Origin of the sequence: Bradyrhizobium sp. 44 (genome assembly GCF_023073095.1) — a bacterium.
Lineage (GTDB): Bacteria > Pseudomonadota > Alphaproteobacteria > Rhizobiales > Xanthobacteraceae > Bradyrhizobium.
Window position 1 is genome coordinate 684,875 of sequence record NZ_JADPIY010000016.1, and the last position, 56,728, is coordinate 741,602.

Genomic DNA, 56,728 nt, shown 5'->3' on the forward strand with positions numbered 1-56,728 from the left:
TTCCCGGCAAGCGATCGCGGGTGAGAACGGGCTCGGCATTGCGGGCCAGGATGGCGACGCCGTTCCAGGTCTTCTGTCCACACCACACTGCGCCGTAACCGGCCTTTTCGAGCGCGGCCGCCGGAAATTCGCCATCACTTGCCTTCAACTCCTGAAGTGCGACGACGTCGGGCTTCGCCGTTCGCATCCATGCCAACAGATTGGGCAGGCGGCGATTGATGTTGTTGATGTTGAACGTCGCGATCTTCATGTAGAGCTACCGGCTCCTGCCTTCCGTTACCGGAGAAACAATGTCCAAGTTGAGCTTTGCCGTTATCGCCGTCGCCGTTGCGTTCTCCGGGGGCGTCTCGGCACAATCATCCGATCCGCGCGGCGCGTGCAAGGCGGACTATGACAAATTCTGCGCCGGCATTGCGCCGGGCGGCGGCATCGTCGCCTGCCTCAACGCCAAGCGCGACAAGCTCACCGCAACCTGCAAGACGGCGCTGGACAGCAGGAAAAAGAAGTAAGCGGCGTGCTGCTCAGCCCGGCAGCGGCGGTGGGCTAGCGGGCGGCTCGACCGGCGGCGGAGCGGGCGTCTGCTGCTCGACCGCCTGTGCGGGCGCCGGCTTGGCCAGCGGCTCCACCACGTTCCCGCCCTTGTAGATGCGGGCGTAGCGGCGGCCGAGGCTGGTCAGCACCTCGTAGCCGATCGTTCCGAAATGATGCGCGAGCTCGTCGACGGTAATGCCTTCGCCGAGCAGCGTCACCATGTGGCCCCGCCGCGCCGCGTTCGGCGGCAGATCGGTGATGTCGATCGCGATGAGGTCCATCGAGACGCGGCCGGCGACCGGACAGCGCTTGCCGGCGACGATGACCTCGGCGCCGCGGGTGCCGTCGTTGGAGCTTGCGGCGCGGAAATAGCCGTCGGCATAGCCGACCGCGATGATCGCGAGTTTCGTCGGCCGCCGTGCGGTCCAGGTGCCGCCATAGCCGACGCTCTCGCCGCGCTCGATATTGCGGATCTGCACGATGCGGGCCTTGAGATCGACCACCGGCTGCATCGGATTGTCGGCCTCCGGCGTCGGGTTGACGCCGTAGAGCGCGGCGCCCGGCCGCACCATGTCGAACTGGAAGGGCGCGCCGAGGAAGACGCCGGACGAATTGGCGAGCGCCGCCGGCACGCCGGAGAATTCGCTGGCGATGCCGCGGAAGGCCGCGAGTTGCTTGGCGTTCACCGGGCTGTTGAGCTGCTCGGCCGAAACCAGATGGCTCATCACCAGCGTGATGCCGTGATCGCCGGCGTTGATGCGGGGGATGATGGCCTGTGCTTCCGCAAGCGTCAGGCCGAGCCGATTCATGCCGGTGTCGATGTGGATGGCGGCGCCACCGGTCCAGCCGGTGCGGCGGCAGAACACGTCCCATTCGGCGAGCTCGTTGAGATCGCCGATCACGGGGCGGCAGTTGATCTGGGCGTAGTGCTCGCCGGTGTTCTGGAAATAGCCGCCGAGCACGTAGATCGCAGGCTCCGGCACCGCCGCGCGCACCTTGCGCGCTTCCTCGATGGTAGCGACGAAGAAGGTCTTGCAGCCGGCCTTGTTCAGGGCACGCGCGACCTGCTCGGCGCCGCAGCCATAGGCGTCCGCCTTGATCACCGCCGAGCATTCGGCAGGCACCGCCGTCTTCTCGAGCTTGCGCCAATTGGCGATGATGGCGTCGAGATCGACGGTGAGCACGCCACCGAAGGTCGCGAGCGCGGCAGCCTGATTGGCCTCCGCGGAGAGAAGGCCGGATTGCGGGATCATTTTCGGGTCGGACGCCATTGTCATGGCGCCGTTTTACGCAAGAGGCCGGTCAGGTTCAACCCAGGGAACTCAGTAGTCGTTGCCGCTGCGGTCCGGCACCTGGCTGTCCGGCGCAAGGTCGCCGAACCGTGTGATCGATGCTTCGAAGGCCACATCGACGGTGCCGGTCGGGCCGTGGCGCTGCTTGCCGATGATGACTTCGGCCTTGCCATGCGCAAGATCCATGTCGAGGCGCCATTTTTCGTGCTCGGGTGTGCCCGGGCGCGGCTCCTTGTTTCCGAGGTAATATTCCTCGCGGTAGACGAACAGCACGACATCGGCATCCTGCTCGATCGAGCCCGATTCGCGCAAATCCGAGAGCTGCGGCCGCTTGTCGTCACGCGACTCGACCTGGCGCGAGAGCTGCGAGAGCGCAATCACGGGCACGCTGAGTTCCTTGGCGAGCGCTTTCAGGCTAGTCGTGATCTCGGTGATTTCCTGCACGCGGTTTTCGCTGCGCTTGCCCGAACCCGACAAGAGCTGGATGTAGTCGATGACGATGAGGTCGAGGCCCTTCTGCCGCTTCAGCCGGCGGGCGCGCGCCATCAGCTGCGCAATGGAGAGACCGCCGGTCTCGTCGACATAGAAGGGCAACGACTGCAGCTCGATCGAGACCTCGCGGATCTTCTCGAAATCGGCCTCCGAGATGCCGCCGCGGCGGATCGAGGAGGAGGGGATGCCGGTGCGCTCGGCCACGATACGCGTGGCGAGCTGGTCGGCCGACATTTCGCAGGAGAAGAAGCCGATGACGCCGCCATGGGCGGCCTTCATGGTGCCGTCGGCCTGGAGTTCTGGAACGTAGGCGCGGGCGACGTTGTAGGCGATGTTGGTTGCAAGCGAGGTCTTGCCCATGCCGGGACGGCCGGCGACGATGATGAGGTCGGAGTGCTGCAACCCGCCCATCTTGGTGTCGAGGTCGCGCAGGCCGGTCGAGATGCCCGACAGCTTTCCGTCGCGCTGGAACGCTTTCGCGGCCAGATCGACCGCAAGCGTCAGCGCCTGCGAGAATTTCTGGAAGCCGCCGTCGTAGCGGCCGGATTCGGCGAGTTCGTAGAGACGGCGCTCGGCGTCCTCGATCTGCGCCCGCGGCGCGAAGTCGACCGGGGCGTCATAGGCGACATTGACCATGTCCTCGCCGATGCCGATCAGGTCGCGTCGCAATGCCAGATCGTAGATGGTGCGCCCATAATCCTGCGCATTGATGATCGTGGTCGCTTCGGCGGCGAGGCGCGCGAGATATTGCCCGATGGTCATGCCGCCGATGTCGGTGTCGGCGGGCAGGAAGGTCTTGAGCGTGACGGGCGTCGCGATCTTGCCCATCCGGATCAGGCTTGAGGCGGTCTCGAAGATGGTCTGGTGCAGCGGCTCGAAGTAATGCTTCGGCTCCAGGAAGTCGGAGACGCGGTAAAACGCGTCGTTGTTGACCAGGATCGCGCCCAGCAGGCTCTGTTCCGCCTCGATATTATGCGGCGCGCTACGATAAGCGGGAGTTCCGGCTTCGGGCGCGAGTTTGAGAACGTTCGAATCAGTCAGGGCCATGGTCGAGCGATAGCAATTTTCTGGGGCGGATGCGGGGCCGGGATAAAGCGCCGCCTCAGACCAAAGCGGAAGCAAAAGCTCGCTGCTATCAACCGATCATTAAAATGGTGGATGATTGGCCGCCGCAGCCCGCGCCGCGCTTGACGGATTTTCCTGGAACCATGCCGGGACCTGAAAGCCGCCGCTACCGCGCCACGGAAAACGCTCGTTGAAGTGAACCTAATGGGTTGGCGGGCAGACGTATCGAGACGCGCGCGAAATGACGCACGCTGGGCGCTTTCGGCTCGGTTCAGACCAGCAGGAGGTAAACCAGTGCAACCAGAGCCGCCCCGACGCCGGTAGCGATCAGGGCGTAATCGGTGCGGAGGTCGTCCTGCACGTCGAATGAGGTTTGGGTCTCTTTGCTCATGGCGACGGTCTAAGCCAGGGCCGACGAGACTTATGTGAAGCAGATCACATCTCCCCGGATTCTTTCGGGGGTACAGCCGGAACAGGCAAGCGGGCGGGGGGTTGTCTCCCGGTCTGCCACCAGGGAACGAGGCAAGCGATGCGGCCAGAACGGCAGCCCCGGAATTGGCGAAGCGAAGCAGGCAGCCGACTTTGGCTGTCGGGGCTGATCGCGGCCATGGAGCATGCTGAGCGGCCTGAAGTGCGTCGGGAACCGGTCGCCCCCGAAATCCTGAAGGCACTGCGGATGCAATTGGCCTTAACGGCCTCTTTCCGGTCTGCTCCGATTTCGACCCTGCGCCATTAGGACTTATTCACCAGCCAGCTTCAGCCTCGGCTTGGCGCCGGCCTCGACGGCCCGCAGCCGGGCTTCTTCACGCGCGATGTAGTTGCGCGTCATCGGCACGACGCCCTGACGCCGGGTGAGTTGAATCTGGAAGTTCATCATATCCTGCTTGCGGAACGTCATCTCGCTGGCTGCCAGGTAAAATTCCCACATCAGCGCGAAGCGCTCGTCATACAGCTGCACGGCTTCTTCACGCCGCGCCATGAAGCGCTCGCGCCATGCCTTCAGCGTTTCGGCGTAATGCAGGCGCAGTATCTCGATGTCGCAGATCAGCAGGCCGGCCCGCTCGATCGCCGGCAGCACCTCCGAGAGAGCAGGGATGTAGCCGCCGGGAAATATGTATTTGGCGATCCACGGATTGGTGGAGTCCGGGCCCTGCGAACGGCCGATCGAGTGCAGCAACATGACGCCGTCCTTGTCCAGCAGCTCGGCGCAGCGCCTGAAGTAGGCGTCGTAGAAGCGCGCGCCGACATGCTCCAACATGCCGACTGAGACGATGCGGTCGAACGGGCCGGCGATGTCGCGATAGTCCTGAAGCAGGAATTTGGCGGATCTGGTCAGGCCCTTTTCGGCTGCGCGCGCATTGGCGATCTGCAACTGCTCCGTCGATAACGTGACGCCAGTGACGTCAGCACCTGCGATCTCGGCGAGATAGAGCCCAAGTCCGCCCCAGCCCGAGCCGATGTCGAGGACGCGCTGGCCGCCCTTGACGAGCAGCTTTGCGGCGACGTGCCGTTTCTTGGCGAGCTGCGCATCGTCGAGCGTGCTCTCCGGCGTCTCGAAATAGGCGCAGCTGTATTGCTTGTCGGCGTCGAGAAAGAGCGAATAGAGCCTTGCATCGAGATCGTAATGGTGTGCGACGTTGCTGCGGGAGCGCGGGCGCGGATTGAACTGCTTCAGGTGCCGCACCAGATAGCGCAGGTGCCACCAGGGTTTTGCCCAGTGCGGCAATAGGTCGGGTTGATCGAGCAGGATCGCGAGGGCATCAGCTATGGTGCCGTGCTCGACGACGAACTCGCCGTCCATGTAGGCCTCGCCAAGCCCGAGCTCGGGATTGACGAGGATCCTTCGCTCTGCGTCCGCGGTGACGAAGCGGACTGCGACCGGTTCGCCCGAGCCGTCGCCGACGGTGAACTTCGAGCCCTTCGCCGTGGTCACCGTCATCGACCCGCGGCGGATGAATTGACACAGAAATTGGCGCAACAATCGATCCATCGGTACCCATCCTCTCGAGCGGACCCGAAGAGATGCGACTACCCGGCCTTTCACACCCTACGCCCGGGCATCTCGGCGGTTCCTATGCGTTTGCATCTAGATCTAGGGAGGTGTCCCGGGCCCGCTATTGCGCTGTGCTCAAAGCGGATATTCCCAAACCGCTTAATCACATCCTTGCGCGCGGAGGCTGCTTCCATTCGCGGCTCAATCGGATAAAAGGTGACCCGCCGCGGCGCCGCCTGCCGGCTGCACCTCTCGGAATTCAATGGAGATGATGGGAATGTCGAGCCGAGCGCTCAGCCTCGCGACGATCTTGCTTCTGATCGGCTTCGGCGCGACCGATACCGTTCTCGCGCAGGCGACGAACCTCGAGGCCGGCAAGGCCCCATCCCAGCTTTTCGCGCAGACATGCAATGCATGTCACAAGAGCCCGCGCGGCCTGTTGAAAACGGTGGCGCCGGGCTCGCTGCCGGGCTTCCTGCGCCAGCATTACACGACCAGCTCCGACATGGCCGGCGTGCTCGCCTCCTACCTCGTCTCCAACGGAGCCACCGACACCCGCTACCAGGCCAAGGACGGCAAGGATAAGAAGGACGGCGCCAAGGACAAGGACAAGGAAGCCAATACCAATCCCGCGCAGTCCCCCGAACGTCAGGGCCGCCGGCAACGTTCCCAGGAGTCCGCCAAGCCGGAAGGCGAGGGTGCCGCTCCCGCGGTCGAGGGCGCGCGTCAGAAACGCGCCGCGCGGCCGGCCGAAGAAGGAACGAAGGAAGGCGCGAAGCCCGAGGACCAGGCTGCCCCCGAAGGGCGCAAGGCCAAGCGTCTCGGCAAGCGTGGCAAGCCGGGAAGTGATGAGGCACCGAAGGTCGATGCCGCGGCGCCCACGGCAGACGACAAGAAGAGCGAGCCGAAGGTCGAATCCAAGCCCGAGACAAAGCCCGAGACTGCGAAGGGGGATTCCGGCGAGGCTAAATCCGAAGGCGGTAAATCTGAAGGCAGCAAGCCGTCCGAGAAGCCCGCCGAGGCCAAGCCGGAAAGTGCCAAGGTTGAGCCGCGCGGCAGCGAGGCTCCGGCGTTGCGGCCCGATCCGGTGCCCCAGGTGACGCCGGCGGCACCGTCCGCCGCGAAGCCCGCCGAGCCAGCTGCGCCCAAGGCGGCGGAAGACGCCGCCCCCAAGCCCGCCGCGAGGGCCGAACCGCCAGCGAAGTCGCAGGAGCCCGCGTCGCCCGCAACCGCTGCGGCCCCACCGCCGCCAGCCGAATCCTCCGGTCCGCCGACGCCGCCGATTTCGCGATAAACGACCATATATTTCGACGACGAAGGCCGCGCGCTCGCGCGGCCTTCGTCGTCTTGACCGCAACACGATCGATCGCAGCCGCGATCTCGCGCGGCCAGCCGGCGTTGACGGCCGAATACAAGCTCAATCTGTTGTCGCCCACGGCTGGCAAGAAGCTGATCTGCCGGGCGAGGGTGATCAAGCCGGGGCGTCAGGTCTCCGTGGTCGCAGCCGACGCTTTCTGCGTCACCGACGGCATCGAGAAGCAACCGGCAACCGCGCTCGCGTCGATCGCGATGCTGAGCGAGGACGTTGGCGCCAAAACGAAAAGCCCGGCCGCCTGAGGCGACCGGGCTTCGAAAGCCTTGCGCGAATGCGAGGCTTACTTCTCGGTCTCTTCCGCAGCCGGCGCCGGCTCGGCGTCGTCCTGCTGGGCTTCCGGGTCGAAGAACTCGCCGGCAGCTGCGATCGCTTCGGCCGCAGCATCCCGGTCTTCGTTCCGGCTCGAGATGTCCTCGCCGCGGTTGATGCGCTCGGCCTCGTCCTGGCTGCGCGCCACGGTGACACTGATCTCGATCTCGACCTCGGGGTGGATGGCGACCGTGATGGTGTGCTTGCCGATGGTCTTGATCGGCGCGTCGAGCTGAACCTGCGGGCGGGACAGTGAAACACCGTCGGCTTCGAACGCCACGACGATGTCGCGCACGTTGACCGAGCCGAACAGCTGGCCGGCTTCCGAAGCCTGACGGATCACGATGATGTTCTTGCCCTGGATCTTCTCGGCGATCTTGGACGCCTCGCCCTTGGACTCAAGGTTGCGAGCCTCGAGCTCGGCCTTCATGCCGTCGTACTTGGCACGGTTGTCGGCGGTGGCGCGCAGCGCCTTGCCGCGCTTGAGCAGGAAATTGCGGGCATAGCCGTCGCGAACCTTCACGACTTCGCCCATGTGACCGAGCTTGTTGACGCGTTCCAGCAAAATGACTTCCATATTCGTTCTCCTTTGATGTGTTGAGTGAGTTGGAATTTCGAACTTGAACTTTCGGATTTGAACTCAAGAGGTCGGCAGCGGCGGTGGTTGGCGCGTACGAAGGAAGCGTTCGCGGAGGCCGAACACGGCATCCGCGAGGCCGAGGATCACCATCGCCATGACGGGCCATCCGAACACGACCACGACGGCGTAGGTAGAGCCGAGCCAGAAGGTGCGGCTCTTCAGCGCCAGGGTCAGCGTGTGCAGCACGGCAAAGCCGGTCAGCGCATATCCCATCATCAGCGCCGCCGCCGCGATCTGCGCCACGATCGCAAGCAGTCCGCCGGTGAAGCAGAAGGCGAGCGCGATGCAGAGCGCGACGAGCGTCATCGGCGGCAGCTCCGCCGTCATCAGGTCCGGCCAGGGGCGTCGCAGCCGGCCCGACGTCGCCGTCACCTTGGTGCTGAGCCAGAGGTTGAGGGTCAGCGTCATCATCGCGACGATGGTGGCGGCGGCCGGCACGATCCGCACCAGTGCGTCGACGAATTGGTCGGTCTCGCCGGAGGTCTGCGGGTCGGCGGCGCGGAGGAGGCGCATCAGGCCACGGCGCAGCGTGCCGGTGATGGTCTCGGCGTCGGTACCGAGCGTGAGCAGGGCGGCGAGCGTGGTCAGTGTGGCGAAGCCCGCGATCCACAGCAGGATGCGGCCGACCGGATACCACTCGAGCACTGGCTCAGTGGGCGGCTCGGCGGCGGGCTTCGGCGCGGCGGGTCCGACCTGCCGGCTGAGCAGGACGAGATGGCCGAGCCACCAGGCCGGCAATGCGACGGTGACGGCGAAGGCAATGCAGTAGGGCAGGCCGAACAGCGCGCCGAGGCCAACCGCGGCGGCGATGCCGCCGAGGCTCGCGCAAAGCGGTCCCCAGCCGATCGAAGCGACCATCAGCGGCAGCGGTGCGAGATAGAACAGGACGAGCGAGATCAGCGCGCCCGAAGCGATCGAGGCGAACATCAGGGCCGACGCAGCGCCGGCGATCAGGGCTATCAGTCCAAAGGCCATCATCAGCTGTCCCGCTCCCTTCGAGCGGTTAGAGGCATCTCGCCCCAACCATCGGCGACCGGACGACCCGGAAGCCTTATGAGAAACTAGGTAGCTCGGCCGGCGGCGATGTCGCCGCCGGCCGAATTCGTCTTAGCGAATGACGTAGGGCAGCAGGCCCAAGAACCGCGCGCGCTTGATGGCGCGGGCAAGCTCACGCTGCTTCTTCGCGGACACCGCGGTGATGCGGCTCGGCACGATCTTGCCGCGCTCGGAGACGTAACGCATCAGCAGCTTGGAGTCCTTGTAGTCGATCTTCGGAGCATTCGCGCCCGTGAACGGGCAGCTCTTGCGGCGACGGAAAAACGGGCGGCGTGCACCAGCTTCAGCCATTGTTCTTACTCCCCATCCGTCGTGGTGGTGGTGGTCGTGGTGGTTTCAGCGTCTTCGCGCGGACGGCGCGGACCGCGGTCACCGCGGAACCCGCCACCTTCACGATCGCCACCACGGAAACCACCCTCGCGGTCGCCACGGAAGCCACCGCCTTCGCGATCGCCACGGAATCCGCCGCCACGGTCGTCACGCTCGCGGTCACGGTCGGCCTTGCGCATCATCGCGGACGGGCCTTCCTCGAGCTCCTCGACGCGGACGCTGAGATAGCGGATCACGTCTTCGCTGATGCGCTCCTGGCGCTCGATCTCGGCGATCGCCGCGGACGGTGCGTCGATGTTGAGCAGCACGAAATGCGCCTTGCGGTTCTTGTTCATGCGGTAGGTGAGGGAGCGTACGCCCCAATTCTCGGTCTTGGTGACCTTGCCGCCGAGACCTTCGACGATGCCGGTCATTTGCGCAGTCAGCTCTTCGACCTGCTGCGTGCTCGCGTCTTGGCGCGCGAGAAAAACATGCTCATAGAGAGCCATGGAAGTCCTTTCCTCATGTTGGCGCATCGCCCGGCGTCAAGCCCTTAAGAGGCCTTCGGAAAGGACTCTGGGATTAAGCTCAGAAGGCGGAAACACGGGACGACGGGCCGACTGGCCCTGCCACACCAAAATCACGAATGATTTGCTGAGACCGTCCGTTCAGCTCCCGGCCGGGGTCTGCGGATGGACGCGTTATACGGATTTCGGCTGACTTGGCAAGGTTTCTGGCAAGGTTGCAGGCGGCGTTTTGGCGCGGATGGTCCCGATGCGGGCGGCTGGATCCACCGCGGTCCACCATACCGGCTTGATTTATTTGTTTTGTATATCATACAAACAAAGCTGACGGGAGCGAACCCCAATGGCAGAAAAGTCGGCCCAGGAGCCGCTCGAGGCGGCAGGCGATCCCAAACACGCCGCCCGCGCCACGCGGTCGGCCGGCCGCAAAATGCGCTCGCTGCTGCTGGATGCCGCGAGCCCGCTGTTTCGGGAGCGGGGGCTGTCGGGCACGGCGATCACCGACATCGCAGCCGCTGCGAACGCGTTCCCGAGCCAGATCACCTATTACTTCCGCACCAAGGAGGCGCTGTTCGTCGAATGCGCCTGCCGCGAGTTGCTGTACCTGGCGCGAGCGACCGAGCAGGCGGCGCTGAAGGCGCGCACGCCACGGGACTATACCCACGCGCTGGCCGAGACCGTCACGGCGAGCGATTCGGTGACCTTCTTCGCCGAGGCGCTGACGCTGACGCGGCGGCGCCAGGATCTCGCGCCGCTGGTCGAGCGCACCATCGAGCGCCTGCACAGTGAGGGTGCGCGAGCCTATGCGAGCCAGGTCGCGCGGCACGGCTGGCGCTCCCTGCGCGCGCCCGATGAGAGTTCGCGGCGGTTCTGGGCCGTCGCCATCGGCGTCATCCTCGAGGGCTGCGCGATGGGCCGTTCGCCCGAGGCGCTGTGCGCCGAGATGCTGCGCGTGCTGGGTGAACAGGCGAAATTCAATAGTGACACGACGCGCCTGCGCCTTGTCGACGCGCGCGACGCATCGAGCAATTCGAATGAGGAGAGTTAGGCCATGACTGCGCTTCGCATGCGTGCCCGCGATTTCCTGACCGACGACCAACTTGCCGACGTGCGCCAGCGCGTGACCTGGAAAGGCGTCGCGCTGATCGCGCACGCCTGGGCGCTCATCATCGCGGCAATCGCCTTGGTCGCGTGGTGGCCCAATCCGATCACTTATCTCTTCGCCGTCGCCATCATCGGCTCGCGCCAGCTCGGGCTCGCGATCCTCATGCATGACGGCGCGCATGGCTGCCTGTCCGCCGACGAGAAAACCAATCTGACCATGAGCCAGTGGTTCTGCGCCTATCCTCTGTTTGCGGAGACGCGCAGCTATCGGCGCTATCACCTTCAGCATCATGCGCGCACGCAGCAGGAGGACGATCCCGATCTCGTGCTGTCGGCGCCATTTCCGATCACGAAGCTGAGCTATCGCCGCAAGTTCATTCGCGACCTCACAGGGCAGACTGGCTACCAGCAGCGCAAGGCGCAGTTGCTCAATGCGCTGGGGCCGAAGGACTGGCCGTTGCGACAGCGCGCGGCGCATTTTTGGGAGCATCTCGGCCCGCAATGTCTGGTCAATGGCGCGATGTTCGCAGCGCTCACGGCGGCCGGCGTGTGGTGGGCCTATCCGCTGCTATGGCTGGTGCCGCTCCTGACCTGGATGATGGTCATCACCCGTATCCGCAACATCGCCGAGCACGCAGTCGTGCCCGACAGCAGCGATCCCTTGCGCAATACCCGCACCACCTACGCCAATTTCCTCGAGCGCCTGTTCATCGCGCCGTACTACGTGAACTACCACCTCGAACATCATCTCTTGTTCTACGTGCCCTGCTACAATCTGCCCAAGGTGCACCGCCTGCTGAGCCAGAGCCGGCATGCGGGCCGCATGGAGGTGCAGCCGAGTTACGCTGCCGTGCTGCGGCTTGCGACCGCGAAGCCGAACCGCGATGACCGCCCGGGGCAACTGGTCAACAGCGCGCGCCGCGCGCAAGCGGGGTCCGAGGTCGACGCCAACCAGACGGCCGGCGGATTTTAGAGACCCGTCTCATCAGTTGAAGGCTGATCGAAGTTCCTATCTTGGCTTGACATTCCAGCCCCCGACAGTGTCTACGGCCCCCTTTGGAGCATGATCCGGAACCATGGCCTACGGCCGTGCGTAATCGGCTGCCGGTTCTCGCAGAGATCACGCCCGACAAGCAGGGAGCGCCGATGACGGCAGCATTCACATTTCCGGGGCAGGGTTCCCAGGCGGTCGGCATGGGCAAGGCGCTGGCGGATGCCTTTCCGGTGGCGCGCGCCGTGTTCGACGAGGTCGATGCCGCGCTGGGGGAGAAGCTGACGGCGACCATCTGGGATGGTCCGGCCGAAACCCTCCAGCTCACTCAAAACGCCCAGCCGGCCCTGATGGCGGTGTCTGTCGCCACCCTGCGCGTGCTGGAGGCCGAAGCCGGGTTTTCCGTGGAGCGGGATGCGGCCTTCGTCGCCGGCCACTCGCTCGGTGAATATTCGGCGCTGGCCGCGGCCGGCAGCCTGACGATTTCCGACACCGCGCGGCTGCTTCGCATCCGCGGTCTCGCAATGCAAAAAGCCGTGCCGGTCGGCGTCGGTGCGATGGCCGCTCTGCTCGGCCTGGACTACGAGGCAGCCGTGGCGGTGGCGGACGAGGCCGCGCAGGGGCAGGTCTGCCAGGCAGCCAATGACAATGGCGGCGGGCAAGTGGTAGTCTCCGGCGACAAGGCCGCGGTCGATCGCGCCGTCGAGATCGCCAAAACCAAGGGCGCCAGGCGCGCAATGTTGCTGCCGGTGTCCGCACCGTTCCATTGCAAGCTGATGCAGCCGGCCGCCGATGCGATGGCGGAGGCGCTGGCCGGGGTCACGATCAAGGCGCCGGCGGCCCCGCTGGTGTCGAACGTGCTGGCGAGCGCGATCACCGATCCCGACGAGATCCGCCGCCGCCTGGTCGAGCAGGTCACGGGCACCGTGCGCTGGCGCGAGTCGGTGGCCTATATGGCGGGGCAGGGCGTCACCCGTTTCTTCGAGATCGGTGCCGGCAAGGTGCTGACCGGTCTCGTCAAGCGTATTGCGGACGGTGCCGTTGGAGTCGCGGTCGGTGGTCCCAACGACATTGCTGCCGCCAAGGATGCATTGGCCGCTGCGAAGCAGGCCTGAAGCGCGATGATTCGTCGTCGCGATCGAGTTCTTTAGTTGACGCACGATCCTTTCGGAGAACCGCTGCGCATTTTTCCGGATCGTGCTTTGGAGGAGTTATCGATGTTCGATCTGACTGGCAAAAAGGCGCTCGTCACCGGTGCAACCGGCGGCATCGGCGGCGCGATCGCACAGGCGCTGCACGCGCAGGGCGCCACCGTTGCGATATCGGGGACGCGCAAGGAAGTGCTGGATGAGCTTGCCGGCAAGCTCGGCGAGCGCACCCATGTGCTGCCCTGCAATCTCTCCAAAGCCGACGAGGTCGAGGCGCTGGTGCCCGCTGCGGAAGCGGCGATGGGACAGGTCGACATCCTCGTCGCCAATGCCGGCATCACGCGCGACAATCTCTTCGTGCAGCTCCGTGACGAGGACTGGGAGGAGGTCATCAACATCAATTTGACTTCGACCTTCCGGCTTGCCCGCGCCGCCACCAAATTGATGATGCGCAAGCGCTTCGGCCGCATCATCGCGATCACCTCGGTGGTCGGCGTCACCGGCAACCCGGGGCAGGGCAATTATACCGCGTCGAAGGCGGGCCTGATCGGCATGATCAAGACGTTGGGTGCCGAATACGCCAAGCGCGGCGTCACCGCGAATTGTATCGCTCCCGGCTTCATCAAGACGCCGATGACCGATGCGCTCAACGACAAGCAGCGCGAAACGATTCTGACCAAGGTTCCGGCCAATCGCCTGGGCACGCCCGAGGACATCGCGGCGGCCGCCGTCTACCTGAGTTCAAACGAAGCGGCCTATGTCACCGGCCAAACCATCCACGTCAACGGCGGCATGGCCATGATCTGACGCCTCATGCCGCACCGCCCCCCTGGCGGCGCGGAATGCGGCAAACGGCCGTTTCCGGAGCGAAATGAGGCTTGTAGTCAACGCAATTGAAGTATGATAACCGGACCTTCAACGGATGGGCAAAGAACGCCATTGCAGGTTTTTGAAACCCTGTATATTGGCGATGCGGAGCCTTGGCCGTCATTCGCCGGGCCTGCATCGGTTAGGATGGGGCCAAATCAAAGTTCGTAAGCGAAGGCAGTCAACGACCACGACGGCTCGTATCGTCCCGGGGGGTCGGGTCTACAGGGAACAACACGAGGTTATGCAATGAGTGAGATTGGCGAGCGGGTTAAGAAGATCGTGGTCGAACACCTTGGTGTTGAACCCGAGAAGGTTGTCGATGCTGCGAGCTTCATCGACGACCTCGGCGCCGACAGTCTGGACACCGTCGAGCTGGTGATGGCGTTCGAAGAGGAATTCGGTTGCGAGATTCCGGACGATGCCGCGGAAACGATTCTCACCGTCGGCGACGCCACCAAGTTTCTCGAGAAGAACGCGAAGAGCTAAGGCTCTTCATTTTCGCGGGGACAACATTGAAACCGGACGGACCGCCCAACAGCGGTCAGCCGGTTTCTTGTTATTGGCCGTGAATGTTTCGATGCGGAGTTTTCGGATATGAGGCGGGTTGTCGTCACGGGTCTTGGCATGGTTTCGCCACTCGGCTGCGGTGTCGAGCCGACCTGGAAACGCATCCTCGACGGCCAAAGTGGCGCACGCAAAATCGAGAGCTTCGATGTCTCCGATCTTCAGACCAAGATCGGCTGCACGGTCGTGCGCGGCGACGGTACCAACGACACTTTCAATCCCGACATCTGGATGGAGCCGAAGGACCAGCGCAAGGTCGACGACTTCATTATCTTCGGCATGGCCGCAGCCGGCCAGGCGCTCGACGACGCCAACTGGCATCCCGAGACCGAAGAGGACAAATGCGCCACCGGCACCATGATTGGGTCCGGCATCGGCGGCCTCAACGGCATCGCTGAAACCGCGGTCCTGCTGAAGGAACGCGGGCCGCGCCGGGTCTCGCCGTTCTTCATTCCGGGCCGCCTGATCAATCTCGCCTCAGGCTATGTCTCGATCAAGCATGGGCTGAAAGGGCCGAACCATTCGGTGGTCACGGCCTGCTCGACCGGCGCTCACGCGGTCGGCGACGCTGCCCGTCTGATCGCGCTCGGGGATGCCGACGTCATGGTTGCCGGCGGCGCGGAATCGCCGATCGGCCGCATCGGCATTGCCGGCTTCAACGCCGCGCGTGCGCTCTCGACAGCCTTCAACGAAACGCCTGAGAAGGCCTCGCGTCCCTACGACAAGGACCGGGACGGCTTCGTGATGGGCGAGGGCGCCGGCGTTCTGGTCCTGGAAGAGCTCGAACACGCCAAGCGCCGCGGCGCGAAGATCTATGCCGAGGTGATCGGCTACGGTCTCTCAGGCGATGCCTATCACATCACCTCGCCGTCACCCGACGGCGACGGCGGCTTCCGCAGCATGGCGGCTGCGCTCAAGCGCGCCGGTCTCACCGCTTCCGATCTCGACTACATCAATGCGCACGGCACCTCGACGCCGCTCGGGGACGAGATCGAGCTCGGTGCAGTCGAACGTCTGCTCGGCAATGCCGCTTCCAAGGTCGCGATGTCCTCGACCAAGTCGTCGACCGGTCATCTCCTGGGTGCGGCCGGCGCGATCGAGGCGATCTTCGCCATTCTCGCGATTCGCGATAACGTCGTGCCGCCGACCATCAACCTGGACAATCCGTCGGTCGAGACTGCGATCGATCTCGTGCCGCACAAGGCGAAGCAGCGCGAGGTCAACGTCGCGTTGTCGAATTCTTTCGGTTTTGGCGGTACCAACGCGTCGGTGATCTTCCGGCGTCCGGTCCAATAGTTTGTGTTTGCGACGAATCCACCGTTTTGCCGTATTCGGCGATAGTCATACAAGTGGGCGCGTGTACTTGGCCAGACAAGCGATTGTCGGGTCGCATTTGAACCGGCAGGATTCAGGTTGCTTCGATGAGTGAAAGGCCGCCCATTTCGCCCCGGAGTCCGCGGGCAGCGCTCGAGCCCGAGCAGGTCCCGCCGCCGCCGAGGCGATCGGACCGCGCGCGTAATCCCTTCGTGATCGTCGGCAACGCCATCATCACCCTGCTGCTGATTGCGATGATCGGTGCGGGCGGCGTGTACTATTACGGCCGACAGGTGCTCGAGGCGCCGGGACCGCTGAAGGAAGACAAGATCGTCAACATCCCGCAGCGGGCCGGCAAGCGCGACATCGCCGAGACGTTGAACCGGGAAGGCGTGACCGACGTCAATCCGTGGGCGTTCATTGCCAGCGTCGCTGCGTTGAAGGCGAGCTCGGACCTCAAGCCCGGTGAATACTCGTTCCAGAAGAACGCGTCCTTGCGCGACGTCATTGCCACCATCGTCGAGGGCAAGGTGGTGCAGCATGCCGTGACGATCCCGGAGGGCCTGACCTCCGAGCAGATCGTGGCGCGCCTGTCCGACAACGACATCTTCACCGGCAGCGTGCGTGAGCTGCCGCGCGAAGGCACGCTGCTGCCCGAGACCTACAAGTTCCCGCGCGGCACCCCGCGCGATCAGGTGATCCAGCGCATGCAGCAGGCGCACAAGCGCGTGCTGACCGAGATCTGGGAGCGCCGCAATCAGGACATTCCGGTCAAGAGTCCGGAGCAATTGGTGACGCTGGCCTCGATCGTCGAGAAAGAGACCGGCAAACCGGACGAGCGCAGCCGCGTCGCCGCGGTATTCGTCAATCGCCTGAAGCAGAGGATCAAGCTGCAGTCCGATCCCACGATCATCTATGGCCTCGTCGGCGGCAAGGGCACGCTCGGCCGTCCGATCAAGCGCAGCGAGATCACGCAGCCCTCGCCCTACAACACCTATGTGATCGAGGGCCTGCCGCCGGGCCCGATCTCGAACCCTGGCCGCGCTTCGCTCGAGGCCGCCGCCAACCCGGCCCGCACCCGCGACCTCTATTTCGTCGCCGACGGTACGGGCGGGCATTCCTTCACCGAGACCTACGACGCGCACCAGAAGAATGTGGCCAAGCTGCGCGCGATGGAAAAGCAGATCCAGAACGACACGGTCGAGCCGGCCGAGGACGCGCAGGCGCCGGCCGCCGCCGCGCCCGGTGCCGCCGATACGCCGACGGCGACGACGCCGGCGCGCCCCAACCAGCAGAAAAAGCCGCCGGCCGCTCGCCCCGCGGGTCCGCCGCCGGCCCGCCAAGGCGCGGTGCAGGCCTCGCCCCCGGTGGTGCAGCGCTAGGCCTGCGCGCAGACCTGCCCCCGCGGGACTTTGCGGATTACACTTTCCTGCAAAATAGTCTTAAGATTCGCGTGGCTTGATGGCCGCGCGAATCCCGTGCTTCTGGAGAAATTGACCTGATGGCGTTGTCGTCCATGACCGGCTTTGCCCGAAGCCACGGCGCGAGCGGGCCGTATACGTTCGAATGGGAATTGAAGTCGGTCAACGCCAAGGGCTTTGACTTGCGGGTGCGGCTGCCGCAGGGGTTCGACGAACTCGAGGCTCATGCCAAGAAGCGCGCCGCCGAGCTGCTCTCGCGAGGCACCGTCTACGCCAATCTGACCGTCAAACGCGCCAATGCGGCCACCAGCGTCCGCGTCAACGAGGACGTGCTCAACGCCGTCCTCAAAGCCTCCGCCGTGATCGCCGGCAAGGTCGACGCGGTCGCGCCGAGCGTCGACGGGCTTTTGGCCATCAAGGGTGTCATTGAGGTTGCCGAGCCCGAGGGCGACGAGGAAGAAGACAAGGCCGCGCGCGCCGCCGCCGCGGACGCCTTCGACAAGGCGCTCGCCGAACTTGTCGAGATGCGCAAGCGTGAGGGGACCTCGCTCGGGCAGATCCTGATCCAGCGCGTGGACGAGGTCGAGCAGCTGGCGAAGAAGGCGGAGGCCGCGCCCGGTCGCAAGCCCGAGGCGATCAAGGCGAGGCTCGCCGAGCAGATCGCGAGCCTCCTCGACACCTCCGACCGTTTCGATTCCGACCGCCTGATGCAGGAAGCGATCCTGATTGCGACCAGAGCCGACATCCGCGAGGAGCTCGACCGCATCGCCTCGCACATCGCGCAGGCGCGCGAGCTGATCGGCAAGGGCGGCCCGGTCGGACGCAAGCTCGACTTCCTGGCGCAGGAATTTCACCGCGAGGTCAACACCTGTTGCTCGAAGTCGAACGACATCGAGCTGACCAATACGGGCCTCGCCATGAAGAACGTGGTCGAGCAGTTCCGCGAGCAAGTCCAGAATCTGGAGTGATCGATGACGATTGGCGGTCACGGAACTGATGGTGTCGAGCGGCGCGGATTGATGTTCGTGCTGTCCTCGCCGTCGGGCGCGGGCAAGACCACGCTGTCGCGCATGTTGATCGACCGTATGCCCGGCCTTCGAATGTCGGTGTCGGCGACCACGCGGGCGATGCGGCCGGGCGAGGTCGACGGCAGGGATTATTCGTTCGTCGACAAGGCCACCTTCGGCGCGATGGTGAAGGCCGACCAGCTGCTGGAATGGGCGACCGTGTTCGACAACAGTTACGGCACGCCGCGTGCGCCGGTTGAGGCTGCGCTGTCAGCCGGGCAGGACGTGCTGTTCGACATCGACTGGCAGGGCACGCAGCAGCTCCGAGAGAAGGCGCGCGCCGACGTCGTCAGTGTATTCATCCTGCCGCCCTCGGCCGCCGATCTCGAGAAGCGGCTGCATTCGCGCGCGCAGGATTCCGACGAGGTGATCCGCAAGCGCATGAGCCGCGCCAGCCACGAGATGAGCCACTGGGCGGAGTACGACTACATCGTCATCAACCATGACGTCGACGAGGCCTTCGCCGAGGTGCAGTCGATCCTGAAGGCCGAACGCCTCAAGCGCGAGCGGCAGACCGGCCTCGTGGGCTTCGTGCGAGGTCTGCAAGGTCAGCTTCAAGGTTAGGCTGCGTCAGCCGCGGCCCGTCCTTCGCGAGCCGTTCCAGCATCGTCGTGATCACGTCGATGTCGATGGCGTCCTCGACTCCCGCATCGTCATCGCGACCGGCCGGCTCTTCGTCATCGACCTCGTTGGCCGCGAGCCGCGGCGCCGCCTCGATCAGGAATTCTCCGTTGAAGATATCCGCATCGTCGAGCTCTGCGGCATCTTGGTGCGCTTGCGGGACGCGCTTGTCGATCACATCAATCTCGCGATCGATCGCGGCGAGCTGCGCGGTCTTGAGCTGGGCTGCCTGCGGACGCACGGCATCGAAATCCACCGGGCGCGGCTGCCGAGCGTGCGGCGCGCCGGCCGGCGCTGCGTTGAGCCAGGGCGCACGGCCATCGTCGCGATCGTGCGGCTCAAAATTGTCCCAGTTGACGCGGCGCTGGTCGGCGGCCTGGACGCGGATGCGTCCACCGGCGAAGCGGTAGACGACGCTGGCGAGGATGCCGGCAAGCGTCAGCGCGCCGCCGATCACGAGCAGCAGCATCTGGAGCGAGCCGGTCTGCTTGTCGGCGGTGCTGTCGGCCGCGGCCAGAGCCATCGGAGCAGGGGACTTCGCCGGCTTCGTGGTCGTCGGCTGCGCAGCGGCCGCCACAGGTGCAGGCGATGGCTGCTCTGTGGGCGCGGCGGACGCCGTGGTGGCGTCGGGCCAGCGCCCGGCGACAGCGGGCTGCTGAGCGTTGACGTCAGCGGAGGGGCTCGTGGCCTGTTGCGTTGGCGCCGGTCCCGCCTGTGCAGGCGTCTTCACAGTGACGATGCTCTGCGGCGTCAGATATTCGGCGCGCGCGTCCTGGACCGAGTGCTGCTGCGGCACGGCTGAATCCGCTGCAGGCGTATCCGGCGCAGCCTGGGCGGTTTGAGTGGCCTTGCCGCCTTCGGCACGCAGATACCAGCACTGCCGCTTGGTCGCGCGCTCGAGGCGATAATGCCAATGCTGGCCCTGCGGCGCGGCACCCTTTGGCGAGCCAAGGCAGTCGCTCGCGGCATTTGCCGTGCTCGGTGGCGTCGATGCATTCTGCGACACGGCGGCAAGTGGCGCGCCGGCAATGATGCTGCCTACGAGGACAGATAAGAATTTTGCGGTGCGGTTGCCCATCCTGGTCTCCCGATTACGCATGACGCAACTCGTTACCTTCCCTTTGTCGTCAAAGACTTGGGTGGCAATGAGCCGCAAATCCGGAGAGGATGTGGCCTGAATCGGGCCTGCGCGGCGTTCGTTCCGCCGCGGGATCAGACTTTTTCGCCGCTATTGCTTGCTTGAGGTCCAGGTTCCGCCGCAGCCGTCTGAGCGGCGGAATGATCCGGAGCCGCTGCGGCCACCGAGGCGGCCGGAGCCGGTGAAGGTCACACCATCGCCTTGACCGAACGTGCTGACCGCGCCGGTTGCGCTGACGGTACCCGTGACGCCTTGGCCTATGACCTTGCCTGAGGAAACCACGACCGCGCCGGACGTGGTTCCGCCGCAGCCGACGCTGACGACCATCCAGGCGCCGTCGAAACTCCCGCCACCACTACCCCCACCGCCGCGTCGCGAGGAGCTGCGCGGCTCCTCGGCCGGCTTGCTGCGACGCGCCGAGGGCGCCGGCTCGGCGGAACGGTCCGATCGCGAGCCGGACAGCGACTTCTCGTCATTGCCGATCGAGCCGCCGGCGCTGCCGGATTGTGCGACGGCGGACGGTGGAGCGATGGTGGCGGACAGGAAGAAGGCGAGGGCAATCGCGGGGATGATGGCATTGCGCATGCGTAAAAATCCAAAATGAAAATCGTATCAGCGGCCGGAGCCGTCGGCACAGACGGAACCGATAATGTGGCAAGCTTTGCCAGCCTTGCCGCATTCGTCAAGCGCGGCGTCTTTCGCGCGCTGCACGCTGTCGCGCTGGACCAGCGACCAGGATTTGTCGGAGATCGCGAACGCGCCGCAGCGGTTGCCATAGAAGGACAGCTCGATCGGACATTTGGCGCCGGCGCAATTGCCGCGCGCATCCGCCACCGCCGCGCGCCGCGAGGCGTGGTTCCAGGATATGCCCCATTTGCTGCCGTCGGGGCCGTAGACGATCGAGCCCCATGGCTTCAGGTCCTCCATCTTGCGCATCCGCAGCAGCAGGCCTTCGGTGGCTTCGCCCGTCGGCGCCATGGAAATCCGCTGCTGGAGCTTTGTGATCGCGCGGGTCATTCCGTCAGGGCTGTCAGGATCGAAATTGAGCTCGTAGAGCCGCTCGCTGAGTTCGCTCAGCAGGGCGGCATCGCGCAACGGGACGCGGTCCGGATCGGCGCGCAGCCGATCCGCCGGCAGCGGATCGGGCTGCATCGCTGCGACCTGCGGCGGGGCGGTTTGCGTCGGGGGTACGAAATAGAAAGTGCCGTCGATCGGCGAGGACGACACCCAGGGCTGCTGCGCGCCGGAGGTGGCGCGCTTCACCGCGAGGCCGACCTGGTTGAAGGTCTGGAACACGTCGAGGCCCGCGGTCCGGACCGTCGCGGCCAATGCTTTGGTGTAGGGGCTGTGGCCGTCGCTTCCGTCCTGGGCGACGTTGCCGGGTTGCGTTGCGTAGGAGATCAGCGTGCCCTCGGGCGCGCGCATCTGCGCGAGACCGCCATCGGAGGCGCGCAGGCCGCGCGAGCCGAAGGGGTTGTTGCGGCAGGCGTCCAGGATCACGAGGTTGAGGCGCGTGCCAGATCCCTGCATCTGGCGCAGCACGAGGTTGACGTCGGTCATCTGGAAGTCGACGTCGGCCTCGCGCGTCGGGTTCGCGCCGACCGGCACGAGATAGTTGGCGCCCGAGACCTGCACGCCGTGGCCGGCATAATAGAACAGCGCGACGTCGGCGCCCTGCACCTGCCGGCCAAAGCTCTGCACCGCCAGGTCCATCGCGCCCTTGTCGAGATCGAGCTGGGCGCGGCCTCCGACCAGCGTGAAGCCGAGCAGGCCAAGCGTCTCCGCCATCAGGCTCGCGTCCTTGGATGGATTGTCGAGCGGCGTGATGTTCTTGTAGGCGGAGTTGCCGACCACGAGCGCGATGCGCTTCTCGGCCGATGCAGGTAGCGTGACGACGACGAGCAGGGCTGCGACCAGCGTCGCCAGCCCCGGGACGCGACTGAAAATCCTCGCGCGCATCAAAATTCCCCAAAATAATGGCGTCAGTCTAGCAGTCCCACGCGCCGGCGAAAAGCGGTGCGGCATTTGTACAGGCCGTCATGCCCGGGCTTGTCCCGGGCATCCACGTCCTTCGTGCTGCGCGGCAAGGCGTGGATGGCCGGACAAGCCTGGCCATGACGCGGATAGGCGGCGTTATGTATTCGCAGGTGAGGGCGCATGCCTGCACGTTCCCGCGGCAGGTTCTCCCCGAGCCTTGCTGCCGTTCATCGCTCAATGGAAGCCAAAGGGCGCAGGGAAGGCCGGGCGCCGGCGGCACCCGTTGGTCCCTGCGCTACAGGAATGCAGACGGGGTGGACCGACGGGGTGGCCGATCGCCCAGCCTTCCCTGCGTGGATGGTTTTAACGGTGTCGTTCGTGCTCTCCCCGGGAGCGATGCACTATTGCCTCCGGTCGCGGTGCAGGCCTTGTGCGGCGAGAGGGCTTGGGGCAGGACCGCGGCCTCCTCGTCATTGCGAGCGCCGCGAAGCAATCCAGAATCTTTCCGCGGCGGCATTCTGGATTGCTTCGCGGCGCTCGCAATGACTGCGTGGAGACAGCGTGCGCTATCCTTCCATCTCGTGTCCCGGACGCAGGCCGACCGGGCTTGCCTCGTTGGAGCGCCGGCGCGTCCCCCGAGTTGCCTGCCTCGCTCACGTCAGATAATCCGGCGTGAAATCCGCGAGCGCGCGGAGTTCGTCGGGTTGCAACAGCTCGATCTCGCTTCCCTCCCAGGCAATCAATCGGCGCCCTCTCAGCTCCTGGATGGTGCGGTTGACGTGGACGATCGACAATCCGCAGGCATCGGCGACATGCCGCTGCGTCATCGGCATCTGGAAGCGGCGGTTCTTGACGAGGCCCACGACCTCCAGCCTTGCGGCGAGCTCACAGATCAGATGCGCTACTTTCGGCAGTGCCGCCTGTGCACCGAGGCGCGCGATCCATTGTCGCGAGATCGCCGCATCGATCAGCGTCTCGCGCCAGAACGCGCGGGTCAGGTGAATGGAGCCGTCGAGCAGCTGCTTGAGTTGGCTGTGTGCGACGTAGCCGACGATGGTGGGGCCAAGACCGACGAGGTCCGCATCCATCGGCGAGACCAGCAGCGTGTGCAGGCACGGCATGTCGCCGGGAACGTGGAAGGCGAGGATCTGGCTGCGATCGCCGACGATGCGAGCCTGGTAGAGAAAGCCGCTGACGACGAAAACGCAGCGAGAGGCATCTTCACCCTGGCGCAGCACGATCTCGCCGTCCGAAACCTGACGGAGCGTGGACGGCAGGCCAGCGATCTGGCGGCGTTCGTCTTCTGAGAGGCCTTCAATCGCCTGGAGATGAGCGATGAACTTCGGGTGCGGCATGGACAAGAGGAGGTGTTTCACTCGTCACGCGGCATCGCCGGGTCGAGCAGGCGTTGGGAGAGTTTTGCGATGGTCCAATCGGAGACGGGAACCGCCTGGAACTCGCGGATGGCGCGCGCAAGCTCCTGATCCGACATCGGCTGCGCCGGCTCCTTCAACCTGCCCTGCAGGAAGGCATGGCTGATACTGTCCAGGTGCTCGCCCGAATCCGGTGCGAACAGGTGGCGAATGCGCTTCAGGATCGTCGTAGAGCTCATGCGAATGGCGGGTGCAGTCCGCGATCGAGGGACGGTGGGCTGCGACCAAGTAATGTCGCAGACCGGTAGCAACCTGTGCTTCCGACCAGCGTTCTAGTCCGCTGGATATGGGACAGATGTATCATTTGATCGAAGCGGCAGGATTTTTGGCGGGATACGTGGAACGGGACACATGGAAAAAGCCCATGACGTGCTGATCCGGAACCTGGGCGAGCACACCGCGCTCGCACAGGAAGATGTCGCTGAAATTCGCGGGCTGACCTTTGTGCAGCGCGAGTTCGCGCCGAACGAGGATTTCATCCGTCAGGGTGACGAACCCGAGCATTCGGCGCTGGTCGTCTCCGGCATGATCGCGCGCTACCATCTGCTCGACAGCGGCCGGCGGCAATATCTCGCGTTCCATCTGTCCGGCGACTTGCCGGACTCCCAGGGCTTGTTCATCGACCAGATGGACCATGGCCTCTGCGCCCTCGGGCCCGCCTCGGTGGCCTTCATCCCGCATCGCGAATTGTTCATTGCCTTCCGGCGACGACCGACCTTCGCGCTCTCGGTCTGGCGCGAGACGCTGCTCGATGCGGCTATTTTTCGCGAGGCCATCACCAACAACAGCGCCCGGCCGATGCACACGCGCATGGCACACCTGTTCTGCGAGCTGTTCTACCGCGCGCGGGCCGCGCAACTCGTTCGCGGCAATCGCTGCCGCCTGCCGATCAGCCTGGCGCAGCTCGGCGAGACGCTGGGCATGGCGATCGCGACGGTGAACCGGACGCTCGCTGACCTCAGGCGGAGCGGGACCATGGACTTGCGCGACAGCGAGCTGATCGTGCTGAAATGGCGCGAACTGCAGCGGCTCGGAAGCTTCAGTCCGACCTATCTGCATCTCAAGCGTCAGTCGCCGCCGCGCGCGTGAGGCCGCAATATGTCAGCCGCTGGCAGATGCCGCGCGCCGAGCACTTCGTCGAAATGCTTCTTCACCCAATCGTTGCAACGGCAGGCTCTGGCTTCGAGCGCCGGCGCGTCGAGGATCAGGATGGCGCCACGGCGTGTCGCGAGGATCCGCCTCGCCTTGAACATCTGGATGACGCGGCTGGCATAGCTGCGGGAGACGCCGAGCATGCCGGCAAGCTGCTCGTGGGTGAGAGGGATCTCGGGGCCGCCGACGTGCTCCTGCGCCGACATGATCCACTTGGCAGCGCGCTGCTCGATCGAATGCGCGGCATTGCAGGCCGCGGTCTGAAGCAGCTGAGCGAACTGGCAGTCGGCGTAGCGCGAGAACACCTGCTGGAGCGTGGCCGACCTCTGCTGGGCCTGCTCGAGCGCGCGCGGCGGCAGCCGCATCAGGGTGCCGCCCAGCTTCACGACGATGCGCGAATAGGCCAGCGAGGCGCTGCGGCCGGCGGCAATGCCCACCGCGCCCTCGCGTCCGACCAGCAGGCTTTCGACCTCGCGATCGTCCTCGACCGGCACGGCGAACGACACGAGTGTCGAGCGGCAGGGAAAATGCACCGCCGTGACCTCGTCGCCCGCGTGATGCAGGATGTGGCTCGCCTCGAGTTCGACCGGCTGGAGGTGCGGCGCAAGCAGTTCGAAATCCGGGCGGCTGAGCCGCTGGAGAAGATCGTTCTGGGGCCGACCGGTCACATGTATTGCTCTGGCCGGGAATCGGCACCGGCCAGAACCCTACGTTTCCGCGACGGAGCCGACGGTTCCAAAGTGCACACAAGGCGTTTTCCAAGCGTTGAAAAATTGGCCTCCGGTCTGCGGAATTACGGAAATCGCTGGCGAGGCGCATGTTACGCGAGGCAAATGGCGCTGCCGAACCCGGCGGCCTTCAACTTCACGAACTCTGTGCAGGAGTGCACACAACAGGGGCGCGGATCGGCGTAGCGTCCCCGATGCGGGGCGCCGCAGCCCGTGCGCTCTGCCCGACGGACCGCCGGCCTATACCTCAAACGCCGCCGGGCCGGCGGGCCCGAGGGCGGCGAGGATGTTCGTCACCCGAAGCGTGCTTCGCAATCATGCGCGGGCCGGCTTTTTTCCGCGTGGGCGCGATAGGCATCGATCGCCCTGTTGGCGAGCATCAGTTGCCGGCGTTCACCGGTCCTGAGCTGGGCCTCGATGGCGTCGAGCAGGACGTTCGCCGTCTCGTCCGGAGAGCCGAGCTCTCCGCTCTGCTCCAGGAAGCTCCAGGCGATGAAGAATGCGTTCTCGACGGTGCAGCGAATGGACATGGCTGCCAACGCGGCGCGGCCGTTGCCGTTCCGCGGGACAGACGAATGCCGTGTATTAACGAGCGTGCCCGCGCTACTTCAGCGAGCTGCTGATCGAGGTGAACTTTTTGTTCAGCGTCGCGCCGAGATTGTTGACGACGGCGATGATCGCGAGCGCGATGCCGGCGGCGATCAGGCCGTACTCGATCGCGGTGGCGCCGGACTCGTCGGCGAGGAAGCGGCGGATGGTCTGCATGGTCTTGCCAGAATTCCAAAAGAGAGTTGGCGAGGACCATAATCCGCAGGGAGCGGGTTCCCCAATTCGGAACCCCGCCTTGCGTCAATTTCGAGTTAATCTCCGTCCACGAAGCGGGCGGTGAGAAATGGATTCCGCCGCCCTGCGTTCGTCGATCTTCTACGGCGCTAGTTCTTGAGCACGATGCGGCCGACGACCTTGCCGGCGCGAAGCTCGTCGATCCAGGTCTGGACGTCGCCCATCGGCTCCTCGCGCATCGGTGTCGGCTTGATCTTGCCGGCGCGGGCGAGCGCCATCAGCTCGTGAGCCTCGGTGAGCGTGCCGACCATGAAGCCCTCGATGGTCATGCGCTTGTAGACCCATTGCACCATCGGCAGCGTGAACTGGCCGCCCATCAGGCCGGAGACCACGATCTTGCCGCCGCGCGCGGCGACCGCGACCGCGAAAGCCATGGACTTCTCATTGCCCGCGAAATCGACGATCTCGTCGAAGCCGCCATCGGTTTCCTTGAGGATGCGCTTGATCACGTCGGGCTCGGCCGGATCGTAGGCCACCGCCGCGCCGTTCTTCAGCGCGGTCTCGCGCGCGGCACCGCTGAGATCGGCGACCGTGATCGGCTGGTTGAACATGGCCGCCGCGAAGGAAAGGCCCATCATGCCGACGCCGCCGAGGCCGATCAGCAGGAGATTGCGCTGCCGCGGCCGGTCGACGAGGCGCTTGAGCGCGCCATAGGCGGTGACGCCGGAGCACATCAGCGTCGCGGCCTGGTTGACGGGCAGGGGATCGTAGTCGAGCAGATATTTCGAGTCGGGCACCAGCACGTGGGTGGCGAAGCCGCCGTCGATGGAGACGCCTAGAAAGCGCTGCCTGGCGCAGAGGTTCTCGTCGCCATTGGCGCAGTCGCGGCACTGGCCGCAACCGATCCACGGAAACACCGCCTTCTTGCTGCCGACGAGACCGGCGAATACGTCGGGGCCGACTTCGTCGACCACCCCCGCGATCTCGTGGCCGAGCGTGAAGGGCAGCGTCATGCCGCGCGTGGTGTCGAGCTTCTTGCCGCCGCCGAGATCGGCGTAGCCGTCCTGGATGTGCAGATCGGAGTGGCAGAGGCCGCAGCGCTCGATGCGCACCAGCACCTCGCTTCCTTGCGGCTTCGGCGTGTCGACGATGGTCTCGCACAGCGGCGCATCGAACTTGACAAGGGACTGCCGACGCATCAACGCCATATTTCTTCCTCCGAAATTATCTCTCTGTTTCGCTGCGTATATTGGCCAATTCACGGGCCATGGCAACAAAGCCGGAAATCGGAACGGTCTCCGCGCGCCGCGTCGCGTCGACGCCGGCAGCTGCGGCGAGCCGTGCGGGATCGGCGCCCAGCGCCTTCAGGCTTTGCCGCAGCATCTTGCGGCGCTGGCCGAAGGCGGCGGCGGCGACCTGTTCGAGCAGCTTGCGATCGCAGGCGAGAGGCGTTTCGCGCGGGATCAGTCGCACGACGGAAGAGGTGACCTTCGGCGGCGGCACGAAGGCGGACGGCCCAATGTCGAACAGGATCTTGGTCTCGCAGCGCCAGTTGGCGAGCACGCCGAGCCGGCCATAGGCCTCGTCGTCCTCGCGCGCCACGATGCGCTCGCCGACCTCGCGCTGGAACATCAGGACCATCATGTCGTACCAGGGCGGCCAGGGCTCGGTGGTGAGCCAGCCGACGAGAAGGTGGGTCGCGATGTTGTAGGGCAGGTTGGCGACGATTTTTGCTCGTTCGCCCGACAGCAGCGGGCGCGGGTCGAAGGTCATGGCGTCGCCATGCACGATCTCGAGACGGCCGGGATAGCGCGCGGAAATATCCTGCAAGGCAGGGATCGCGCGCTCGTCATGCTCGATGGCGATGACGCGTCTGGCGCCGAGCGCGAGCAAGGCGCGCGTCAATCCGCCCGGGCCGGGGCCGATCTCGATGATGGTAGAGTCCTCGAGCGGAGCCGCCGCACGCGCGATGCGCGCGGTGAGATTGAGGTCGAGGAGGAAGTTCTGGCCGAGCGATTTGCGGGCCGACAAAGCGTGCTGGCGAATGACCTCGCGAAGCGGCGGGAGGTCGTCGATCGCGCTCATCGGGTTTTCGCAGCCGCCATCCGGCTCGCAAGCCTCAACGCGGCGATCAGGCTTGCCGGATTGGCCTTGCCGGTCCCGGCGATGTCGAAGGCGGTGCCGTGGTCGGGCGAGGTGCGGATGAAGGGCAGGCCGAGCGTGACGTTGACCGCGTCGTCGAACGCCACCGTCTTGATCGGGATCAGCGCCTGGTCGTGGTACATGCAGACGGCGCAGTCGTAGCTGTTTCGCGCGGCTTCGTGGAACATGGTGTCGGCGGGGAGCGGTCCCTTCGCCTCGATGCCGTCGCTGCGCAACGTCTTGATCGCCGGCGCGATCACGGTCTGCTCCTCGTGGCCGAGCGAGCCGTCCTCGCCGGCGTGCGGATTGAGGCCGGAGATCGCGATGCGCGGAATGGCGATGCCGAAGTGGGATTTGAGTTCGGTCGCGACGATGCGCACGGTCGAGACGATCAGCTCGCTGGTGAGCTGGGCCAGTGCGTCGCGCAAGGAGACGTGGATGGTCACGGGCACCACGGCGAGCCGCGGCGACCACAGCATCATCACCGGCTGCGGCACGCGGCCGTCTTCCGCGGCGAGCTCGGCGAGGAATTCGGTATGGCCGGGATGGCGGAAGCCGGCGCGATAGAGCACGCTCTTGGCGATCGGATTGGTGACGACGGCGCCGGCGCGACCGTCGCGGACATCAGTGACCGCCTGGCGGATCGAGGCGAGCGCGGCCGGCGCGCTCGATGCGTCGGGCTTGCCGGGCTCGGCACTCGCGGGCTCGTCGCCGGTCGCGACCACGGGCAGGGCCTCAGGGAAAGCGGCCCCGGCCTCGCCGGCGCTCACCGAAGCGATCCTGACGTCGGCGCCGAGCGCTTTGGCGCGGCGCGCGATCAGCGCCTCGTCGCCGAGGAGATAGAAGGCGGGCAGGTCCAGTTCGCGGCGCTTGAGCCAGGCTGCGATAGTGATGTCGGGGCCGATGCCGGCAGGTTCTCCCAGCGTCAGGGCGAGAGGCTTGGTAGGCTGCTGGGCCATCAGCGGTTGCGATACTCGATCATCGCCGCCTTGCGGAGGTCCTCGAGATAGGCCTTCTGGGTCTTCTCGTACTTCTCCTGATACATCTTCTCGCGGACCTCGCGCTTCTTCGGCGTGTCGATCATGGTCGGCTTGCGCGAGCACAGCACCACCATCTCGATGCCCGCTTTGGTCGTCTCGGGGGCGGTGAGGTGGCCGATCGGCGTGTCGTCGAGGACCTTGCGTAGCGCCTCGGGCAATTCAGCGGTGGTCTTGGTGACGATGTCGCGGATGGTGGCGTTCGGCGTGGAGCGGAACAACGAATTGGCTTCTTCGCAGCTTCCGACGCGCGAGCGATATTGCTCGGCTTCCTTATGCCGCGTCTCCAGGAACGCCGGCGACGATCCGCGCGGCACGATCAGCACGATCGGCTGCATCTTGTATTCGGTGCCCTCGATCTGCAGCTTGTCGCCGGTCTGGGCCTGCACGGCCTGCGCGACGTCCTTCTCACCGACCAACAGCTTTTCCTTGAAGCGGCCGCGCACCAGGCTGCTCCAGACCATCTCGGCCTTCATGCGGCTCTTCAGGGTTTCGGGGCGGACGCCCTTGACCTCGAGCGACTTGGTGAGCTGGTCCGGCGAGATGCGCATGCGCTGCGCCATGCCATCGTAGGACTGGTTGATGTCGGAGACGCCGGGATCGACCCCGTATTTCTTGCCTTCCTTCATCTTCACCCGGTCGTCGATCAGCTCGTTGATGACCTCCTGACGGGCCGGTGTCTTCTGCGTCGTCAGCTGGTCGAGCTTGGAGCGCTGGTCAATGTCGAAGTCGGTGATGGGATCGCCGTTCACCATCACGACGATGTTCTGCGCGCGCGACGGCGTGCCGGCCAAGAGCAGGGCGGTGAGGAGGAGGAAGAGGCGGAAGACAGGCAATGGGATCGTCATATTTGTCGCTCGCATGTCAGCCGCGGTGAACCTGCGATCGGGAACACGCGGCCGGCACCTTCAAACCAATCACTGGAGACCGCTGCCGGAACTGCTGGTCGTCGCTGTGTTCGCCAGCGTGCGCAGGCCGATCTGGAACATGATCGCGTGGTTCAGCACGGGCGGCGTCGCGCCTGCGGAATAGCTATACGCTGTTACATAGTTCAAGCCGAGCACAAAACAATCGTCGACGTAGCCGGCACCGAGCACATACTGGTTGATCTTGTTGGCCTCCAGGTCCCAGCGCGCCGAGCCCGTGACCACCCAGTTGGCCGCGACCTTGATCGAGCCCGACGTCAGGATGCCCTCGCGGCGGGTCAGATAGCCGAGTTCCGGCTGCGCCGCGTAATTGCCGTACAGCATGCTGACGGACCAGCGGTTGAAGTTGGCGCGGCCTTCCGCCTCGAAGCGCTGGACGTTCCAGGTCTGCTCGTCCATGCGCGAGCGAACGCTGAACGTATAGGTGCTGTTGGGCGAATAGGCGGCGCTCGCCACATAGTCGGAGCGCGGCCTTTGCAGGCCGGAATCCACGCCGGTGTTGATGGAGTCCTGGACCGCGAAGGAGTTCATGCCGAACAGCTGGTAGGACTGGCCGAACAGCGTCTTGATGGCGCCGCCCCTGTCGAACTGCGTGGTGGACTGCACGCCGACATTGGCGCGGCCGCCGCCCTCGACACGGTCGTAGCCGGAGAACTTGTCGACGCTGAACAGGTTCGAGGCGTCGAACACCATGCTCTGCGCGTCCTCGTTCGGGAGCTTGCCGGCATAGGTCTCGTTCGGCCGAATGATGATCTGCGCGATCGGCTCGATGGTGGTCGAGCCCCAGGGCTGAACGTTGATGAAGGGATAGCGGTATTCGAGGCCCACGGTCGGCATCAGGCGGAACGCCTGGGTGTCGCCGACAGGAAGATAGTTCGACACGCCCGGCTGGTTGGAGACCGAGGAGTTGATCGCATCGGCGCGGAGAATGGCGAACGGCGTCCAGATTTCACCGAACGGATCGGTGAAGGATTTGCGCCACTGCGCTTCGGCCGTCAGGCGGGTGTAGGTGCCCGGGAAGCCGCGCATCAGGCACTGCGACGGCGTGCGCGCGAGCGGATCGGCCGATGCCGTCGTGCACAGGCTGTTGGTGTTGGCGAGCGTCGTGATCGGATCGAACACCGCAGTGTCACGCGACAGGTTCACGAAATTGGTCTTGTAGCTGAACTCGCCGCCGAAGACCGGATAGTTCAGCACGTTCGAATAGTCGATCACGGGGTAGACGACCGGCACCTGGCTCTGGTTGCCCGAGTAGCTCAGCCAGTACATCGTGCGCGCGTCGAAGAAGCTGCGATTGCCGACGCCGGTCAGGTAAAGCTGCGAGAGCGCATCCGTCGGCAGATACAGGAACGAGCCGAGCGGATCGCGATATTGCGACAACCGATAGTCCGAGAAGAAATAATAGTCGGACATCAGGACGCCGTCCCAACCCCAGACCCATTTGTCGTTCAGCGCGAACTGACCCTTGGTGTCGACGGCGCCGCGGAACTGCTTGTCGCCAGGCTGGCCGGCGAGCGCGCTTCGATCGAGCTGGTCGATGCCGTAGACGCGGATCTGATAGGCGCCGTCCATCAGGCGCTGGCGGAATTCGGCCTGGAACAGCACACCCTGCTTGGACGTGATGCGCGGGCTGAAGGTCGCGTCCATGTCGGGCGCGATCGCCCAGTAGAACGGAACCTCGACGCCGTAGCCGAACGGCGTATTCGACGTGAAGCCCGGCATCAGGAAACCGGTCTTGCGCTTCACGGTCGGGTCGGGCGTCGAGAAATAGGGCATATAGGCGATGGGCACGCCGAAGAATTCGAGCTGCGCCGTCTCGAAATACAGCATCTTCTCCTGCTGGTCGTGGATGATGCGCGCACCCTTGACCTGCCATAGCGGCGGCTTCTTCGGATCGTCCTTGCACGGCGCGCAGGCCGTGTAGACGCCGTTCTCGAACACCGTGTAGTTGCCGCTGGAGCGATCGGAGCGGCTCGCCGCCATGCGGGTCTGGTCGGCCGTATCGACGCGCAGCGAATCGACGAAACCGTCACGGTAGTCGTCGGACAGGTCCAGGATCTCCGCATAGGTGATCTTGCCGTCGGCATCCGTCATGCGGATGTTGCCTTCGGCATGGAGCCGCTTGGTCTTCTGGTCGTAGATGACTTTGTCGGCCTCGACGCTGGTGCCGTTGTAGAACAGCTGGACGTTACCGACCGCGGAGACGCGCGAATTGTTGTAGTCGTAGTCGACCTCGGTCGCCTGAACCAGCATCTGGTTGTCGTTGACGGCCTTCGGCGGCTTCGCACGCGGCGGCAGCGGATTGTAGGTGAAGCTCTGGGCGGAGGCCGGCGCAACGGCGGCAACGTCCACCACGCCACCGAGCGATACCACGGCAGCGACAGCAAGCAGGAACCTGCGAATGGACAAGCCACACCCGTTCGCGCGCACCACTGTGCGCCGCGTCAAACGAGACACGGGCCCTCGGTGGACGGCCGTCACTATCCGTCCTCCTGATACAGCAAGGCCAAAAAGCCGGTGAGGCCGCCCACCACCACGGGCAACCACGCCGCAGCGATCGGATGCATCAACTCAGCCTTGCTCAAATCTTCAGTCACTTTCGACAGAACGTAGAGCAGAAAGCCTGCGCCCACGCCACTCAAAACCATCTTCTGCACGCCGCCCATCCGGAAGAAGCGCAACGACACGGAAGCCGCGAGCATCACCATGGCGGCAAGCAAAAACGGCTGTGCCAGAAGCTTCTGATACTGGAGTCGGTATCCGGCTGTCGCGAAGCCCGAGCTTTCGGACGAGCGGATGTAGCTCGGTAGTTGCCAAAAGGACACAGTCTCGGGTGTGGAAAAGCTGTTGCGGACCTGCGCCTCGGTCAGCGTCGTCGGAATCTCCAGGCTGGCCTGATCGACCGGCGGCGAATCCAGCGAGAAGCGGCGGACGCCCTTGAACAGCCAACGGCCGGCCTCGAGCGTCGCCTCGCGCGCCTCGACCCGCTCCTTGAAGTGCTGCTCTGTGTCAAACCGGAACAGGGTGAGCCCAGTGAGCCGGACGCCCTGCTGCTCGCTGCGCGCCGCGTTGATGATGGTCTGGCCATCATTGGTGACCTGATTGAGCCAGAAGCCGGAGGCGTCCTGAATGCCGCCGCCGGGTGCCGAGCCGAACAGCTCGGCTTCCATGCGCTTGGAGAGCTCGCGCAGATTTGCCGACATCGGATTGTAGGCGACGGTGGCGATCACGCCGATCAGCAGCGCGCTGCCGAGCGCCGGCGAGATGAATTGCCATGCGGAGACGCCGGCGGCGCGCGCGACCACGAGCTCGAGCCGGCGGGAGAGGGCGAGATAGCAGGTCATGGCACCGATCAGCATGCAGAACGGCGTCAGCTTCTCCAACAGCTGCGGCACGCGAAACAGCGAGGTCTCGGCCACCATGACTGCGGAGGCGGATGCGAGCCCCGAGGTCTTGCGCACCATCTCGATGTAATCGACCAGCACCAGCAACAGGAAAATGCTGGCGAACACGCCGAGCGCCGCGACCACGAAACGGCCGGCGAAATAGCGCCCGAGTGTGTTGGTGAGCATGCTCATGCGGTGGCCGGGCGTCGGAACAGCCGCGCGATGCGCGCGTTCGACCTGTTGATGGCCTCCATGAGGCGCGGCGGCGGCTCGACCACGAGGCCGCCGATGATGATCGCCAGCCCGAGGCCGATGGCACCGATGACCATCGCATATTGGACCAGCACCGCGCCCGGCGATTTCACCGCCATCACCGAGCAGGCGAAACCGGCCATGCGCAGGCCGAACACGGCGAGGATGGATGAGCCGATCGAGAAATTGCGGCTCTGGCGCGTGGTGCGAGGCGCACCCAGAAACGCGAAGGTCAGCACGGCAAAGGCGAACGGATAGATCGGCGCCAGCAGGCTGTCATGCAGGGCCGAGCGGAATTGGCCGGGAATCTGCTTGTAGACAGGGTCGTCCTCGGACGGCGAGAGCAGCTCCCAGAGATAGCGCTCGCGGATGCCGAGGGTGACGTCGCGGCCCTGGCCCGAAAACTTCGACATGTCGAAGCCGTAGCGGCCGAACGCCACCAGCGCGGGATCGCGCTTGCCGGCCTCGAAGCGCTGGAGATTGCCGGTCTCCAGCACCAGGAACGATCCGTTGTCGTTCTTCACGACTTCGCCGTGCTCGGCGACGATCGAGACCCGCTCGTTCGGATCGCGGCGGTCGTCGATGAAGATGCCGGCGAGGATGCCGCCGGGCTGGCGTTCGCGAATCCGGATCGTCAGGTTCTTGTCGAGCTGGGCGAAGCGGCCGGGCTGCAGGATGTTGGTAAGCACGTCGGCGGTGATCTCGGCGTCCCACTGCTTGATCCGCCGCATGCCGTCGGGAGCGAGATAGGCCGCGATGAAGGCGACCAGCAGCGCCACGACGCAGGTGGCGTAGAAGAACGGATAGAACAGCCGGAACGGCGAGAAGCCGGCGGCATTCATCACGATGATCTCGGAATCGGTCGCGAGCTTGTTCAGCGTATGCGAGATCGCGATCATCAGCGCGATCGGCGAGATGATCAGGACCAGCGCGGGCACGACGAGGCTGGTGATGCCGAGGAAGGTCAGGATGGTCTGACCCTGGCTCGTCATCAGGTCGATGCCGCGCAACGCTTGCGTAATCCAGATCACGCCCGTGAGGCTGACCAGGACCAGCGCAAACGACGCGAGCGTCGTGCGGAAAATATACCTATCGATTGACCCCATGCGCTACCGCACGAATCCCACCAAGTCCCCAATGCCGGCCGGAATTCCGGCTGTCCAACCAATCCCCGCAAGAGGATCCCCAAGGTCGGCCAACCATCTCATCCGCCAGCTTACTCTCTCAGTACCATCCCTTTGATCCGTCAACAAAATGGCTGCCCCGTGGCACCCTCAATATATGGTTAATATTTCCCTCGTTGTGGCCCCTCGGCCACGGGGGGTGCTTGGCATCTGCCGGGCCGGTGGCCATAGTGCGGTACGCTCAGTGAATCGCCGTTCAGCTCCGGCCTGTGGCCGGGGCCGCCGATCGGTAAAAAGCGCAATGTTTTGAGGAGTTACTCATGTCCGATGCCATCAAGGTCGGCTTCGTTCCATTGTCTGCCGCCGTCCGTGGCATCATGGTCGTGTTCTGCGATGACGGTCTGAAGCTCGGCCCGGCGACCGCCAAGGCGCTCGGCGGCGCCACCGAACTCGTGAAGCGGGCGGCCACCGCCGCCGCCTTCAAGGGCAAAAGCGGTGCTGCGCTCGACATCCTTGCACCCGAGGGCGTGAAGGCCACCCGCCTGATCGTGATCGGCGCCGGCAAGGCGGCCGGCCTGAAGGCCAACGACTTCCTCAAATTCGGCGGCGTGGCGGCGAGCAAGCTTCCGGCCGGGGCGGCGGCCATGACCGTCATGGCGGAACTGCCCAATGGCGCCATGACGAGCGAGCAGGCGGTCGCGATCGCCTCGGGGCTGCGGCTGCGCACCTACAAGTTCGACCGCTACAAGACCAAGAAGAAGGAGGGCGAGGAGGGCGGCACGCGCGCCGACGTCTCGTTTGCGGTCGGCGATGTCGTCGCCGCGAAGAGGGCGTTTGCATCGGCCGCTGCGATCGTGGACGGCGTGGTCATTGCGCGCGACCTGGTCAACGAGCCGCCGAACGTGCTTTTTCCCGAGGAGTTCGCGCGCCGCGCGGGCCTGCTCCGAAAACTCGGCGTCAGGATCGAGGTGCTCGACGTCAAGGCGATGGACAAGCTCGGCATGGGCGCGCTGCTCGGCGTCGGCCAAGGCTCGGCGCGGCCGAGCCGCACCGTGATCATGCGTTGGGACGGCGGCAAGAAGGGTGAGGCGCCGGTTGCCTTCGTCGGCAAGGGCGTCTGCTTCGACACCGGCGGCATTTCGATCAAGCCGGCCGGCAGCATGGAGGACATGAAGGGCGACATGGGTGGCGCTGCCTGCGTCGTCGGCCTGATGCATGCGCTCGCGGCACGCAAGGCCAAGGTCAACGTCGTCGGCGCCATCGGCCTCGTCGAGAATATGCCGGACGGCAACGCGCAGCGCCCGGGCGACATCGTCACCTCGATGTCGGGGCAGACCATCGAGATCATCAACACTGACGCGGAAGGCCGCCTGGTGCTTGCCGACGTGCTCTGGTACGTCGCCAAGAAAACCAAACCGAAATTCATGGTGGATCTGGCGACGTTGACCGGCGCCATCGTGGTCGCGCTCGGCACCGAGCATGCCGGCATGTTCTCCAACAATGATGAGCTTGCCGAGCGGCTGCTGGCGGCCGGCATCGAGAGCGGCGAGAAGGTCTGGCGCCTGCCGCTTGGCCCCGAATACGACAAGCTGATCGATTCCCAGTTCGCCGACATGAAGAACACCGGCGGCCGCCATGGCGGCTCGATCACCGCGGCGCAGTTCCTCCAGCGCTTCGTGGACGGCACGCCCTGGGCGCATCTCGACATCGCCGGGACCGCCATGGGGGCGCCGAAGACCGACATCAACCACAGCTGGGGAAGCGGCTATGGCGTTCGCTTGCTCGACCGTCTGGTCGCCGACCATTACGAACGCAAATGACCCGAGATGACTGAAGTCCTGTTCTACCATCTGCAAAACATGACGGTAGAGAACGTGTTGCCGCCGCTTCTCGAGAAATCGCTGGAGCGCGGCTGGCGCGTCGTGGTGCAGTCGACCTCGCCGGAGCGCGCCGATACGCTCGACGCCCATTTGTGGACCTATCGCGACGATTCCTTCCTGCCGCACGCGACATGGCGGGTCAGCGACGCCGCCGATCAGCCGATCGTGCTGGCGGTCGAGGAGGACAATCCGAACGGTGCCAATGTCCGCTTCCTCGTCGACAACGCCGCGCTGCCGCAGGACGCGCAGGGCTATGAGCGCATGGTGCTGCTGTTCGATGGCGACGATCCGGACGCGCTTGCGTTCGCCCGCAGCGCCTGGGCGGATTGCAAGGCGCGGGGATTTGATGTCACCTATTGGCAGGCTGACGAGCGGGGCCGATGGCAGAAGCGGAATTAGCCGTCGCTCGCAATTAATGATAATTTGCACTTTTCGGGTGATGATGGCTTTTGTCACCTTCGTGCCGCAAAGTGATGTTGCTACAATTGCTTAGGGCCGATCCTTCACTCGGGGAATTTAGTTCATCGTGCGACATCAAAAGCTTCCCAGCTCGCTCATAATTGCGTTGGCGGCCGTAGCCCCGCTGGTCGCGGGCTGTTCGGGCGGGACCGATCTGTTGTCCAGGGATGCCCAGTGGTTCAACACGCCCAGCCGCCTGTTCATCAAAAGCATCTCGATTGAGTCGCCGCCGCTGACCCCCGACAAGCCGGTTGGGGCCGAGGATCTGGTCAGCGCCGACGGGGCTTGTGCCGGCATGGCGCCGCCGCCCGGGCCGGCCGATGCGAATGCGTCGACGACCGCGCCGGCTCCGATGGGCGGCACCGTCGCGCTCGGCCACACCGAATGCGACGTGGTGCGCGGCATTGGCGCGCCCTCGAGCGTCAACCTCTCCGGTGATGCCGCCGGCAGGCGCGTTGCCGTCGTGACGTGGACGACCGGGCCGCGCGCCGGCATCTACACCTTCACGGCCGGCCGCCTGTCCTCGATCGAGGGCACGCCGGAGGCACCGGTCATGCCGAAGGCGACCAAGCCAAAGCCGAAGAAGAAGTCGGCGTAACACGGGTCGGCCTTTTGCCCTGAAGCTGGTTGCGGCTGTCGATGCGATCAGCCGCGCACGCTCGTCCCCATCGTCAAGCGGCTTTGCATCCCTATTGCGATGGCAGAGGCGTGAATCGTGATCTCTCCCGTTCGCGCTCGCCGGCGATCTTGTTCGCGAGTTTCGACATCATGGATGCCGACCTTCGCCCAAAGTGCCCTCATTGCCTCGAGCTGCGTTCTTCCGCGCGCCTTGAAAATCACGGGGGCGTTACGCGTGATCCGTGATCAGGCGGTTCGTGATGAGCAAGCCTTCGCATCCCCTGTCGGAAACTGCCCCGAAGGAAAACTGGAGGAAATCTCCAGAATAATCACGCGCGTCTCAAGCAACGGTTCAAGAATGTCTTGTGCGCGAATGCTACGCGTCGAAGGGAGGGGCTAGGTCGGAAGGATCATTTGGATGTCCATTACCTCTGTGTTTTCCCCGGTTACGGGGCAGCTCACCATTTTCGGCGACAGCGCGAATAACGGCCTCGTGATAAGTCGCGACAAGTCCGGCCGCATCCTGGTCAATAACGGGCACGTGAAAACGGTTGGTGGCGAACCCACGGTCGACAACACCACCGCGATCGACATCTTCGGTCAGGGCGGTGACGACACGATCACCGTCGACGAATGCCACGGACCGATGCCGGCGGTGCACGTCTTCGGCGGCGACGGCAATGACAAGATCACGGGCGGCTCGGGAGCCGATCTTCTGTTTGGTCAGGCCGGCAACGATTTGATCAAGGGCGGCGGCGGCAACGATCTGCTGTTCGGCGGAGCGGGTAACGACGTGCTGGACGGCGGCAGCGGCGACAACCAGCTGTTCGGCGAGGCTGGCGACGACGTCATGATCTGGAATCCCGGCGGCGGCACCAACCTGTTCGAGGGTGGTGAGGGCAACGATACGGCTCAGGTCAACGGAAGCAACGGCGCCGAGACGTTCACGATCACGGCGAACGGCACCCGCGTGCGGCTCGACGGGGCGGGCGCGGCGCCGTTCTCGCTCGACATCGGCACGACGGAAAATCTCGTCCTGCACGGTGGCGGCGGCGACGATGCCATCACCGCGGGCAACGGGCTCGGCAGCCTGATCTCGCTGACGCTCGATGGCGGCGCTGGCAACGACAGGATCATCGGCGGTGACGGCAACGACCTCATCATCGGCGGCAGCGGCGACGATATCGTCAATGGCGGACGCGGCAACGACGTCGCCCAGCTCGGGAGTGGCGACGACACTTTCATCTGGAATCCCGGTGACGGCAGCGACACGGTCGAGGGCGGCTCGGGCAGCGACAAGCTGCTTTTCAATGGCGCCAACATCAACGAGACCATCAACATCTCGGCCAATGGCGGCCGGGTGCGCTTCACCCGCGACGTCGCCAACATCACGATGGATATCAACAGCGTCGAGCAGATCGAATTCGATGCGCGCGGCGGCGCCGATAATATCACCGTCGGCGACCTCACCGGAACCGGCGTCAAGCAGGTGCTGGTTGATCTCGGAGCCGTTCCGGGAGGGACGCAAGGCGACGGCACAGCTGATACGGTGACCGTCAACGGCAGCAACGGCAATCAGCACATCGAGGTCACAGCCACGGGCACAACGGTGACGGTCACGGGCCTGCCGGAGGTCGTGACGATCGCAAACGCAGAGGCCGGCAACGACCGGCTGGTCGTGCAGGCACTCGGCGGCAACGACGTGATCGATGCATCCACGCTCGGAGCGGCGATCGGGCTGACCATCGACGGCGGGGCGGGCAACGACACCATCACCGGCAGCCAAGGCGCGGACACCCTGATCGGCGGCGACGGCAACGACAAGGTCATCGGCGGCCGCGGCAATGACGTCGCGCTTCTCGGCGCAGGCGACGACATCTTCACGTGGAATCCCGGTGACGGCAGCGACACTGTCGAAGGCGGCACGGGCACCGATACGCTGTTGTTCAACGGCGCCAATGTGGCCGAGACCATGTCGATCTCGGCGAACGGAAGCCGTGCGCTACTCACCCGTGACGTCGGTGCTATCGTCATGGACCTCGCTGGCGTCGAGCACGTGCAGATCGCGGCAGCAGGCGGCGCCGACAACATCACCGTCAACGATCTGACCGGGACAGGAATCACGCAGGTTGCCATCGACCTCAGTGCCGGCCCCGGCAGCCAGAGCGGCGATGGAGCGGCGGACCGCGTGACCGCGAACGGCACGACCGGTGACGACAACATATCGGTTGTGACCTCCGGCGGATCGATCGTGGTCAACGGCCTCGCTGCGCAGGTGACGATTGCACACGCGGACGCCGGTGATGTGCTCGGCATCAACGGCGGACAAGGCAATGACGTCATCAATGCGTCTTCCATCAAGGCGGGACAGTCGTTCAGCCTCAACATCAACGGCGGTGACGGCAACGACACCATCACCGGCAGTGCCGGCAATGACATTGTGAACGGCGGACGCGGCAACGATTTCGCCAATCTCGGTGCGGGCGACGACACCTTCGTCTGGAATCCCGGCGACGGCAGCGATACCGTCGAAGGCGGCAAGGGCACCGACACGCTGGCATTCAACGGCGCCAATATCAGCGAGAACATCAACATTTCGGCCAATGGCGGCCGCGTGCTGTTCACGCGAGATGTCGCCGCCATTGCGATGGACCTGAACGGGGTCGAGCATGTCGACTTCAATGCTCTCGGCGGTGCCGACAACATTACCGTCGGCGACCTCTCCGGCACCGGCGTCAGCCAGGTCGACCTCGATCTCGGCGCCAATGACGGCGCCGCGGATACCGTGACCATCAACGCAACCGGCGGCAACGACGTCATCACGGTGACCGAGCACGACGGCATCATCACGGTGTCGGGGCTTGGCCAGGACATCAACATCACCGATGCCGGCGCCGGCGACAGGATCGTCATCAACGGCCTCGATGGCGACGATGTCATCACGGCTTCCGGCTTGCACGGCGGCATCCAGCTCGTTGCCAATGGCGGCAACGGCGACGACGTGCTGATCGGCAGCCCCGGCAACGACACGCTGGCGGGTGGTGCCGGTGATGACGTGCTGATCGGCGGGGGCGGCCTCGACATCCTGGACGGCGGCACCGGCAACAACGTCGTCATCCAGGGCGGAGCGTTCGCGGCCGCGATGCTGCTCAACCAGGCTATGGCGGCGAGCTTTGTCCCGGCAGGTGAGGGCAATGGCGAGATGCCGCTGCCCGATCCGCACGCGGCGCAGAGCCAGGTGCTCGCACCGCCCCAGCACGCCTGAAGCTGGCGGCTGCGGCCTGGAGAACGCTCATGACGACCAACGCGGTCTCCGCCGATACGGGGCTCGATGCCTTGCTGACGCTGCTGCATCTGCAAGGCGTTGCGGCCGATCGCGAGCAGCTCAGGCACCGGCTCGGAGCGGCAAGTTTCGGCGCAGCGGATATCGTCCGCTGCGCCAGGTCTCTCGGGCTTAAAGCGCGAACCTACCGAACGCAGTGGAGCCGTCTGTCGGACACCCCGCTGCCTGCGATCGCAATGCTGCGGGACGGCGGCTTCATGGTCATCGCAAAGGCCTCCGCCGACAAGGTGCTGGTGCAGTCCCCGGAGGCGCAGCGCCCGGTGCTGATGGATCGCGACGAGCTGTGCGCGATCTGGGACGGCGGCTTGATCCTGATGGTCCGGCGCGCCGGCCTGTCCGACCTCGGCCGGCAGTTCGATATTACCTGGTTCATTGGCGCGATCGGCAAATACCGGCGGCTGCTGGGCGAGGTGCTGGCGGCTTCGTTCTTCCTCCAGCTTTTTGCGCTGGTCTCGCCGCTGTTCTTCCAGGTCGTAATCGACAAGGTTCTGGTGCACCGCTCGCTGTCCACGCTCGACGTCCTCGTCATCGGCCTCGTCGTCGTCTCCCTGTTCGACACCGTGCTCGGGATCCTGCGCAATTACCTGTTTGCGCACACGACCAACCGCATCGACGTCGAGCTCGGGGCCCGCCTGTTCCACCATCTGCTGGCGCTGCCGATGGCGTGGTTTCAGGCCAGGCGCGTCGGCGATTCCGTGGCGCGGGTCCGAGAGCTCGAGAACATCCGCAATTTCATCACCAGCTCGTCGCTGACGCTTCTCATCGACCTGGTCTTCACCTCGGTGTTCCTGGCTGTGATGTTCGCCTATTCGGCGCAGATGAGCTTCATCGTGCTCGCATCGTTCCCGTTCTACATCGCGATCTCGGCCGTGGCGACGCCGCTGTTTCGCCGCAGGCTGGACGAGAAATTCCGCCGTGGCGCCGAGAACCAGGCCTTCCTGGTCGAGAGCGTCAGCGGCATCGAAACGCTGAAGGCGATGGCGGTCGAGCCGCAGATGCAGCGTCGCTGGGAAGAGCAGCTCGCCGGGTATGTCTCGGCGAGCTTCGGTGTCACCAGCCTCGGCAACACGGCAAGCCAGCTGGTGCAGCTCGTCAGTAAGGTCGTCACTGCCGCCATTCTCTATGTCGGAGCCAGGCTGGTGATCGGTGACGCATTGACGGTCGGCGAGCTCGTGGCCTTCAACATCTTCGCGGGGCGGGTGTCGGCCCCGGTGCTGCGGCTCGCGCAGGTCTGGCAGGATTTTCATCAGGCGCGACTGTCGATCGCGCGGCTCGGCGACATCCTCAACAGCGCGGCGGAGCCGGCTTACTCCGCCGCCCGCGCGGGGCTGCCGCCGATCCGGGGCAACATCCGCTTCGAGCACGTCTCTTTCCGTTACCGGCCCGATGGGCCGGAGATCCTGCACGATGTCTCATTCGACATTCCAGCCGGACAAACCGTCGGCATCGTCGGATCGTCCGGCTCGGGCAAAAGCACCTTCGCCAAGCTGGTGCAGCGGCTCTACGTTCCGCAAGGCGGCCGCGTGCTGGTCGACGGAATGGATCTGATGACGACCGACCCGGCCGGGCTCCGTCGGCAGATCGGAATCGTGCTCCAGGACAACATGCTGTTCAACCGGTCGGTGCGCGACAACATCGCGCTGGCCGATCCAAGCCTGCCGATGGACCGCATCATCGACGCGGCGAAGCTGGCGGGCGCTCATGATTTCATTCTGGAGCTCCCCGAGGGCTACGATACGATGGTGGGCGAGCGCGGCTCGACGCTCTCGGGCGGGCAGCGCCAGCGCATCGCGATCGCCCGTGCGCTGGTGGGCAATCCCCGGATCCTGATCTTCGACGAAGCCACCAGCGCACTCGACTATGAAAGCGAGCGGATCATCCATGACAACATGAAGGAGATCGCGAAAGGCCGCACCGTCCTGATCATCGCGCACCGTCTGTCCACGGTCCGCGGCGCCGATCGCATCTTCACCCTTGAACGCGGCCGGCTGGTCGAGGACGGCACGCATGATGCGCTGATCAAGACCGGCGGCCGCTACGCCGCCCTGCATCGTCTCCAGGGAGGCATTTATGAGGTCGGCTAGCACTGTGCCGGCCGCTCGTCCGGAGCAGACCGTGATCCCGTTCCGGAATGGAAAGGGCCGGCGCGCCGAGGAAGTCGCCTTCCTGCCGGCGGCGCTGGAAATCACGGAAACACCGCCGTCGCCGATCGGCCGCGCCATCGCCCTGGTCCTGATGCTGCTTGTCTGCGTAGCGCTGGCCTGGTCGGCCTGGGGCACGATCGACATCGTGGCCTCCGCGATGGGCAAGGTCGTGTCGAGCGGGCGAAGCAAGGTGGTCCAGCCGTTCGAGACCGGCGTGGTGCGCGCCATTCACGTGCAGGACGGTCAATCGGTCAAATCGGGCGACCTGCTGATCGAGCTCGATCCGACGGTGAACGCTGCAGAGCGCGATCGTCTGCACGACGATCTGATGGCCGAATGGCTCAATGTCGCGCGCCTGCGCGCCGCATTGGCAGGCGGCGAAGAGGTGTCCGCCGATCTCGTCGTACCAGAGGACGCCGATCCCATGCTGGTCGCGACGCAACGGCAGCTCCTCGCCAATCAGGTCAGCGAGAACAGGGCCAAGCTCGCGGCGCTGGCGCGTCAGGAAGCGCAGAAGGAGGCCGAACATCAGACGATTGCGGCGACGATTCACAAGCTTGATGCGTTGCTGCCGGTCACCCAGCAGCGTGTCGAGATTCGCAAGACGCTGATGGAGAAGGAGATCGGCTCGAAGCTCACCTACTATGAGACCCTCCAGCTTCAGATCGAGCAGCAGGAGGAGCTTCGCGTCCAGAGCAGCCGCTTGAAGGAGGCCGAGGCGGCCGTCGCCGCGATCCGGGAGACCCGCATCCAGGCCTTGGCGGAGTACAGGAAAAGTCTCTCCGACGAGCTTGCCAAGAGCGAACAGAAAGCCAATGGCGTCGCACGCGATCTGATCAAGGCGCAGCAGAGGACGAGGCTTCAGCAACTGACGTCGCCGGTCGACGGCGTCGTGCAGCAGCTCGCGGTCCACACTGTGGGCGGCGTGGTCACGCCCGCGCAGTCGCTGCTGGTGATCGTGCCGACCGATACGCGGCTCGAGATCGAGGCGATGATCTCCAACCGCGATATCGGATTTGTCGAGGCCGGGCAGGGCGCCGCCATCAAGATCGATACTTTCAATTTTACCCGCTACGGGCTTCTCGCAGGCCGGGTCGTGAGCGTCTCGCCGGACGCCATCATCCGCGACCGGCCGCAGGAGCGCGGGAGCGACCGTGCGCTTGGGACGCAACGCGACAGCAGCGAGCCCAGCGGGCAGGAGTTGAGCTACAGCGCCCGCATCTCGCTGGATCGCAGCCAGATGCAGGTGGACGACCGCCTCGTCAATCTGTCCCCGGGGATGGCGGTGACTGTCGAGATCAGGACCGGCTCGCGCAGCATCCTGAGCTATCTCCTGTCGCCCCTGCAGCGCTACCGGCACGAGATCATGCGGGAGCGCTAGTTCCCGCCTGTTGCCGACGAAGCTTCGCGAGGCGTGCTGAGGGGGCCGATCAGGCCTTCGGCAGCTACACCATGCCGCGGGCACGCCACTCGCGATGAAGTCATTTTGGTGTGGCCGCGCAGCCCGGAATGCGTACATAGGAGCAAGCAAAAAATTTGGAGGAAAGCATGCGGCTCATTGCCCTCGTATCGGCTCTGGTTCTGCCGTTTGGCGCGGCGCTCGCCGAGGACTATCCGATCAGGCCCGTCACCATGTTGGTGCCGTTCGCCGCCGGCGGACCTACGGACACCATTGCTCGCCTGACCGCGGCAGGCATGGCGAAATCGCTTGGCCAACAGGTCGTCGTCGAGAACGCGCCCGGCGCCGGTGGCACCATCGCCACGACCCGCGCCTCGCGAGCCCAGCCCGACGGATACACGCTGCTGATCCATCATGTCGGCCTCTCGACCGCCGCCACACTGTACCGCAACCTCAGCTATGACACGAAGACGGCCTTTGCGCCGATCGGGCTTGTGACCAATGCGCCGATGACCATCATCGCGCGTCCGGATTTTCCGGCCGACACGCTGAAGGAATTGGTCGCCTACGCCCAACAGCAGGGCGACAAATTGACCTATGCCAATGCCGGACTCGGCGCGGCGTCGCATCTCTGCGGCATGCTGTTCATGACGGCGATCCAGAAGCAGCTGACCGCAGTGCCCTACAAGGGCAACGGCCCCATCATGAACGATCTTCTCGGCAGGCAGATCGATCTCACCTGCGACCAGGCCACGAACACGACCGGCCCGATCATGTCGAAGCAGGTCAAGGCCTATGCGATCACCACCAGGGAGCGGCTGAAGAGCCTGCCCGATCTGCCGACGGCCGACGAGGCCGGCCTCAAAGGGTTCGAGCTTGGTGTCTGGCACGGCATCTATGCCCCCAAGGGCACACCGCCGGCGGTCGTTCAGAAGCTGACCGCGGCACTCCAGTCCGCCCTTAGGGATTCCACGCTGATCGCCCGGTTCAACGACATCAACACGGAGCCGGTCCCGCAGGAGAAGGCAACGCCGGAGGCGCTGGCCGCGATGCTCGCGAGCGAAGTCGACCGCTGGGCTCCGATGATCAAGGCAGCCGGCCAATTCGCGGACTGAGCCATTTCTGCGCAATTCGTGCCGGCATCGCTGCGTGAGCGGGCCAAGTCAGCACGGTAAAGAAAGTCCATTCAACAGCTAATCATCGGGTAGAAAAATACCGGTACTGTGCATGGGGTTGTTTTTGCGATTTTAATGTCGGCCGGTCGTGGAGGCTTCAACCCGCCGCTTCGTCGAACTGCGTGCTCGCCTCGAGCCACTGTTCCTCGGCACGCGCCAGCGCATCGGCCGCATTGGCGCGCGCTTTCGACAATTGCGCGGCCTGCTTGGGGTCGCGGGTGAAGATGTCGGGCAGGGCGAGCGCAGTGTCGATCTTGCTGATGATCGCGCTGACGCGGGCGATCTCGGTTTCGGCTTCCGCGATACGTTTTTTCAGCGAACCGCGATTGTCCGATCTCGGACGCTGCGGCCTCTCGCTCGCGGCGCTTCGCTCGCGCGGGGCGGGCTCGCCATTGCGCGCGGATAGCACCAGGCGGCGATATTCGTCGAGGTCACCGTCGTAATTGGTCACGGTGCGGTCGGCGACGATCCAGAGTTGATCGGCGCAGGACTCGATCAAATAGCGATCGTGCGAAACCATGATGACGGCGCCGGGGAATTCGTTGATGGCTTCGGCGAGCGCTGCGCGGCTGTCGATGTCGAGATGGTTGGTCGGCTCGTCCAGGATGATCATGTTGGGGCCGAAGAAGGTCGCAAGCCCCAGCAGGAGCCGCGCCTTCTCGCCGCCCGACAGTTTTCCGACCTTGGTGTCGGCCGCCTTGCCGGAAAAGCCGATCGCGCCGGCGCGGGCGCGTACTTTCGCTTCGGGCGCCTCGCCCATCAGCTTGCGGACGTGGTCGTAGGTCGAGGCATCCTCGTTCAATTCGTCGAGTTGGTGCTGCGCGAAATAGGCAATCGACAGCTTGTCCGCGCGCGTCACCTTGCCCGAGAACGGCGCGAGCCGGCCCGCGAGCAGTTTCACCAACGTCGACTTGCCGTTGCCGTTGGAACCAAGGAGCGCGATGCGGTCGTCATTGTCGACGCGCAAGGTGACGCGGTTCAGCACGGGCGTGTTCGGATCGTAGCCGACCACGACGTTGTCGGCGGCGATGATCGGCGGCGACAGGATTTTCTCCGGCGCGGGAAAGCTGATCTCGCGTACGCCCTGGGTGACCAGCGCCGTGATCGGCTTCAGCCGCTCCAGCATTTTCACGCGTGACTGCGCCTGCCGGGCTTTGGAGGCCTTGGCCTTGAAGCGGTCGACGAAGGCCTGCAGGCGAGCGCGTTCGGCTTCCTGGCGCTTGACGGCTTTGGCATCGAGCATCTCGCGCATGGCGCGCTGCTCCTCGAAGGAGGAGTAGGTGCCTTTGTAAAGCGTGAGCTTGCTGCGATCCAGATGCAGGATCTGGTCGACCGAGCTTTCAAGGAGGTCGCGGTCATGGCTGATCACGATCACGGTGCGCGGATAATGCGCCAGGTGATCCTCAAGCCACAGCGTGCCTTCGAGGTCGAGATAGTTGGTGGGCTCGTCGAGCAGCAACAGGTCGGGAGCCGCGAACAGCGTTGCGGCAAGCGCGACGCGCATGCGCCAGCCGCCGGAAAATTCGGCGCAGGGGCGGAGCTGGTCGGAGGCGGAGAAGCCGAGGCCGGAAAGGATGGCGGCGGCACGGCTCGGTGCCGAATGCGCGTCGATGTCGACCAGCCGGGTCTGGATCTCGGCGATCCGGTGCGGGTCGGTCGCGCTCTCGGCCTCGGTGAGCAGCGCGTCGCGTTCGAGGTCGGCTTTGAGCACGACCGAAATCAGGCTCTCGGGGCCGTTCGGCGCTTCCTGCGCGAGGCTGCCGACGCGCCAGCGGGGCGGCAGGGTCACCGTGCCGTGCTCGGCGGCGAGCTCGCCGCGGATCACCTTGAACAGGGTCGATTTGCCGGTGCCGTTGCGACCGACCATGCCGACGCGGGATCCTGGCGTGATCTGCACGGAACTCTGGTCAATCAGAAGGCGTCCGGCGAGGCGGATGGAGAGGTCGGTGATGGCAAGCATGCGGCCTTGTCACCGCACCCGCGATCAAACGCAACCCGTTTTTCCGTGTCCACGGGCCAGTGCTCGTCAACTCAGTGCGAATCGCGGTCGCGCTGCTTCAGCTCATTGAGGAGTTGCTCGAGGTGCGTCGGGAGCCTGGCTTCGGGGCGCAGACTCTGCTGGAGCCGTTCGCCCACCGCATCGCGGATCGAGCGGCTGGTGCGCCGGTCGATTTGCTCGCTGTCGTCGGCGAAAAGGCTAACCATCGCAGGGTTCCGTGTTCTCAAAGAAGCGACACGGTACCAAGTCCTTGGCCCCCAAATGGTTTCGCCACTCGCGGCGATTGCGCGGCATTCTAGCAAAAATTGTGTGAAGCCGCGCAATGGCCCACTCCGAATACAAAACCCCGGCGCTGGGGGACGCCGGGGTTTCGCTTGGAAGGTACCTTGGGGCTCAGGTATCCTTTGGTTCAGGCATCCTGGGAAAGGTGCTGTCGGGCTCAGTAGCAGCGGTTGATCATCCGCCAGCGGGGTCCCCAGGGGGTCGGGACCAGCCGGCGCACATAGCAGCCGCCATAGCCGTAGGAGACAGGGCCGCCGGCATAGAACCGCGGTCCGCCCCAGCCGTGATGCCAGCCACCGCCGCCGCCATGACCCCAGCCGCCATGCCAATGAGCGGACGCAGAGGTCGGCGCCAGCGCGGCACCAAGCGCGACCGCGGCAACCGCGGCGAGCGAAAGTTTCCTCAACATGGTGATCTCCTCAAAACTGCCGGCGCGGGGCTATCGCGTCGATGGAAAGGCCGCCGAAACGGTCCGCCTCGGGCAGAGGCTTTGGTTTCGATGGACCTGAGGTTATCCGAGCGAGGCTGAACCAAACCCTGACGAGGCCTTCAGATTGGGTTCATTTGGGTGAAATCGTCGTAATCCATGTTGAAATTCGGGCGCTTGGCCTGCGGCGAAGCGCCCGCGAGTCGGTTTTGGCGGTCGCTTGCCGTATCGCGAACGCGCCGATATAAGCCCGGCAACTCCGAACCACCGTTTTCTCTTCAAGGACAAGATCATGGCCATCGAACGCACCTTCTCGATCATCAAGCCCGACGCCACCGCGCGTAACCTTACCGGTGCGGTTAACGCCGTGATCGAGAAGGCAGGCCTGCGCATCGTCGCGCAGAAGCGCATCCGCATGACCAAGGAACAGGCCGAGACCTTCTATGCGGTCCACAAGGCGCGCCCCTTCTTCGGTGAGCTCGTGGACTTCATGACCTCGGGCCCCGTGGTGGTCCAGGTGCTGGAAGGCGAGGGGGCCGTCTCCAAGTATCGCGACGTGATGGGGGCGACCGATCCGTCCAAGGCGGCTGACGGCACCATCCGCAAGCTCTACGCAAAGTCGATCGGCGAGAACTCCGCGCACGGTTCGGATGCGCCGGAAACCGCCGCGATCGAGATCGCGCAGTTCTTCTCGGGCAACGAGATCGTCGGCTGATCCGTCGGCCGATAAGGTAACGAGACGCGGCGAAAGGACGTAGTGTGAACTGGCTCTGGCAGATCTTCGATCCCGCTACGATCGGGGCATTCTTCACCCAGTTCCGCGTTGAGATGGCCGAACCGACCTTCTGGGTCGCGGTCGGCAAGATCATCTGGATCAACATCCTCTTGTCCGGCGACAATGCGCTGGTGATCGCGCTCGCCTGCCGCGGCCTCAAGCCGCGGCATCGGCTGTGGGGCATGATCCTCGGTGCAGGCGCGGCGGTGCTGCTGCGGATCATCTTCACGGGCATCGTCGCGAGCCTGATGGAGCTGCCGTACCTCAAGCTGGTCGGCGGTCTTGCGCTGATCGTGATTGCGGCAAAGCTGCTGGTGCCGGAACAGGAGGACGAGGACGGCGTCCAGTCGGCTTCGCATCTGTGGCAGGCCGTGCAGATCGTGGTCGTCGCCGACATCGTCATGAGCCTGGACAACGTCATTGCGGTGGCCGCGGCCGCCAATGGCAGTGCGCCCCTGCTGGTGCTCGGCCTTGCCATCAGCGTGCCCTTGATCGTCGCCGGTGCGGCGCTGATCATGGCGCTGCTCGCAAAGCTCCCGGTTCTGGTGTGGGCCGGCGCGGCGCTGCTCGGCTGGATCGCGGGCGAGGTGATCGCGACCGATCCCGGCATCGCGCCGAGGCTGCACACGCTGTTCGACGGTCCGTTCGGCGCCTCGCTCGACAACATGCTCGGCGCCTTGCGTATCCCGCCGCAATTCGCCCATGGCGGCGGAGGCGGCGAATATCTCTGCGCAGCTCTCGGCGTCGTCGTCGTGCTGGTCGTCGGCTCCATCTGGCGCCGACGCAGCATGAGCGCGGCCGCGCTGGAGTCCTCCGAACGCCACGCCAAAGCCTCTGCGGAGTAGGCTTATCTTTCGAGCACGATCTTTCCGGAAAAACGCTTCACGCTTTTCCGGATCATGCGCTAGCGCCGGACAATCGAGCCGGCGCGGTTGATCAGCCGGGCGAGCGCGCGGAAGCGGCTGCCGACGCGGTCCTCGACGAGATCGCCGAGGCGGTGCTCGAACACCAGCAACAGCTTACGGCCCACGCTGCGGAAATGCGTCGCAGGCAAGACGCCCGGACGCGCCGCCGAGATCAGATGCGCGACGCGGAAGGCCGCGCCCAGCAGGCGGGCGCGTTCGAGCTGCGCCGGCGTCAGAAGCTCCTGCATGGCGACCGGCGGCTGGTTCTCCTCGCTGAGCCCCGCATAGCGATAGAACACGGACAGGCCGACGAAGGCGCGCTCGGTGTGGGTGATCGCGCCGAAATTGCCGTTGACGACGAGGCTCAGCGTCTGCTCGCCGCGATGGTCGGGATGCACGCGCCAGCCGATGTCGGACAGCAGGCACGCGGCGTGGCGCAGGCGGCGGTCCTCCTCGGTCTCGCGCAGCTTCACCACGCGGGCGAGGCGGTCGGTCCAGGCGATCAACTCGCGCGCGTGCTTGGCCGAACGCGACAGCAGCTGGTTCAGCTCCTCGGCCGCGCAGATCAGTCCGTCCTTGTTGCGTTCGGACTCCGGCAGCTTCTCGTGCAGCAGGCCCTCGCGCACGCCGAAGGTCGAGAACACGATGGTCTTCGGCTTCGCCACCCGGATGATGTGCTCGAGCACCAGTGCGGCATAGGTGAGGAGCGGGCGCCGGGCATCGGCGACGATCTCGATGTCGGCGAGCATGCCGGCGGCCGCAAGCCGGCGGAGACGACGCGAAAAATCGAGCGCCTCGGCCGCCGAAATCGAATAGCCGTGCATCACTTGGAGCGGATAGCCGCTCTGGATGATGTGGATGCGCGCAAGCGCGCGCCAGGTGCCGCCGACGGCGTAGAAGCTGCGGCCGCTCCCTGCCTTGAGCTGCGGCACCCCGTCGAGCGCTTCGCGCACGATGCGGTCGGCGCGTTTCAGGGATTTATGCGCGAGGTCCTGCAGCGCGAGGCCGCCGAGCGGCAGCGTCACGCCGCTGCGCACGGTGTTTTTGCGCACGTCGATCAGTTCGAGCGAGCCGCCGCCGAGGTCGCCGACGATGCCGTCGGGATGGTGGATGCCGGAGATCACGCCGAGCGCCGACAGCCGCGCCTCGCGCGGGCCCGACAGGATCTCGATCTTCACCGCGCAGATGCGCTCGGCTTTCGCGATGAAGTCGGCGCCGTTGGAGGCGTCGCGGCAGGCGGCGGTCGCAATCGCAAACACCCGTCCGACCTGCATCACCCGGCACAGCGCACGGAAGCGCTTGAGCGAGGTCAGCGCCTTGTCGACGGCGTCGGGCGCAAGCAAGCCGGTGCTCTGCACCTCGCGGCCGAGCCCGCACAGCGTCTTCTCGTTGAAGATCGGAATGAGGCTCCGCGTCGGTCCCTCGTAGACGACGAGACGGACCGAGTTGGAGCCGATGTCGATGACGGCGACGCTCGAGCCGCGCTTGCGCGGCCGCTTCACGTCGACGATCCCGGATCAGGATTGATGACGTTCATTACGGCGCGTGAGGCGGCGCGGCGAGGATTCCTTGAGCGACTTACCACGGCCAGACAGACTCGGATTTGTCATGAAGTAGTTGTGGACGTTGAAAGGCTCCTCGCCCTTCGCGGTCTTCATACGCGTTGAGGACCCGTCCGGCAACAATTGCCAGCTCTGTTCATTGTCTTTGAGATTCGCAACCATGATCTGTTCGAGAACCTGCTGATGCACCGTGGGATTTTGCAGCGGACACAGCACCTCGACGCGGCGGTCGAGGTTGCGCGGCATCATGTCCGCCGAGGAGATATACACAGCCGCTTTCGCGCTCGGCAGGCCCTGGCCCATGCCGAAGCAGTAGATTCGGCCGTGTTCGAGGAATCGTCCGATGATCGACTTTACGCGGATGTTTTCCGACAGGCCGGGAATGCCGGGCCTGAGGCAGCAGATACCGCGCACCACGAGTTCGACCTGCACGCCGGCCTGTGAGGCCTCGTAGAGCGCGTCGATGATGTCGGGGTCGACCAGCGCGTTCATTTTCATCCAGATCGCACCAGGCCGGCCGTGTCGCGCATGCGCAGTCTCGCCCTGGATGTGCTCGATGATGCGCTTGCGCAAGGTCAGCGGCGAGACCGCCATCTTTTCCAGATCGCTCGGCGCAGCGTAGCCGGTGATGAAGTTGAACACGCGCGCGGCGTCGCGGCCGATGGTCGGCTCCGAGGTGAAGTAGGAGAGGTCGGTGTAGATGCGCGCGGTCACCGGATGGTAATTGCCGGTGCCGGTGTGGACGTAGGTCGTGAGGCTGCCGCCCTCGCGGCGCACCACCATCGAGAGTTTCGCGTGCGTCTTCAGTTCGAGGAAGCCGTAGACGACCTGCACGCCGGCGCGTTCGAGGTCGCGCGCCCAGCGGATGTTGGCTTCCTCGTCGAAGCGGGCCTTCAGCTCGATCAGCGCGGTGACGGATTTGCCGGCTTCGGCGGCTTCCACGAGCGCACGCACGATCGGCGAGTTGCTGGAGGTGCGGTAGAGCGTCTGCTTGATGGCGACGACGTCGGGGTCGCGCGTGGCCTGCTGGAGAAACTGCACCACGACGTCGAAGGATTCGTAGGGGTGATGGACGACGAGGTCCTTCTGTCGGATCGCAGCGAAGATGTCGCCGCCTTGCTCGCGCACGCGCTCGGGATGGCGCGGCACATAAGGGGTGAATTCCAGGTCGGGCCGGTCGAGGCGGGTGAGCTGCGAGAGCTCGTTCATGGCGAGCACGCCGTCGACCAGGAACACCTCGTCGTCGGCGGTCGACAGCGCGTGCTGCACGAAGCTGCGCAGCTGTTCCGGCATCTTGGCGTCGATCTCGAGTCGGATCACGGAGCCGCGGCGACGGCGCTTCAGCGCCGTCTCGAACAGGCGGACGAGATCCTCGGCCTCTTCCTCGATTTCGAGTTCGGAGTCGCGGAGGACGCGGAATGCGCCCTGGCCGTGCAGATTGTAGCCGGGGAACAGGCGGTTGATGAACAGAGCGGTGGCCTGCTCCAGGGAGATCAGCCGGACGACCTTGCCCTCGGCCGGCAGGCGGATGAAGCGGTCGATCTTGCCGGGCATGCGGATCAACGCGTTCATCTGCTTGCCGTCGGCGGCGCGCGTGAGCTGGAGCGCGATGGTGAAGCCGAGGCTCGGAATGAACGGGAACGGGTGGGCCGGGTCGATCGCGAGCGGCGTCAGCAGCGGGAACACGTTGCTGAGGAAGTAGTCCTCGATCCAGGTTCGTTCCGCCTTGGTGACCTCCTTGCCCTCGACCAGCACGATGCCCTCGTCGGCAAGCGTGCCGCGCAGGTCGCGCCAGATCGCCTGCTGGTCGGACGCAAGCTGCGAGACGGTCCGGTTGATGAGCGCGAGCTGCTCGGACGGGGTCAGACCGTCGGGGCTGCGCTCGGCAATGCCCTCGCGCACCTGGGCCTTGATGCCGGCGACGCGGACCATGAAGAACTCGTCGAGGTTATTCGCTGAAATCGACAGGAATCGCACCCGCTCCAGCATGGGGTGGCTGGGATTGACCGATTCCTCCAGGACGCGGCGGTTGAAGTGCAGCCAGGAGAGCTCGCGATTGATGAACCGCTCGGGGCTCGATGCGATCGCCGGCGGGCCTTCGGCTTCCGGGGCTTTTTCTTTAACTTCAACAGCTTGCGCAGAGTCCATCAGAAGTCGATCCATCCAGTTCGCCCCAATTTGCGACTTACGCGCAAAACCCGCGGGAGCATGTGTTAGAGCGATGACGTTTCGATGACATTGATGTTCCGCCGCCCGGCCGCGTCAAGCCGCCTTGGTCAGACATCCCGGAGCAGCTCGGCTGCCAGGGCCCGGGTGACGGGACGGCCAAGGCGCAGGGCCTCGGTGTCCAGCAGGTCGACAGCCCGTCGGGCGGCGGCCGAGGACCGCTCCAGGCGAGTGGCGAGGTAGCTGACCACGCTCTCGTCCACCGCGAGCTGGCGGTCGGCGCAGAATTTGACGATCAGGCCGCGGAAGAGCTGATCGTCAGGCGGCAGCAGCGAAATAACGGGGACGGCGCGGAGCCGCGAGCGCAGGTCGGCAAGCTCGATCTCGAGAGAAGCGGGCGCCTCGCGTCCGGTGAAGAGAACGTAGGCGCCGTCCTCGCGGGCCAGATTCATCAGATGGAACAGGGCGCGCTCGTCGAATTCCCTGGCCTTGGGGTCCTCGACCACCAGCGCGCCGGTGGCGAGCGCAGCCGGGACGGCTTCGGCGGTCAGCCCATTGGCCGTGGTCGAGCGGGCGCCTGAAGCCTCGGCCCAGATCGCGGCGAGATGGCTCTTGCCGCTTCCTTCCGGGCCGGCCAGCCACATGATCCGGTTCGGCCATTCCGGCCAGGCGTCGATGAGGGCAAGACCGGCGGCATTAACGGGGCCTTCTAGGAAATTGTCCCGGCTCAGGCTCTCCGCATGCGGAAGCGAAAACGCCAATTGTCGGGGATGAACGCGGCCTGGCACGCTTGCTTTGCTCCGTGCCGGCGTGCCGGCTTCGTTTGACGAGATGCGACTTCATCGAGCGGGAGTTGGCCTTTTGCGGGGCCGCTTCCCAACTCACTTGGCCTCGATCGTGCTCATGTGCCGCAACCACTCAACGAGATAGAGCGACACGGAGGAGAGCGTGAAGACCGTTACGAGGCCCATCAGGATGATATCATAAGGACCGGCTTTGAAGCCGAAGGCGAGGGCGGCCAGCACCAGCGCCGCGAACGCTACCTGAGCCACAGTGTTGAGCTTGGATACCTTCGAGGGCTTCATCTCCACAGGGCGGTCGAACAGCCACGATATGATCACGGCGGCGACGATCATGATGTCGCGCGAGACCACTAGGATGACGATCCAACGCGGAATCGCGCCCCAGATGCCCAAGGCCATGTAGATCGAGACCAGCAGCGCCTTGTCGGCGAGCGGGTCGAGCAAGGCGCCGAGCTCGCTCGTCATGTTGAAGCGCTTGGCAAGGAAGCCGTCGACCGCGTCGCTGATGCCGGCGATCAGGAAGACGGCGAACGCCACCTCCATTTGGCTCGACACGATGGCCCAGACGATGATCGGGACCAGCATGATGCGGCCCAAAGTAATGATGTTCGGTATACTCACACGGCGCTTCCCGGCACCCGGCCTGACCTCGAATTCGGCCCTTTGGAGGCTGAATCGGTTGATATCTCTACATAGTATACGGAGGCGCGCCATGCGAGCCATTGCGCGTCCCCGGAATTCGACGTAACCAGCCGCAAACCCACTGGAAATCGGGCATGACCGACCGCAAAAACGGCCTCACTTACGCCGATTCAGGCGTCGATATCGACGCGGGCAACCGCCTGGTCGACCTGATCAAGCCAATGGTGCGCGCAACCGCGCGGGCCGGCGCCGACGCCGAAATCGGCGGATTCGGCGGCCTGTTCGACCTCAAGGCGACCGGTTTCAAGGATCCCATCCTGGTGGCCGCGACCGATGGCGTTGGCACCAAGGTCAAGATCGCGATCGAGACCGGCCTGCATGGCGGGATCGGCATCGACCTCGTCGCCATGAGTGTCAACGACCTCGTGGTGCAGGGCGCCGAGCCGCTGTTCTTCCTGGACTATTTTGCCTGCGGCAAGCTCGATCCGGAGGCGACCGCATCGATCGTCGCCGGTGTCGCCGAAGGCTGCCGCGAATCCGGCTGCGCCCTGATCGGCGGCGAGACGGCCGAGATGCCCGGCCTCTACAAGGACGGCGACTACGACCTCGGCGGCTTTGCCGTCGGCGCTGCGGAGCGGGGCACGCTCTTGCCGCGCAAGGACATCGCCGCCGGCGATGCCGTGATCGGGCTCGCCTCGTCGGGTGTGCACTCCAACGGTTTCTCGCTGGTGCGGAAGATCGTGGAACAATCCGGCCTCGGCTTCGGGGCGCAGGCGCCGTTTGCGCCTGTCATGACGCTCGGCGGCGCGCTGCTGACGCCGACGCGGCTCTATGTCAAATCCTGCCTGCGCGCGATCCGCGAGACCGGCGCGGTGAAGGGGCTTGCCCACATCACCGGCGGCGGCTTCACCGACAACATTCCGCGCGTGCTGCCGAACCATCTCGGTGTCGGTATCGATCTGGCGCGCCTGCCGGTGCTGCCGGTGTTCAAATGGCTGGCAGCCCAAGCCGGCATCGCCGAGCTCGAAATGCTGCGGACCTTCAATTGCGGGATCGGCATGATCGCGATCGTCGAGCCGGACAAGGTCGACGAGGTCGTGGAGGTCTTCACTGACGCCGGTGAGACCGTCGCCCAGCTCGGTACCGTGATCCCGGCTGAGGGCGAGCACCGCGTCATCTATAACGGCCACCTCGATCTGGCGCTTTGATGAAACGCCGCGTCGCCATCCTGATCTCCGGTCGCGGCTCCAACATGTCCGCGCTGATCAGGGCCGCTGCTGCTGCGGATTTCCCGGCGGAGATTTCGCTCGTCATCTCGAACAAGGCCGACGCGCAGGGGCTGGAAAGGGCCAAAGCGAGCGGCGTGACGACGCTGGTGATCGAAA

The 56,728-nt window shown here is 65.1% G+C and carries 53 protein-coding genes and 1 pseudogene (2 of these 54 cut by a window edge); 24 read left to right on the top strand and 30 right to left on the bottom strand.

What is annotated here, in order from left to right; translation table 11 throughout:
• Positions 1-250, bottom strand: the beginning of a protein-coding gene (locus IVB41_RS19765; RefSeq protein ID WP_247434092.1) for an exodeoxyribonuclease III. The gene continues 521 nt to the left of window position 1, outside the view; the window shows 250 of its 771 coding nt (coding positions 1-250); it begins with the start codon at positions 248-250; its stop codon lies beyond the left edge, outside the window.
• Between the two features lie 40 nt (positions 251-290).
• Here IVB41_RS19765 and IVB41_RS19770 point away from each other — a divergent pair, with 40 nt between their 5' ends.
• The gene (locus IVB41_RS19770; RefSeq protein ID WP_247408405.1) at positions 291-509 is read left to right on the top strand and encodes a cysteine rich repeat-containing protein; all 219 of its coding nucleotides are present in this window, start codon (positions 291-293) and stop codon (positions 507-509) included.
• 12 nt (positions 510-521) lie between these two features.
• Here the strand turns inward: IVB41_RS19770 and alr are convergent, their stop codons facing one another.
• The 3 genes from alr to IVB41_RS19785 form a co-directional block, all read right to left on the bottom strand.
• Positions 522-1,802 (bottom strand): alanine racemase, encoded by a 1,281-nt coding sequence (gene alr / locus IVB41_RS19775; protein WP_247434841.1) that lies wholly within the window; start codon positions 1,800-1,802, stop codon positions 522-524.
• A 51-nt stretch (positions 1,803-1,853) separates the two neighbouring features.
• Positions 1,854-3,362, bottom strand: a complete 1,509-nt coding sequence (locus IVB41_RS19780; protein WP_027569657.1) for a replicative DNA helicase — start codon at positions 3,360-3,362, stop codon at positions 1,854-1,856.
• Between the two features lie 757 nt (positions 3,363-4,119).
• Positions 4,120-5,370 carry a cyclopropane-fatty-acyl-phospholipid synthase family protein gene (locus tag IVB41_RS19785; protein ID WP_247434095.1) on the bottom strand — a complete coding sequence of 417 codons (1,251 nt, stop codon included), beginning with the start codon at positions 5,368-5,370 and terminating at the stop codon, positions 4,120-4,122.
• A gap of 280 nt (positions 5,371-5,650) precedes the next feature.
• Here IVB41_RS19785 and IVB41_RS19790 point away from each other — a divergent pair, with 280 nt between their 5' ends.
• Together IVB41_RS19790 and IVB41_RS19795 are read left to right on the top strand one after the other, a co-directional pair.
• Complete coding sequence (locus IVB41_RS19790; protein ID WP_247434098.1) at positions 5,651-6,667, top strand: hypothetical protein; 1,017 nt, start codon at positions 5,651-5,653, stop codon at positions 6,665-6,667.
• A 41-nt stretch (positions 6,668-6,708) separates the two neighbouring features.
• A pseudogene (locus IVB41_RS19795) lies at positions 6,709-6,990 on the top strand (PaaI family thioesterase); the annotation flags it as partial.
• A gap of 38 nt (positions 6,991-7,028) precedes the next feature.
• On the opposite strand, the gene rplI reads toward IVB41_RS19795, so the two are convergent.
• From rplI to rpsF, 4 genes are all read right to left on the bottom strand, one after another.
• Positions 7,029-7,634 (bottom strand): 50S ribosomal protein L9, encoded by a 606-nt coding sequence (gene rplI / locus IVB41_RS19800; RefSeq protein ID WP_027569660.1) that lies wholly within the window; start codon positions 7,632-7,634, stop codon positions 7,029-7,031.
• Between the two features lie 63 nt (positions 7,635-7,697).
• Positions 7,698-8,675: a DUF2232 domain-containing protein gene (locus tag IVB41_RS19805; RefSeq protein WP_247360586.1), complete on the bottom strand. Its 978-nt coding sequence runs from the start codon at positions 8,673-8,675 to the stop codon at positions 7,698-7,700.
• A gap of 129 nt (positions 8,676-8,804) precedes the next feature.
• The gene (rpsR, locus tag IVB41_RS19810) at positions 8,805-9,044 is read right to left on the bottom strand and encodes a 30S ribosomal protein S18 (RefSeq protein WP_007592020.1); all 240 of its coding nucleotides are present in this window, start codon (positions 9,042-9,044) and stop codon (positions 8,805-8,807) included.
• 5 nt (positions 9,045-9,049) lie between these two features.
• Positions 9,050-9,571, bottom strand: coding sequence for a 30S ribosomal protein S6 (rpsF, locus tag IVB41_RS19815; RefSeq protein WP_027569662.1), 522 nt, complete (start codon positions 9,569-9,571; stop codon positions 9,050-9,052).
• A 358-nt stretch (positions 9,572-9,929) separates the two neighbouring features.
• Between rpsF and IVB41_RS19820 the strand changes: the two genes are divergently transcribed.
• The 9 genes from IVB41_RS19820 to gmk all read left to right on the top strand — a co-directional run bounded on the left by IVB41_RS19820 (position 9,930) and on the right by gmk (position 18,629).
• Complete coding sequence (locus IVB41_RS19820; protein WP_247434101.1) at positions 9,930-10,634, top strand: TetR/AcrR family transcriptional regulator C-terminal domain-containing protein; 705 nt, start codon at positions 9,930-9,932, stop codon at positions 10,632-10,634.
• Between the two features lie 3 nt (positions 10,635-10,637).
• On the top strand, positions 10,638-11,663 hold the full coding sequence (locus IVB41_RS19825) for a fatty acid desaturase family protein (RefSeq protein WP_247434104.1): 1,026 nt from the start codon (positions 10,638-10,640) through the stop codon (positions 11,661-11,663).
• Positions 11,664-11,836: 173 nt separating this feature from the next.
• The gene (gene fabD / locus IVB41_RS19830) at positions 11,837-12,796 is read left to right on the top strand and encodes an ACP S-malonyltransferase (RefSeq protein WP_247286415.1); all 960 of its coding nucleotides are present in this window, start codon (positions 11,837-11,839) and stop codon (positions 12,794-12,796) included.
• A 102-nt stretch (positions 12,797-12,898) separates the two neighbouring features.
• Positions 12,899-13,636 (top strand): 3-oxoacyl-[acyl-carrier-protein] reductase, encoded by a 738-nt coding sequence (fabG, locus tag IVB41_RS19835; protein ID WP_007592006.1) that lies wholly within the window; start codon positions 12,899-12,901, stop codon positions 13,634-13,636.
• A 309-nt stretch (positions 13,637-13,945) separates the two neighbouring features.
• Positions 13,946-14,185, top strand: a complete 240-nt coding sequence (locus IVB41_RS19840) for an acyl carrier protein (RefSeq protein WP_006020277.1) — start codon at positions 13,946-13,948, stop codon at positions 14,183-14,185.
• Positions 14,186-14,293: 108 nt separating this feature from the next.
• Positions 14,294-15,559 (top strand): beta-ketoacyl-ACP synthase II, encoded by a 1,266-nt coding sequence (fabF, locus tag IVB41_RS19845; protein ID WP_027569666.1) that lies wholly within the window; start codon positions 14,294-14,296, stop codon positions 15,557-15,559.
• Positions 15,560-15,684: 125 nt separating this feature from the next.
• Positions 15,685-16,959 (top strand): endolytic transglycosylase MltG, encoded by a 1,275-nt coding sequence (gene mltG / locus IVB41_RS19850; protein ID WP_247434107.1) that lies wholly within the window; start codon positions 15,685-15,687, stop codon positions 16,957-16,959.
• A gap of 119 nt (positions 16,960-17,078) precedes the next feature.
• Complete coding sequence (locus IVB41_RS19855) at positions 17,079-17,966, top strand: YicC/YloC family endoribonuclease (protein ID WP_247434110.1); 888 nt, start codon at positions 17,079-17,081, stop codon at positions 17,964-17,966.
• 3 nt (positions 17,967-17,969) lie between these two features.
• A complete protein-coding gene (gmk, locus tag IVB41_RS19860; protein WP_018459113.1) occupies positions 17,970-18,629 on the top strand; it encodes a guanylate kinase in 660 nt (219 codons plus the stop codon).
• On the opposite strand, the gene IVB41_RS19865 is transcribed toward gmk, so the two are convergent.
• From IVB41_RS19865 to IVB41_RS19885, 5 genes are all read right to left on the bottom strand, one after another.
• A complete protein-coding gene (locus IVB41_RS19865; protein WP_247434113.1) occupies positions 18,562-19,764 on the bottom strand; it encodes a hypothetical protein in 1,203 nt (400 codons plus the stop codon). The genes gmk and IVB41_RS19865 overlap by 68 nt on opposite strands.
• Positions 19,765-19,914: 150 nt before the next feature.
• Positions 19,915-20,409 carry a hypothetical protein gene (locus tag IVB41_RS19870; protein ID WP_247408427.1) on the bottom strand — a complete coding sequence of 165 codons (495 nt, stop codon included), beginning with the start codon at positions 20,407-20,409 and terminating at the stop codon, positions 19,915-19,917.
• A 27-nt stretch (positions 20,410-20,436) separates the two neighbouring features.
• Entirely contained in the window at positions 20,437-21,783 is a 1,347-nt protein-coding gene (locus IVB41_RS19875) for a caspase family protein (RefSeq protein ID WP_247434116.1), read from the bottom strand.
• Between the two features lie 671 nt (positions 21,784-22,454).
• Positions 22,455-23,156 carry a Crp/Fnr family transcriptional regulator gene (locus IVB41_RS19880; RefSeq protein ID WP_027569673.1) on the bottom strand — a complete coding sequence of 234 codons (702 nt, stop codon included), beginning with the start codon at positions 23,154-23,156 and terminating at the stop codon, positions 22,455-22,457.
• 17 nt (positions 23,157-23,173) lie between these two features.
• Positions 23,174-23,413 carry a hypothetical protein gene (locus IVB41_RS19885; protein WP_027569674.1) on the bottom strand — a complete coding sequence of 80 codons (240 nt, stop codon included), beginning with the start codon at positions 23,411-23,413 and terminating at the stop codon, positions 23,174-23,176.
• Between the two features lie 172 nt (positions 23,414-23,585).
• Between IVB41_RS19885 and IVB41_RS19890 the strand changes: the two genes are divergently transcribed.
• Positions 23,586-24,323 carry a Crp/Fnr family transcriptional regulator gene (locus tag IVB41_RS19890; protein ID WP_247408432.1) on the top strand — a complete coding sequence of 246 codons (738 nt, stop codon included), beginning with the start codon at positions 23,586-23,588 and terminating at the stop codon, positions 24,321-24,323.
• On the opposite strand, the gene IVB41_RS19895 is transcribed toward IVB41_RS19890, so the two are convergent.
• From IVB41_RS19895 to lptF, 10 genes are all read right to left on the bottom strand, one after another.
• Positions 24,302-25,054 (bottom strand): Crp/Fnr family transcriptional regulator, encoded by a 753-nt coding sequence (locus IVB41_RS19895; protein WP_247408433.1) that lies wholly within the window; start codon positions 25,052-25,054, stop codon positions 24,302-24,304. The two genes, IVB41_RS19890 and IVB41_RS19895, sit on opposite strands and share 22 nt — an antisense overlap.
• Positions 25,055-25,407: 353 nt before the next feature.
• Positions 25,408-25,644, bottom strand: coding sequence for a hypothetical protein (locus tag IVB41_RS19900; protein WP_007609339.1), 237 nt, complete (start codon positions 25,642-25,644; stop codon positions 25,408-25,410).
• 73 nt (positions 25,645-25,717) lie between these two features.
• The gene (locus tag IVB41_RS19905) at positions 25,718-25,879 is read right to left on the bottom strand and encodes a Flp family type IVb pilin (RefSeq protein WP_007609340.1); all 162 of its coding nucleotides are present in this window, start codon (positions 25,877-25,879) and stop codon (positions 25,718-25,720) included.
• Between the two features lie 167 nt (positions 25,880-26,046).
• Positions 26,047-27,105, bottom strand: a complete 1,059-nt coding sequence (locus IVB41_RS19910; RefSeq protein WP_247408435.1) for an alcohol dehydrogenase — start codon at positions 27,103-27,105, stop codon at positions 26,047-26,049.
• Positions 27,106-27,121: 16 nt separating this feature from the next.
• Complete coding sequence (gene rsmA / locus IVB41_RS19915) at positions 27,122-27,982, bottom strand: 16S rRNA (adenine(1518)-N(6)/adenine(1519)-N(6))-dimethyltransferase RsmA (protein WP_247360601.1); 861 nt, start codon at positions 27,980-27,982, stop codon at positions 27,122-27,124.
• Positions 27,979-28,998 carry a 4-hydroxythreonine-4-phosphate dehydrogenase PdxA gene (gene pdxA / locus IVB41_RS19920; RefSeq protein ID WP_247434119.1) on the bottom strand — a complete coding sequence of 340 codons (1,020 nt, stop codon included), beginning with the start codon at positions 28,996-28,998 and terminating at the stop codon, positions 27,979-27,981. Before pdxA ends, rsmA begins: the two co-directional genes overlap by 4 nt.
• Positions 28,998-29,924, bottom strand: coding sequence for a SurA N-terminal domain-containing protein (locus IVB41_RS19925; RefSeq protein WP_027569679.1), 927 nt, complete (start codon positions 29,922-29,924; stop codon positions 28,998-29,000). The genes pdxA and IVB41_RS19925 overlap by 1 nt, the downstream gene beginning before the upstream one ends.
• Positions 29,925-29,993: 69 nt before the next feature.
• On the bottom strand, positions 29,994-32,483 hold the full coding sequence (locus IVB41_RS19930) for an LPS-assembly protein LptD (RefSeq protein WP_247434122.1): 2,490 nt from the start codon (positions 32,481-32,483) through the stop codon (positions 29,994-29,996).
• Positions 32,483-33,580, bottom strand: a complete 1,098-nt coding sequence (gene lptG / locus IVB41_RS19935) for an LPS export ABC transporter permease LptG (RefSeq protein ID WP_027569681.1) — start codon at positions 33,578-33,580, stop codon at positions 32,483-32,485. The genes IVB41_RS19930 and lptG overlap by 1 nt, the downstream gene beginning before the upstream one ends.
• A complete protein-coding gene (gene lptF, locus IVB41_RS19940; protein ID WP_027569682.1) occupies positions 33,577-34,746 on the bottom strand; it encodes an LPS export ABC transporter permease LptF in 1,170 nt (389 codons plus the stop codon). Before lptF ends, lptG begins: the two co-directional genes overlap by 4 nt.
• A gap of 338 nt (positions 34,747-35,084) precedes the next feature.
• Here lptF and IVB41_RS19945 point away from each other — a divergent pair, with 338 nt between their 5' ends.
• The 7 genes from IVB41_RS19945 (at position 35,085) to IVB41_RS19975 (ending at position 45,722) form a co-directional block, all read left to right on the top strand.
• Positions 35,085-36,584, top strand: a complete 1,500-nt coding sequence (locus tag IVB41_RS19945; RefSeq protein WP_027569683.1) for a leucyl aminopeptidase — start codon at positions 35,085-35,087, stop codon at positions 36,582-36,584.
• Positions 36,585-36,590: 6 nt separating this feature from the next.
• Positions 36,591-37,043, top strand: a complete 453-nt coding sequence (locus IVB41_RS19950) for a DNA polymerase III subunit chi (protein ID WP_027569684.1) — start codon at positions 36,591-36,593, stop codon at positions 37,041-37,043.
• 166 nt (positions 37,044-37,209) lie between these two features.
• A complete protein-coding gene (locus IVB41_RS19955) occupies positions 37,210-37,701 on the top strand; it encodes a hypothetical protein (protein WP_018459090.1) in 492 nt (163 codons plus the stop codon).
• Positions 37,702-38,139: 438 nt separating this feature from the next.
• Entirely contained in the window at positions 38,140-40,986 is a 2,847-nt protein-coding gene (locus IVB41_RS19960; protein ID WP_247434125.1) for a calcium-binding protein, read from the top strand.
• Positions 40,987-41,015: 29 nt separating this feature from the next.
• Positions 41,016-43,148 carry a type I secretion system permease/ATPase gene (locus IVB41_RS19965; protein ID WP_247408447.1) on the top strand — a complete coding sequence of 711 codons (2,133 nt, stop codon included), beginning with the start codon at positions 41,016-41,018 and terminating at the stop codon, positions 43,146-43,148.
• Positions 43,135-44,589 (top strand): HlyD family type I secretion periplasmic adaptor subunit, encoded by a 1,455-nt coding sequence (locus IVB41_RS19970; RefSeq protein ID WP_247434129.1) that lies wholly within the window; start codon positions 43,135-43,137, stop codon positions 44,587-44,589. Before IVB41_RS19965 ends, IVB41_RS19970 begins: the two co-directional genes overlap by 14 nt.
• A 167-nt stretch (positions 44,590-44,756) precedes the next feature.
• Positions 44,757-45,722 (top strand): tripartite tricarboxylate transporter substrate-binding protein, encoded by a 966-nt coding sequence (locus IVB41_RS19975; RefSeq protein ID WP_247434132.1) that lies wholly within the window; start codon positions 44,757-44,759, stop codon positions 45,720-45,722.
• A gap of 157 nt (positions 45,723-45,879) precedes the next feature.
• On the opposite strand, the gene IVB41_RS19980 is transcribed toward IVB41_RS19975, so the two are convergent.
• The 3 genes from IVB41_RS19980 to IVB41_RS19990 form a co-directional block, all read right to left on the bottom strand.
• Positions 45,880-47,742: an ABC-F family ATP-binding cassette domain-containing protein gene (locus IVB41_RS19980; RefSeq protein WP_247434135.1), complete on the bottom strand. Its 1,863-nt coding sequence runs from the start codon at positions 47,740-47,742 to the stop codon at positions 45,880-45,882.
• 71 nt (positions 47,743-47,813) lie between these two features.
• Complete coding sequence (locus IVB41_RS19985; protein WP_247434138.1) at positions 47,814-47,987, bottom strand: hypothetical protein; 174 nt, start codon at positions 47,985-47,987, stop codon at positions 47,814-47,816.
• A gap of 233 nt (positions 47,988-48,220) precedes the next feature.
• Positions 48,221-48,472, bottom strand: a complete 252-nt coding sequence (locus tag IVB41_RS19990) for a sulfur globule protein precursor (protein WP_247286380.1) — start codon at positions 48,470-48,472, stop codon at positions 48,221-48,223.
• 310 nt (positions 48,473-48,782) lie between these two features.
• Between IVB41_RS19990 and ndk the strand changes: the two genes are divergently transcribed.
• Together ndk and IVB41_RS20000 are read left to right on the top strand one after the other, a co-directional pair.
• Positions 48,783-49,205 (top strand): nucleoside-diphosphate kinase, encoded by a 423-nt coding sequence (gene ndk, locus IVB41_RS19995; RefSeq protein ID WP_007591953.1) that lies wholly within the window; start codon positions 48,783-48,785, stop codon positions 49,203-49,205.
• A gap of 44 nt (positions 49,206-49,249) precedes the next feature.
• Positions 49,250-50,110, top strand: coding sequence for a TerC family protein (locus IVB41_RS20000; RefSeq protein WP_247434141.1), 861 nt, complete (start codon positions 49,250-49,252; stop codon positions 50,108-50,110).
• A gap of 59 nt (positions 50,111-50,169) precedes the next feature.
• Here IVB41_RS20000 and ppx read toward each other — a convergent pair whose 3' ends face one another.
• The 4 genes from ppx to IVB41_RS20020 form a co-directional block, all read right to left on the bottom strand.
• Entirely contained in the window at positions 50,170-51,672 is a 1,503-nt protein-coding gene (gene ppx, locus IVB41_RS20005) for an exopolyphosphatase (protein ID WP_247434144.1), read from the bottom strand.
• Between the two features lie 15 nt (positions 51,673-51,687).
• Entirely contained in the window at positions 51,688-53,880 is a 2,193-nt protein-coding gene (locus IVB41_RS20010) for an RNA degradosome polyphosphate kinase (RefSeq protein WP_027569694.1), read from the bottom strand.
• Positions 53,881-54,008: 128 nt separating this feature from the next.
• A complete protein-coding gene (locus IVB41_RS20015) occupies positions 54,009-54,686 on the bottom strand; it encodes a DnaA ATPase domain-containing protein (RefSeq protein ID WP_027569695.1) in 678 nt (225 codons plus the stop codon).
• A 93-nt stretch (positions 54,687-54,779) separates the two neighbouring features.
• Positions 54,780-55,322: a CDP-alcohol phosphatidyltransferase family protein gene (locus IVB41_RS20020; RefSeq protein ID WP_027569696.1), complete on the bottom strand. Its 543-nt coding sequence runs from the start codon at positions 55,320-55,322 to the stop codon at positions 54,780-54,782.
• A 155-nt stretch (positions 55,323-55,477) separates the two neighbouring features.
• On the opposite strand from IVB41_RS20020, the gene purM reads away from it, so the two are divergent.
• Positions 55,478-56,551, top strand: coding sequence for a phosphoribosylformylglycinamidine cyclo-ligase (gene purM / locus IVB41_RS20025; protein ID WP_247434147.1), 1,074 nt, complete (start codon positions 55,478-55,480; stop codon positions 56,549-56,551).
• Positions 56,551-56,728, top strand: the beginning of a protein-coding gene (purN, locus tag IVB41_RS20030) for a phosphoribosylglycinamide formyltransferase (protein ID WP_247286372.1). The gene runs 476 nt beyond the window's last position; 178 of the gene's 654 nt are visible here — the first part of the coding sequence; it begins with the start codon at positions 56,551-56,553; its stop codon lies beyond the right edge, outside the window. Before purM ends, purN begins: the two co-directional genes overlap by 1 nt.

Bases quoted from the DNA above. Each gene is read 5' to 3' on its own strand.
- IVB41_RS19770 (WP_247408405.1), top strand. From the start codon at position 291: ATGTCCAAGTTGAGCTTTGCCGTTATCGCCGTCGCCGTTGCGTTCTCC.
- alr (WP_247434841.1), bottom strand. From the start codon at position 1,802: ATGGCGTCCGACCCGAAAATGATCCCGCAATCCGGCCTTCTCTCCGCG.
- IVB41_RS19780 (WP_027569657.1), bottom strand. From the start codon at position 3,362: ATGGCCCTGACTGATTCGAACGTTCTCAAACTCGCGCCCGAAGCCGGA.
- IVB41_RS19785 (WP_247434095.1), bottom strand. From the start codon at position 5,370: ATGGATCGATTGTTGCGCCAATTTCTGTGTCAATTCATCCGCCGCGGG.
- IVB41_RS19790 (WP_247434098.1), top strand. From the start codon at position 5,651: ATGTCGAGCCGAGCGCTCAGCCTCGCGACGATCTTGCTTCTGATCGGC.
- rplI (WP_027569660.1), bottom strand. From the start codon at position 7,634: ATGGAAGTCATTTTGCTGGAACGCGTCAACAAGCTCGGTCACATGGGC.
- IVB41_RS19805 (WP_247360586.1), bottom strand. From the start codon at position 8,675: ATGATGGCCTTTGGACTGATAGCCCTGATCGCCGGCGCTGCGTCGGCC.
- rpsR (WP_007592020.1), bottom strand. From the start codon at position 9,044: ATGGCTGAAGCTGGTGCACGCCGCCCGTTTTTCCGTCGCCGCAAGAGC.
- rpsF (WP_027569662.1), bottom strand. From the start codon at position 9,571: ATGGCTCTCTATGAGCATGTTTTTCTCGCGCGCCAAGACGCGAGCACG.
- IVB41_RS19820 (WP_247434101.1), top strand. From the start codon at position 9,930: ATGGCAGAAAAGTCGGCCCAGGAGCCGCTCGAGGCGGCAGGCGATCCC.
- IVB41_RS19825 (WP_247434104.1), top strand. From the start codon at position 10,638: ATGACTGCGCTTCGCATGCGTGCCCGCGATTTCCTGACCGACGACCAA.
- fabD (WP_247286415.1), top strand. From the start codon at position 11,837: ATGACGGCAGCATTCACATTTCCGGGGCAGGGTTCCCAGGCGGTCGGC.
- fabG (WP_007592006.1), top strand. From the start codon at position 12,899: ATGTTCGATCTGACTGGCAAAAAGGCGCTCGTCACCGGTGCAACCGGC.
- IVB41_RS19840 (WP_006020277.1), top strand. From the start codon at position 13,946: ATGAGTGAGATTGGCGAGCGGGTTAAGAAGATCGTGGTCGAACACCTT.
- fabF (WP_027569666.1), top strand. From the start codon at position 14,294: ATGAGGCGGGTTGTCGTCACGGGTCTTGGCATGGTTTCGCCACTCGGC.
- mltG (WP_247434107.1), top strand. From the start codon at position 15,685: ATGAGTGAAAGGCCGCCCATTTCGCCCCGGAGTCCGCGGGCAGCGCTC.
- IVB41_RS19855 (WP_247434110.1), top strand. From the start codon at position 17,079: ATGGCGTTGTCGTCCATGACCGGCTTTGCCCGAAGCCACGGCGCGAGC.
- gmk (WP_018459113.1), top strand. From the start codon at position 17,970: ATGACGATTGGCGGTCACGGAACTGATGGTGTCGAGCGGCGCGGATTG.
- IVB41_RS19865 (WP_247434113.1), bottom strand. From the start codon at position 19,764: ATGGGCAACCGCACCGCAAAATTCTTATCTGTCCTCGTAGGCAGCATC.
- IVB41_RS19870 (WP_247408427.1), bottom strand. From the start codon at position 20,409: ATGCGCAATGCCATCATCCCCGCGATTGCCCTCGCCTTCTTCCTGTCC.
- IVB41_RS19875 (WP_247434116.1), bottom strand. From the start codon at position 21,783: ATGCGCGCGAGGATTTTCAGTCGCGTCCCGGGGCTGGCGACGCTGGTC.
- IVB41_RS19880 (WP_027569673.1), bottom strand. From the start codon at position 23,156: ATGCCGCACCCGAAGTTCATCGCTCATCTCCAGGCGATTGAAGGCCTC.
- IVB41_RS19885 (WP_027569674.1), bottom strand. From the start codon at position 23,413: ATGAGCTCTACGACGATCCTGAAGCGCATTCGCCACCTGTTCGCACCG.
- IVB41_RS19890 (WP_247408432.1), top strand. From the start codon at position 23,586: ATGGAAAAAGCCCATGACGTGCTGATCCGGAACCTGGGCGAGCACACC.
- IVB41_RS19900 (WP_007609339.1), bottom strand. From the start codon at position 25,644: ATGTCCATTCGCTGCACCGTCGAGAACGCATTCTTCATCGCCTGGAGC.
- IVB41_RS19905 (WP_007609340.1), bottom strand. From the start codon at position 25,879: ATGCAGACCATCCGCCGCTTCCTCGCCGACGAGTCCGGCGCCACCGCG.
- IVB41_RS19910 (WP_247408435.1), bottom strand. From the start codon at position 27,105: ATGGCGTTGATGCGTCGGCAGTCCCTTGTCAAGTTCGATGCGCCGCTG.
- rsmA (WP_247360601.1), bottom strand. From the start codon at position 27,982: ATGAGCGCGATCGACGACCTCCCGCCGCTTCGCGAGGTCATTCGCCAG.
- pdxA (WP_247434119.1), bottom strand. From the start codon at position 28,998: ATGGCCCAGCAGCCTACCAAGCCTCTCGCCCTGACGCTGGGAGAACCT.
- IVB41_RS19925 (WP_027569679.1), bottom strand. From the start codon at position 29,924: ATGACGATCCCATTGCCTGTCTTCCGCCTCTTCCTCCTCCTCACCGCC.
- lptG (WP_027569681.1), bottom strand. From the start codon at position 33,580: ATGAGCATGCTCACCAACACACTCGGGCGCTATTTCGCCGGCCGTTTC.
- lptF (WP_027569682.1), bottom strand. From the start codon at position 34,746: ATGGGGTCAATCGATAGGTATATTTTCCGCACGACGCTCGCGTCGTTT.
- IVB41_RS19945 (WP_027569683.1), top strand. From the start codon at position 35,085: ATGTCCGATGCCATCAAGGTCGGCTTCGTTCCATTGTCTGCCGCCGTC.
- IVB41_RS19950 (WP_027569684.1), top strand. From the start codon at position 36,591: ATGACTGAAGTCCTGTTCTACCATCTGCAAAACATGACGGTAGAGAAC.
- IVB41_RS19960 (WP_247434125.1), top strand. From the start codon at position 38,140: ATGTCCATTACCTCTGTGTTTTCCCCGGTTACGGGGCAGCTCACCATT.
- IVB41_RS19965 (WP_247408447.1), top strand. From the start codon at position 41,016: ATGACGACCAACGCGGTCTCCGCCGATACGGGGCTCGATGCCTTGCTG.
- IVB41_RS19970 (WP_247434129.1), top strand. From the start codon at position 43,135: ATGAGGTCGGCTAGCACTGTGCCGGCCGCTCGTCCGGAGCAGACCGTG.
- IVB41_RS19975 (WP_247434132.1), top strand. From the start codon at position 44,757: ATGCGGCTCATTGCCCTCGTATCGGCTCTGGTTCTGCCGTTTGGCGCG.
- IVB41_RS19980 (WP_247434135.1), bottom strand. From the start codon at position 47,742: ATGCTTGCCATCACCGACCTCTCCATCCGCCTCGCCGGACGCCTTCTG.
- IVB41_RS19985 (WP_247434138.1), bottom strand. From the start codon at position 47,987: ATGGTTAGCCTTTTCGCCGACGACAGCGAGCAAATCGACCGGCGCACC.
- IVB41_RS19990 (WP_247286380.1), bottom strand. From the start codon at position 48,472: ATGTTGAGGAAACTTTCGCTCGCCGCGGTTGCCGCGGTCGCGCTTGGT.
- ndk (WP_007591953.1), top strand. From the start codon at position 48,783: ATGGCCATCGAACGCACCTTCTCGATCATCAAGCCCGACGCCACCGCG.
- IVB41_RS20010 (WP_027569694.1), bottom strand. From the start codon at position 53,880: ATGGACTCTGCGCAAGCTGTTGAAGTTAAAGAAAAAGCCCCGGAAGCC.
- purM (WP_247434147.1), top strand. From the start codon at position 55,478: ATGACCGACCGCAAAAACGGCCTCACTTACGCCGATTCAGGCGTCGAT.